The organism is Peptoniphilus ovalis, assembly GCF_018919265.1.
Taxonomy (GTDB): Bacteria; Bacillota; Clostridia; order Tissierellales; family Peptoniphilaceae; genus Peptoniphilus_A; species Peptoniphilus_A ovalis.
Genome location: NZ_JAHLQO010000003.1, coordinates 57,672 through 115,342, shown reverse-complemented (window position 1 = coordinate 115,342; position 57,671 = coordinate 57,672). Strand labels below are relative to the sequence as shown.

The 57,671-nt window shown below is 28.1% G+C and carries 56 protein-coding genes (2 of these 56 cut by a window edge); 4 read left to right on the top strand and 52 right to left on the bottom strand.

Going from position 1 to position 57,671, the window contains the following annotated elements:
* The 7 genes in view from KQI68_RS04210 to der are tightly spaced (at most 51 nt apart) and all read right to left on the bottom strand, a layout consistent with a single transcriptional unit that may run on beyond the window.
* A protein-coding gene (locus KQI68_RS04210; RefSeq protein ID WP_216548890.1) for a YlmH family RNA-binding protein crosses the window boundary here: on the bottom strand, positions 1 to 309 show its start. It extends 480 nt beyond the left edge of the window; the window shows 309 of its 789 coding nt (coding positions 1-309); it begins with the start codon at positions 307 to 309; its stop codon lies beyond the left edge, outside the window.
* A complete protein-coding gene (locus KQI68_RS04205; protein WP_216548889.1) occupies positions 303 to 755 on the bottom strand; it encodes a cell division protein SepF in 453 nt (150 codons plus the stop codon). The genes KQI68_RS04210 and KQI68_RS04205 overlap by 7 nt, the downstream gene beginning before the upstream one ends.
* 13 nt (positions 756 to 768) lie before the next feature.
* Positions 769 to 1,458: a YggS family pyridoxal phosphate-dependent enzyme gene (locus KQI68_RS04200; protein WP_216548888.1), complete on the bottom strand. Its 690-nt coding sequence runs from the start codon at positions 1,456 to 1,458 to the stop codon at positions 769 to 771.
* 9 nt (positions 1,459 to 1,467) lie between these two features.
* Positions 1,468 to 2,715 carry a biotin/lipoyl attachment domain-containing protein gene (locus KQI68_RS04195; protein WP_216548887.1) on the bottom strand — a complete coding sequence of 416 codons (1,248 nt, stop codon included), beginning with the start codon at positions 2,713 to 2,715 and terminating at the stop codon, positions 1,468 to 1,470.
* 51 nt (positions 2,716 to 2,766) lie between these two features.
* Complete coding sequence (locus tag KQI68_RS04190; RefSeq protein WP_216548886.1) at positions 2,767 to 3,774, bottom strand: NAD(P)H-dependent glycerol-3-phosphate dehydrogenase; 1,008 nt, start codon at positions 3,772 to 3,774, stop codon at positions 2,767 to 2,769.
* Entirely contained in the window at positions 3,771 to 4,361 is a 591-nt protein-coding gene (gene plsY / locus KQI68_RS04185; protein ID WP_216548885.1) for a glycerol-3-phosphate 1-O-acyltransferase PlsY, read from the bottom strand. Before plsY ends, KQI68_RS04190 begins: the two co-directional genes overlap by 4 nt.
* Entirely contained in the window at positions 4,358 to 5,680 is a 1,323-nt protein-coding gene (gene der / locus KQI68_RS04180; protein ID WP_216548884.1) for a ribosome biogenesis GTPase Der, read from the bottom strand. The genes plsY and der overlap by 4 nt, the downstream gene beginning before the upstream one ends.
* Before the next feature lie 108 nt (positions 5,681 to 5,788).
* On the opposite strand from der, the gene KQI68_RS04175 reads away from it, so the two are divergent.
* Positions 5,789 to 6,568, top strand: a complete 780-nt coding sequence (locus tag KQI68_RS04175; RefSeq protein WP_216548883.1) for a threonine/serine exporter family protein — start codon at positions 5,789 to 5,791, stop codon at positions 6,566 to 6,568.
* Positions 6,565 to 7,005, top strand: a complete 441-nt coding sequence (locus KQI68_RS04170) for a threonine/serine exporter family protein (RefSeq protein WP_216548882.1) — start codon at positions 6,565 to 6,567, stop codon at positions 7,003 to 7,005. Before KQI68_RS04175 ends, KQI68_RS04170 begins: the two co-directional genes overlap by 4 nt.
* 25 nt (positions 7,006 to 7,030) lie before the next feature.
* Here KQI68_RS04170 and KQI68_RS04165 read toward each other — a convergent pair whose 3' ends face one another.
* The 45 genes from KQI68_RS04165 to crcB form a co-directional block, all read right to left on the bottom strand.
* Positions 7,031 to 8,182: a TraB/GumN family protein gene (locus tag KQI68_RS04165; RefSeq protein WP_216548881.1), complete on the bottom strand. Its 1,152-nt coding sequence runs from the start codon at positions 8,180 to 8,182 to the stop codon at positions 7,031 to 7,033.
* Positions 8,183 to 8,209: 27 nt separating this feature from the next.
* On the bottom strand, positions 8,210 to 9,181 hold the full coding sequence (locus KQI68_RS04160; protein ID WP_216548880.1) for a hypothetical protein: 972 nt from the start codon (positions 9,179 to 9,181) through the stop codon (positions 8,210 to 8,212).
* A gap of 1 nt (position 9,182) precedes the next feature.
* Complete coding sequence (locus tag KQI68_RS04155; RefSeq protein WP_216548879.1) at positions 9,183 to 9,992, bottom strand: hypothetical protein; 810 nt, start codon at positions 9,990 to 9,992, stop codon at positions 9,183 to 9,185.
* Between the two features lie 7 nt (positions 9,993 to 9,999).
* On the bottom strand, positions 10,000 to 10,422 hold the full coding sequence (locus KQI68_RS04150; protein WP_216548878.1) for a SoxR reducing system RseC family protein: 423 nt from the start codon (positions 10,420 to 10,422) through the stop codon (positions 10,000 to 10,002).
* A 9-nt stretch (positions 10,423 to 10,431) separates the two neighbouring features.
* The gene (gene aspS / locus KQI68_RS04145) at positions 10,432 to 12,204 is read right to left on the bottom strand and encodes an aspartate--tRNA ligase (RefSeq protein ID WP_216548877.1); all 1,773 of its coding nucleotides are present in this window, start codon (positions 12,202 to 12,204) and stop codon (positions 10,432 to 10,434) included.
* Between the two features lie 149 nt (positions 12,205 to 12,353).
* Entirely contained in the window at positions 12,354 to 13,889 is a 1,536-nt protein-coding gene (locus tag KQI68_RS04140; RefSeq protein WP_216548876.1) for a Mur ligase family protein, read from the bottom strand.
* A 3-nt stretch (positions 13,890 to 13,892) separates the two neighbouring features.
* Positions 13,893 to 15,221, bottom strand: coding sequence for a coproporphyrinogen dehydrogenase HemZ (hemZ, locus tag KQI68_RS04135; protein WP_216548875.1), 1,329 nt, complete (start codon positions 15,219 to 15,221; stop codon positions 13,893 to 13,895).
* Positions 15,218 to 15,844, bottom strand: a complete 627-nt coding sequence (locus KQI68_RS04130) for an MBL fold metallo-hydrolase (protein ID WP_216548874.1) — start codon at positions 15,842 to 15,844, stop codon at positions 15,218 to 15,220. The genes hemZ and KQI68_RS04130 overlap by 4 nt, the downstream gene beginning before the upstream one ends.
* Before the next feature lie 7 nt (positions 15,845 to 15,851).
* Entirely contained in the window at positions 15,852 to 16,301 is a 450-nt protein-coding gene (dtd, locus tag KQI68_RS04125; RefSeq protein WP_216548873.1) for a D-aminoacyl-tRNA deacylase, read from the bottom strand.
* A gap of 4 nt (positions 16,302 to 16,305) precedes the next feature.
* Positions 16,306 to 18,447: a RelA/SpoT family protein gene (locus tag KQI68_RS04120; RefSeq protein ID WP_216548872.1), complete on the bottom strand. Its 2,142-nt coding sequence runs from the start codon at positions 18,445 to 18,447 to the stop codon at positions 16,306 to 16,308.
* The gene (gene recJ / locus KQI68_RS04115) at positions 18,437 to 20,221 is read right to left on the bottom strand and encodes a single-stranded-DNA-specific exonuclease RecJ (RefSeq protein WP_216548871.1); all 1,785 of its coding nucleotides are present in this window, start codon (positions 20,219 to 20,221) and stop codon (positions 18,437 to 18,439) included. The genes KQI68_RS04120 and recJ overlap by 11 nt, the downstream gene beginning before the upstream one ends.
* A gap of 159 nt (positions 20,222 to 20,380) precedes the next feature.
* A complete protein-coding gene (gene scfB / locus KQI68_RS04110; RefSeq protein WP_216548870.1) occupies positions 20,381 to 21,730 on the bottom strand; it encodes a thioether cross-link-forming SCIFF peptide maturase in 1,350 nt (449 codons plus the stop codon).
* Between the two features lie 52 nt (positions 21,731 to 21,782).
* Positions 21,783 to 21,929, bottom strand: a complete 147-nt coding sequence (scfA, locus tag KQI68_RS04105; protein WP_216548869.1) for a six-cysteine ranthipeptide SCIFF — start codon at positions 21,927 to 21,929, stop codon at positions 21,783 to 21,785.
* Positions 21,930 to 21,938: 9 nt separating this feature from the next.
* Positions 21,939 to 22,238, bottom strand: coding sequence for a preprotein translocase subunit YajC (gene yajC, locus KQI68_RS04100; protein WP_216548868.1), 300 nt, complete (start codon positions 22,236 to 22,238; stop codon positions 21,939 to 21,941).
* A 61-nt stretch (positions 22,239 to 22,299) separates the two neighbouring features.
* Positions 22,300 to 23,412 (bottom strand): tRNA guanosine(34) transglycosylase Tgt, encoded by a 1,113-nt coding sequence (gene tgt / locus KQI68_RS04095; protein ID WP_216548867.1) that lies wholly within the window; start codon positions 23,410 to 23,412, stop codon positions 22,300 to 22,302.
* Positions 23,413 to 23,418: 6 nt separating this feature from the next.
* Positions 23,419 to 24,438, bottom strand: coding sequence for a tRNA preQ1(34) S-adenosylmethionine ribosyltransferase-isomerase QueA (gene queA / locus KQI68_RS04090; RefSeq protein WP_216548866.1), 1,020 nt, complete (start codon positions 24,436 to 24,438; stop codon positions 23,419 to 23,421).
* 15 nt (positions 24,439 to 24,453) lie between these two features.
* Positions 24,454 to 25,578 (bottom strand): SpoIID/LytB domain-containing protein, encoded by a 1,125-nt coding sequence (locus KQI68_RS04085; RefSeq protein ID WP_216548865.1) that lies wholly within the window; start codon positions 25,576 to 25,578, stop codon positions 24,454 to 24,456.
* 1 nt (position 25,579) lies between these two features.
* Positions 25,580 to 26,581, bottom strand: coding sequence for a Holliday junction branch migration DNA helicase RuvB (ruvB, locus tag KQI68_RS04080; protein WP_216548864.1), 1,002 nt, complete (start codon positions 26,579 to 26,581; stop codon positions 25,580 to 25,582).
* A gap of 4 nt (positions 26,582 to 26,585) precedes the next feature.
* Positions 26,586 to 27,170, bottom strand: coding sequence for a Holliday junction branch migration protein RuvA (gene ruvA / locus KQI68_RS04075; protein WP_216548863.1), 585 nt, complete (start codon positions 27,168 to 27,170; stop codon positions 26,586 to 26,588).
* Positions 27,170 to 27,664 (bottom strand): crossover junction endodeoxyribonuclease RuvC, encoded by a 495-nt coding sequence (gene ruvC / locus KQI68_RS04070; protein ID WP_216548862.1) that lies wholly within the window; start codon positions 27,662 to 27,664, stop codon positions 27,170 to 27,172. Before ruvC ends, ruvA begins: the two co-directional genes overlap by 1 nt.
* A gap of 39 nt (positions 27,665 to 27,703) precedes the next feature.
* Entirely contained in the window at positions 27,704 to 28,465 is a 762-nt protein-coding gene (locus KQI68_RS04065; RefSeq protein ID WP_216548861.1) for a hypothetical protein, read from the bottom strand.
* A gap of 93 nt (positions 28,466 to 28,558) precedes the next feature.
* The gene (asnA, locus tag KQI68_RS04060) at positions 28,559 to 29,554 is read right to left on the bottom strand and encodes an aspartate--ammonia ligase (protein ID WP_216548860.1); all 996 of its coding nucleotides are present in this window, start codon (positions 29,552 to 29,554) and stop codon (positions 28,559 to 28,561) included.
* 54 nt (positions 29,555 to 29,608) lie between these two features.
* Positions 29,609 to 30,259, bottom strand: coding sequence for a zinc dependent phospholipase C family protein (locus tag KQI68_RS04055; RefSeq protein ID WP_216548859.1), 651 nt, complete (start codon positions 30,257 to 30,259; stop codon positions 29,609 to 29,611).
* A 60-nt stretch (positions 30,260 to 30,319) separates the two neighbouring features.
* Positions 30,320 to 31,951, bottom strand: coding sequence for a glycosyl hydrolase family 18 protein (locus KQI68_RS04050; RefSeq protein ID WP_216548858.1), 1,632 nt, complete (start codon positions 31,949 to 31,951; stop codon positions 30,320 to 30,322).
* Between the two features lie 70 nt (positions 31,952 to 32,021).
* On the bottom strand, positions 32,022 to 32,369 hold the full coding sequence (gene rplS / locus KQI68_RS04045; protein ID WP_216548857.1) for a 50S ribosomal protein L19: 348 nt from the start codon (positions 32,367 to 32,369) through the stop codon (positions 32,022 to 32,024).
* The gene (trmD, locus tag KQI68_RS04040) at positions 32,356 to 33,099 is read right to left on the bottom strand and encodes a tRNA (guanosine(37)-N1)-methyltransferase TrmD (RefSeq protein ID WP_216548856.1); all 744 of its coding nucleotides are present in this window, start codon (positions 33,097 to 33,099) and stop codon (positions 32,356 to 32,358) included. The genes rplS and trmD overlap by 14 nt, the downstream gene beginning before the upstream one ends.
* Positions 33,096 to 33,599, bottom strand: coding sequence for a ribosome maturation factor RimM (gene rimM / locus KQI68_RS04035; RefSeq protein ID WP_216548855.1), 504 nt, complete (start codon positions 33,597 to 33,599; stop codon positions 33,096 to 33,098). Before rimM ends, trmD begins: the two co-directional genes overlap by 4 nt.
* On the bottom strand, positions 33,583 to 33,819 hold the full coding sequence (locus tag KQI68_RS04030; RefSeq protein WP_216548854.1) for a KH domain-containing protein: 237 nt from the start codon (positions 33,817 to 33,819) through the stop codon (positions 33,583 to 33,585). The genes rimM and KQI68_RS04030 overlap by 17 nt, the downstream gene beginning before the upstream one ends.
* A 25-nt stretch (positions 33,820 to 33,844) precedes the next feature.
* Positions 33,845 to 34,135: a 30S ribosomal protein S16 gene (gene rpsP, locus KQI68_RS04025; protein WP_216548853.1), complete on the bottom strand. Its 291-nt coding sequence runs from the start codon at positions 34,133 to 34,135 to the stop codon at positions 33,845 to 33,847.
* 49 nt (positions 34,136 to 34,184) lie between these two features.
* On the bottom strand, positions 34,185 to 35,522 hold the full coding sequence (gene ffh, locus KQI68_RS04020; protein WP_216548852.1) for a signal recognition particle protein: 1,338 nt from the start codon (positions 35,520 to 35,522) through the stop codon (positions 34,185 to 34,187).
* Positions 35,523 to 35,534: 12 nt separating this feature from the next.
* Positions 35,535 to 35,891, bottom strand: a complete 357-nt coding sequence (ylxM, locus tag KQI68_RS04015) for a YlxM family DNA-binding protein (protein WP_216548851.1) — start codon at positions 35,889 to 35,891, stop codon at positions 35,535 to 35,537.
* Positions 35,892 to 36,022: 131 nt separating this feature from the next.
* Positions 36,023 to 37,462 (bottom strand): signal recognition particle-docking protein FtsY, encoded by a 1,440-nt coding sequence (gene ftsY / locus KQI68_RS04010; protein WP_216548850.1) that lies wholly within the window; start codon positions 37,460 to 37,462, stop codon positions 36,023 to 36,025.
* Positions 37,463 to 37,471: 9 nt separating this feature from the next.
* Positions 37,472 to 40,993 carry a chromosome segregation protein SMC gene (smc, locus tag KQI68_RS04005; protein ID WP_216548849.1) on the bottom strand — a complete coding sequence of 1,174 codons (3,522 nt, stop codon included), beginning with the start codon at positions 40,991 to 40,993 and terminating at the stop codon, positions 37,472 to 37,474.
* A 3-nt stretch (positions 40,994 to 40,996) separates the two neighbouring features.
* On the bottom strand, positions 40,997 to 42,043 hold the full coding sequence (locus KQI68_RS04000) for an elongator complex protein 3 (RefSeq protein ID WP_216548848.1): 1,047 nt from the start codon (positions 42,041 to 42,043) through the stop codon (positions 40,997 to 40,999).
* Positions 42,036 to 42,734: a ribonuclease III gene (rnc, locus tag KQI68_RS03995; protein ID WP_216548847.1), complete on the bottom strand. Its 699-nt coding sequence runs from the start codon at positions 42,732 to 42,734 to the stop codon at positions 42,036 to 42,038. Before rnc ends, KQI68_RS04000 begins: the two co-directional genes overlap by 8 nt.
* Before the next feature lie 4 nt (positions 42,735 to 42,738).
* Positions 42,739 to 42,963, bottom strand: coding sequence for an acyl carrier protein (gene acpP, locus KQI68_RS03990; protein WP_216548846.1), 225 nt, complete (start codon positions 42,961 to 42,963; stop codon positions 42,739 to 42,741).
* 2 nt (positions 42,964 to 42,965) lie between these two features.
* Positions 42,966 to 43,949, bottom strand: coding sequence for a phosphate acyltransferase PlsX (gene plsX / locus KQI68_RS03985; RefSeq protein WP_216548845.1), 984 nt, complete (start codon positions 43,947 to 43,949; stop codon positions 42,966 to 42,968).
* A 104-nt stretch (positions 43,950 to 44,053) separates the two neighbouring features.
* Positions 44,054 to 47,587: a pyruvate:ferredoxin (flavodoxin) oxidoreductase gene (gene nifJ / locus KQI68_RS03980; protein ID WP_216548844.1), complete on the bottom strand. Its 3,534-nt coding sequence runs from the start codon at positions 47,585 to 47,587 to the stop codon at positions 44,054 to 44,056.
* Positions 47,588 to 47,814: 227 nt separating this feature from the next.
* Positions 47,815 to 48,729 carry an HPr(Ser) kinase/phosphatase gene (hprK, locus tag KQI68_RS03975; RefSeq protein WP_216548843.1) on the bottom strand — a complete coding sequence of 305 codons (915 nt, stop codon included), beginning with the start codon at positions 48,727 to 48,729 and terminating at the stop codon, positions 47,815 to 47,817.
* Positions 48,730 to 48,741: 12 nt separating this feature from the next.
* The gene (gene uvrC, locus KQI68_RS03970; RefSeq protein WP_216548842.1) at positions 48,742 to 50,592 is read right to left on the bottom strand and encodes an excinuclease ABC subunit UvrC; all 1,851 of its coding nucleotides are present in this window, start codon (positions 50,590 to 50,592) and stop codon (positions 48,742 to 48,744) included.
* Positions 50,593 to 52,353: an aminopeptidase P family protein gene (locus tag KQI68_RS03965; RefSeq protein ID WP_216548841.1), complete on the bottom strand. Its 1,761-nt coding sequence runs from the start codon at positions 52,351 to 52,353 to the stop codon at positions 50,593 to 50,595. It abuts the gene before it with no gap.
* Between the two features lie 119 nt (positions 52,354 to 52,472).
* On the bottom strand, positions 52,473 to 52,910 hold the full coding sequence (locus KQI68_RS03960) for a MaoC/PaaZ C-terminal domain-containing protein (RefSeq protein ID WP_216548840.1): 438 nt from the start codon (positions 52,908 to 52,910) through the stop codon (positions 52,473 to 52,475).
* 48 nt (positions 52,911 to 52,958) lie between these two features.
* Positions 52,959 to 55,007: a histidine kinase dimerization/phospho-acceptor domain-containing protein gene (locus tag KQI68_RS03955; protein ID WP_216548839.1), complete on the bottom strand. Its 2,049-nt coding sequence runs from the start codon at positions 55,005 to 55,007 to the stop codon at positions 52,959 to 52,961.
* Entirely contained in the window at positions 55,004 to 55,705 is a 702-nt protein-coding gene (locus KQI68_RS03950; protein ID WP_216548838.1) for a response regulator transcription factor, read from the bottom strand. Before KQI68_RS03950 ends, KQI68_RS03955 begins: the two co-directional genes overlap by 4 nt.
* Positions 55,706 to 55,826: 121 nt before the next feature.
* Positions 55,827 to 56,177, bottom strand: coding sequence for a fluoride efflux transporter CrcB (crcB, locus tag KQI68_RS03945; RefSeq protein ID WP_216548837.1), 351 nt, complete (start codon positions 56,175 to 56,177; stop codon positions 55,827 to 55,829).
* Between the two features lie 77 nt (positions 56,178 to 56,254).
* Here crcB and KQI68_RS03940 point away from each other — a divergent pair, with 77 nt between their 5' ends.
* Both KQI68_RS03940 and alr read left to right on the top strand, forming a co-directional pair.
* Positions 56,255 to 57,574, top strand: coding sequence for a uracil-xanthine permease family protein (locus KQI68_RS03940; protein ID WP_216548836.1), 1,320 nt, complete (start codon positions 56,255 to 56,257; stop codon positions 57,572 to 57,574).
* 87 nt (positions 57,575 to 57,661) lie between these two features.
* A protein-coding gene (gene alr, locus KQI68_RS03935; protein WP_216548835.1) for an alanine racemase crosses the window boundary here: on the top strand, positions 57,662 to 57,671 show its 5' portion. The gene runs 1,145 nt beyond the window's last position; 10 of the gene's 1,155 nt are visible here — the first part of the coding sequence; the start codon lies at positions 57,662 to 57,664; its stop codon lies beyond the right edge, outside the window.

Here is a 57,671-nt window from a genome sequence, read left to right as displayed (position 1 = left end):
TTCATCTGATTCAAATCTAAAGATAACTATATCATTAAAATCAATATCTTGTTGATAGCTTTGGTAAATGTAAATAATACTTGATTCAGCATAATCGTGACCGCCGCTTATAGTGTAAGATATTTCATCTTTGAATCTATTTAAAACAGAAATCGCCAAATTAATTTCGTGAGGATTTAGAAAATCAGTAGATTCAACTGAATGGTCTCTTAAAACTATTTCAAGTTTATCTATAATTTTTCTAATTTCATTTCTATCTTCTGCTCTATTAATATGACTAATTAAATCTATTTTATTAAAACTTACCAAGGAAACATCCCATTATTTTTTAATTGTTCTTTTAAACCATCAATTTCAACATTATTAGGTGCTAAAATAAAGATGTCTTTGTTAACTTTTTGCATTTTTCCATCTAATGCATAAAGTGCACCACTTACGAAATCAAAGATTTGTCTTTTAACATCAATATCAAGTTGCTCGAAGTTTAGTACAACTGCTTTAAAATCTCTTAAATCATCAACGATTAGTGGAGATTCATCATAAGTTAGTGGTTCATGAACTGTAATAATCATGTTACTTGCTGAATTAGTTCTAGTTTTCACAGGTTTATGAGAAGACACACTGCTTACTGAGGTAGTTTCAGGGATTTCATTTTCAGATACATCATCAGTGTATTCATCATCGAAATCCTCGTATTCATAATCCTCTGCAAAACCAAAAATTTTCTTTAGTTTGTCCATAGTTTTTTCTGCCATAATATCCTCCTAATTAATTATAATTTCTATTTCCAAATAGTTTAGAGCCCACTCTAATCATATTAGACCCTTCTTTTATAGCTAGTTTAAAATCATTACTCATACCCATTGAAAGATATTTCATTTCAACTCTGTCAAAATTATTCGAAGAAAGTTTTTCAAACATTTTATTCATTTTTTCAAATAATTTTCTAAGAAGTAATTCATCACCAGTATTTGGAGCTATAGCCATAAGTCCCTTAACATTAATAGATTCATATTCTTGAAGTTCATAAATAAACTTTTCAGTATCTTCATATAATATTCCAGATTTAGATTCTTCTTCTCCAATATTAATTTGAATTAGACAATCAACTGAAATGTCATCGGCTTTAGCTCTTTTATCAATTTCCTTGGCTAACTTTATTCTGTCTAAAGATTGAATTAATTTAACTTTATTATAAATATATTTTACTTTATTAGTCTGTAAATTTCCAATTAAATGAAAATTAATTTCGCCATTTACTTCATCGAATTTTGAAATAAGTTCTTGAACTTTATTTTCACCAAAATCATTTAAACCTAATTTGTGAAATTCATTAATCATTTCAACTGGATGAGTTTTTGAAACGGCTATTAATTTAACATCTCTATTAAAATTTGAGCTTTCTTTAGCTTCACTTATTTCATTATATAATTTTTCTAAATTCTCTTTTAAATCCAAAATATCACCTCAATTTAAAATCCTTGATTCATCAACTGTTTTTGGATTTATTACTAAAGCATCATTAACAGTTACAGTTTTATAACTCTTATCTCCAATCATAATTACAGATTGTTTATTCCCTCTGTTAATAAATACAGTATCTTTATATTCTTTTACAATTTCGACTGGAACAAATTTAACAAGACCCTTAATCTCTTGAACAAATACTCCTGTCATATTATCTCTAGTAATTAATGTAGACTTAGGTATTTCATAACCCTTAGTTCTTTCTACGATAATTTTACCCTTGTGAATCCTGTTAGAATACATTTCCTCAAAGTATCTATCCAGGCTTACGATTATTACGGCATTCTTTTCATTTTTATTAATTTGTGCAATACTGCCGTAGATATCTTTCATATCTTCAATTTGAATTTTTACAAGGTCACCTACTTTATAATCCTTTATGTCCTTGGAATTATCTATAGTACAGGCTAGGTTCCATCTTAAGTTGTTAATTAATTTAAATAAAGGATCTCCTTCTTTTACCTTTGTTTCCATTTCTAAATTTGAAAAAGTAAAATTTATATTAAGGTAGTCATAGGTAAATTTATCTAAATCATCGATTTTAAAATATTCTTCGTTTCCATCAATTTTATAAGTAACTACACCGCTAAATTCAGATAAATAAGAATAATTATATTTTGAAATATTCTCTTCTAGCTCATTTTTCTTAGATTCAAGAGTTTCAAGAGAAAGCTCGGTATATTCTTCAAGTTCCTGTTTATTAAAATTTTGAACCCCAGAAGAATCCATTGAATTTATATCATAATAAATTTTTTCATATTTTTTATCTTTTACAAGATCTTGAATATCATTTGAAAATTTATTTGATTTTTCATCATCATTAGGTTTAATTCCTTTTTTAAGTTTAATAGCTGCATCAATTTTATTTAGTTCATCTTTAAACGAAGAGACATCTCCCATTAAATTTAGATATGCAACCTCATAACCAAGTGGTACCTTTTGACCTTCACTAGCATTAAATACAACAATTCCCTCGCCTTTTGAAAAATAAACTTTATCATCATAAAGATTAAAAATCTTTGTGTTTATATCTTTTTCATAAGTTGTTAGAGTTGGGAAAATAGTTTTATAATCATTATTGCGATTTCCCCTAATTATTCTATAAATAAAGATAAAAATAAAAAGAATTAATAAGAGGGCAAATAGTCTTCTTATAAAATATTTATTTTTTTTTAAAAAATTTTTCAAAAAACCACCTATTTACAAAATAATTATACCATATAATGGCTTAATATGATATTATTCAAAGAATATTTGCTCAATTTCATCTTTGTTTTTTCTAGTCATTAAATCTTTTACTGCAATTAAAGGATCATAATTTTCATATAATACCTTATATAAAATATCTGTTATAGGCATTTCAATATTCTTTAACTTTGCAAGTCTATATGCAGATTTAACTGTTTTTACACCTTCAACAACTTGTCCAACTTCTTTACAAGCTTCCTCCATTGAAAGACCCTTGCCAATTAAAATTCCCGCTCTTCTATTCCTAGAATGCATACTTGTACAAGTTACTATTAAGTCTCCAATCCCAGAAAGACCGTTGAATGTGTGAGGATTTGCACCCATAGCTATTCCAAGTTTACTCATTTCATAAATTCCACGAGTCATTAGTGCTGCTTTAGAATTATCACCAAATTCTAATCCGTCATTCATACCAGCAGCAAGAGCTATAATATTTTTTAAAGCTCCCCCCATTTCAACTCCAATTAAATCAGGGTTTGTGTATATTCTGAATACAGAAGTTGAAAATTCTTTTTGAATTATTCTTGCAGCCTCTAAATCTTTTGAAGATACTACAACAGTTGTAGGTATATCCTTACCTACTTCTTCTGCATGAGACGGACCAGACAATGCAACAAAGGGATTATCTGGAAGAATTTCTTCTGAAATTTCAGAAATTCTATCAAGAGTTTCTAGTTCAATCCCTTTTGATAAATTCACTATAATAGTATCTTTTGATAAATCTTCTTTAATAGATTCTAAAATTTCTCTACAAGCTGATGTTGGAACACCTATTACAAAAACATCAATATCTTTTATGACAGATTTTAAATCATCTGTTAAATTAAAATCTTTTTCAAATTTTGAACCAGGTAAATATTTAGAATTTTCTTTATTATTTTCTAAATCTTTTATAACAGTTTTATTTCTTATACAAAAATTTAAACTATGTCCATTATTAACTAATAATCTAGCGATTGCTGTACCCCAGCTACCGCCGCCAACAAGAGTAATATTCATTTTTTTCCTCCTATTTTATTTTCTGTACCATTAAATAATCTCTTAATATTGTCTTTATGTCTTATAATTCCTATTATTGAAATAATATCTATGATAATAACATTATTAAATGAAATATCAGAAAATATATGATAAACAAAAATAATTGAAAGGAAAAATAATATTGAACCTAAAGAAACTATTTTAGATATTATTGTTCCAAAAACCCAAAATAAATAACATATAAAAGTTAGAGGAAGATTGTAAAGAGCAAGAGCTCCAAGAGTTGTCGCAACTCCCTTTCCTCCTTTAAAATTCATATAAAATGGAAAATCATGTCCAATCACTGCTCCCAATATACCTAGTGGAACATAATTATTACCAAAAAATTTATTTATAATAAAAGTTACAAAAACACCTTTTAAAAAGTCAATTAAAAAGGTTAAAACTCCAGCTTTTTTTCCTAGAACTCTCATAGCATTAGTAGTTCCAGCATTTCCAGATCCATAATTTCTTATATCTTTATTTAAAAATACCTTGCCTATTATATAGCTTCCAGATATTGTCCCTATAAAATAAGAGATTATAAAAACTATGATATATGTCATTTATTCTTTTCTCCACGATTTTTTAAATCTAAAATAATAGGTGTTCCAATAAATGAATAAGTGGATCTAATTTGATTTTCAAGATATCTCATGTATGAAAAGTGAAATAATTGTCTGTCATTTACGGATAATAAAAATCTCGGAGGCCTAACACTTACTTGAGAACCGTAATATAATTTTCCTCTTTTACCTTTATCGGAAGGAGGTTGATTAGAAAGTACAGCTCTATTTAAAATATCATTTAAAACTCCTGTTTGAATTCTATGATTGTAATTATTGTTTACGACTTCAATTAAATCTAAAAAATCACTTACTCTTTGACCAGTTTTAGCTGAAATAAATATAATTGGAGCATAATTAATAAAAGGAAGTTCTTCTCTAATTTCCTTTTCATATTTTTTCATAGTATTTGTTTCTTTTTCCACTGCATCCCATTTATTTACAGCCACAATTATTGCCTTATTATTATCATGAGCATATCCAACAATTTTAGAATCTTGTTCACTCACTCCCTCTACAGCATCAATCATAAGTACACATACATTTGATCTTTCAATAGCTGTAAGAGTTCGTATTACAGAGTATCTTTCTACTCCTTTTTCAACTTTCTTCTTTTTTCTTAGTCCAGCAGTATCTACAAAAACATATTCACTATCATTATGTTTTATTAAAGAATCAATAGAGTCCCTAGTTGTTCCAGGAATATTAGTAACAATAGATCTATTCTCTCCAGTTAAATAATTTAATAAAGAAGATTTACCGACATTAGGCTTACCAATCAATGTAACTCTAATTAAATCATCATCTTCTAAATCTTCAATTGGAGTTAAGTCTTTTACGACTTCGTCTAATAAATCGCCAACACCAATTCCTTGTTCTGCACTGACACCGATTGGTTCTCCAAGTCCTAATTCATAAAAATCGTATATATTTTCACGAGTAATTTTAGAATCAAATTTATTTACTGCTAAAATAACTTTAGTTTTTGTCTTTCTTAAAAATTGAGAAATTTCTCTATCAGTTGGATTTAGTCCTTCTGCACCATCCACTAAAAAGATTACGACATCAGAAGTTTCCAATGCCATATCAATTTGTGCCTTGATACTAGACATAAATATATCTTCATCTTTTAAATCTAAACCACCTGTATCAACTAAAAGAAATTTATAATTAAGCCAACTGGCTGGTTGATAAATTCTATCTCTAGTAACGCCAGGAGTATCTTCTGTTATAGAAACTTTTCTACCGACAATTTTATTAAATAATGTAGACTTGCCTACATTAGGTCTGCCAATTATTGAAACTATGGGCATTTCCATATAATCACCCCTATCTTGATAATTATATCAAAACTGTTAAATAGATTCAATTTACTATTTCTAATTGAGAATGAAAAAATTAGATAGTATAATTAACTTGGTGATAAAATGTCAAAGGTTTTAAACAGTATTAAAGAAGCAAAGGATTTGATGAATCTTTCTCTATATACGGGTGCGCTTTTAATACAAAATGGTGCTGAAAGCTATAGAGCCGAAGACACAGTTGAAAGAATTTGTAAATCTGTATCAAATATTTCAAATGTCTCATCCTATGCACTACCTTCAGCAATTTTTTTATCAATTGAATATGATGGAGAAACTTTAAGCAATTTTAGAAAGATCACTATATCTGATACAAACTTATATAAAATTGATAGAGTCAATAGTTTTTCAAGAGAATTTGTAACAGAAGACTTATCGATTCAAGAAGGATATGACATTCTTTATGATATTGATCACACCAGTGAGCATAAAGGTAAATTATATTTTGGAGCTGGGATTGCTACATCTTTTTTTACATTGTTATTTGGTGGAGATGCAATGGACTTTGTAGGAAGTTTTATAATTGGAGTTTTTGTAGCTTGGATCTTTGATAAATTGAGCGTTTTAAAGTTTTCATTTTTTATAAACAATATAATCGCTGCTTTTATAACTTCTGTTCTTGCAATAATTTTTGTAAAATTTGGAATTGGTTCAAATATTGATAATATTATCATAGGAGTTATAATGATTTTAGTTCCTGGAGTTTCAATTACTAACTCAGTAAGAGATATTATGAGTGGTGAATTTATTACAGGAGCTATTACAATGATAAAAGCATTTTTTATTGCGCTTGCGATTGCTTTTGGAGTCGGTGTAGGACTTAAATTAATGGGGCCATTATTATGAATAGTTTAATGCAATTTTTATTGGCAGCACTTGCCACTTATGGATTTACAATTTATTTTAAATTACCTTATAGAGTAAGACTAGTTACCTCAATATTAAGTGGATTTATATGGTTTATATTTGAGATAATTAAGTCTTTTGATACAAGTTATATTGTTTCAAATTTTATATCTGCATTTTTAATTGGTCTATTTTCAGAAATCATGGCAATTATGTATAAAAAACCAGCGACAGTTTTTTTAATTCCTTGCCTTGTACCATTAGTACCTGGAGCGGGAATGTATTATATAATGTATAATTTTATAAATTCTAATTATGACAAGATGCAAGAGCAATTAATTCTTACAATTCTTACATCTGCAGCTCTTGCACTTGGAGTTGTTATATCACAAGGGATTTTTAGAATTTTTAGAGAAATATTTATAAAAAAAAGATAATGAGTTTTTATTCTCATTATCTTTTTTATATTATAGTTTGAATTATTCTACTTCCTGCAATAATAGTTCCAATTGAAGAACCTAAATTTGCTAGTATTACAACAAGAAGTGCTTTTAAAAATTTATTATTTATCCAACTTTTAAAATTAAATATATCATCAGGAATTTTATTTACATCATCAACAGTAGGTTTCTTTAAAGTAGCTTCGCATAATCCTGCAAACCATCCACATGCAAGCATTGGATTCATTGACGTAAATGGTGCAGTAACTATAGCAGTTATTACAGTTAAAGGATGAGGCAAACATATAGCCGTGAAAAGTCCTGCTAATATTGAATTAAATAAAAACCATGATTTTATTTGTTCAATTCCTGTGTCTACATTTTGATTGAATCCTAGAATTACAAGAATTACAATTAAAACAGGTATTATCCATGGAATTATTTTACTCATAAAGGATTTTTCTGGAATTTTATTTAATTTTTCAATATCTTGATCTTTGTAAATTTCTTTTTCAACACCTGGAGTATGTGCTGCGCCAAGAATGGCAATAACTTTATTTCCAGGTGCATTTTTTATATTATAAGCAAGATATTTATCTCTTTCTCTTAGAAGAGTCTCTGCAATTTGAGGATAATCCTTTGCCATATCATCAATTACTAGCTCAAGATTGTCTCTATTAATTAATTTCTGCAAATCCTCTTCAGAAACTTCCTCATCATCATCCATTAAAACAAAGGAAAAAATGAGTTTTATCTTTTCAAAGAAACCCATTTTTCTCCATATTCTTAAAAATGTTGTTTGAATATTTCTATCAGCAAGTACTAAATTAATTCCATACTTTTCTGAAGCTTTCATCCCTTCCATCATCTCTTGACCAGGATTTGTCTTTAATTTTTTTGCTATATTTCTTTGATATGAACTAAGTATTAGATTTGCAATTAAAAGTACAACCTTCTTTTGTTTAATTACATCTATAATATTAGTATTTTTCCATGAATTAGGATTCTTTAAATTTTTATACCTATCTTCATCAAGTTCAATACAAATTGAATCTGGATTCTCTTTCTCAATAGTTTCTCTAACAAGATTAGCACTTTCTACAGAAACATGAGCAGTTGGTATTAATATTATTTCTTTGTCATCATAATTCAGCCTAATTAAATTACTTTCCATTTTTCTCCCAACTTAAATGCACAAGCATTAATTTATTTCATCTATAAAATTATAATCATATCCATAAATATTATTATAATAAGTTGTAATTATTTTATTATCAATTGATTTTTCACTCATCAAGACTTCTTCATTATTTAAAAGTTTTGTCTCTTTCCCATCTTTTGAAATGTTAAAATCATTAAGATAGTTTACAGAAGTGTTAAGAATTTCAATAGCAATAGCGTTTAATGTATTAAATTCATTATTATTTTTTATTTCATTTTCATTAATGTCATTAAAATTTAAATTCTTACTATCTATAAATTTGTTAGAAGAAATTGATTGCTTATAAATATTTTTATAAACAGAATAATAATCTCTAACTGAAAGAGAGATTTTATTTTTATCTTCAACTAAATTTGAAATTTCAGAGCTATCATTTAAAATAATGGATTTAATTAAATAATTATCTCCATTTTCTAAATATTTTAAAATTCCTAAATTTTCATAAACTTTTGCATTATGTCTTCCTATTTTTTGATTTAATACATAATTTATTGGTGAATTTATAATATAAGGTAGCATAGCTAAATTTGATTTAATTGAAATATCATCTAAATCTGAGTTTATAAAAATCCCATTTAACGACTTTTCATCCTTTATTTTATTATGACTTTCAAAATAATTGTCAAAAAAATTATTTTGAAAAAATAATATAGAATCTTGAAGTTTTAAATTAAGATCTTCAATTTCAGAGCTTTTACTAGAAATAATATCAAATTTTTCAAGCTCATTATTTAAATTTTCAACTCTTGTTTTTTTATTATTTAATGTTTGATTTAAATAGTCATAATTTTTCTTTGAATTTTCAAGCTCTGCCAATATACTAGTATTTTCTCTAGAAATTTTAAAATAAGAAGTTTTCATACTTCTCATATTTTTAAGTCCAAAAAATGTAAAAACAAATCCTAAAAATAAAATACCTATGGATATCAAAATTTTAAAATTATTTTTCATTTTATGCACCCTTTTCTAAGGATTTAATTATTCCTTGATTTTCATAATATTTTTTAGCCTTTTCAGATATAAAAATAATTAAATTTTCTAATTTATTTGGCTTTAAATCTCCAACATTATAATTTTTTCTTTCCATCTCTGAATAAATGAATCTTAAATTATTTAAGTTAGTTATTACATCAGAAATATTGACAGAATTATTTTCTTGAAAATTATAAATCTCATAAGAATAAATTGAAGCGTAAAAAAGTAAGATTTTTAAATCAAGAGGTTCATTATTTTCATCAAGAATATATTTAATAAAGCCATCAGAATTCTTTATTAAATTATCAATATCAAGTTCACTATAAATATTATTAACCTTTTCAAAGTTTGAATTTTGTTCAAAATTCAAGAAAAAATCAACTGATTTATCGAAATTTTCATTTTCATAAATATTTGACAAATAAAAATTTTCATAATTTTTAATTTCTGTTTTTATATTCTGAGATAAATTTTTATTCTCTTCCTTTAAATTATCGACTATATTTTTTATTTCATCACTTTTATTAGATTCAAACTGATATCCATACTTTTCATAAAATTCTTGTGATTTTAAATTTAAATCAACATCTATTTCATTATTTTCTTCATTTATTTTTTTTGATTTATCTTTAATTTCTTGAATTTCTTCTTTAATTCTATTATTTTCCATTTCAAGTTTTGAAGAGTATTTTTTATTGGCAATAGAATATATGAAAAAAACTATTGAAACTACTAAAACAGTTATAGAAAAAATAAAGAAAATTTTCTGCCAGTTTTTGCTATTCATTATCCACCTACAATTTTTCTAATAAAATAGCAGCATCAGTGCTTTTTTTATATTTATTATCTATAGATTTAATAATTATAAAGGCAATAACTAAAGATATAATTCCAACAATTAGAGAAATTAAATCAGTGTTATTTATTGAATATTTATTTAAAATAAAATATGCAGCAGAAGTAGAAGTCATAAATAATATTAATGGAAGTCCGTATACTAGAAATTTATAAGATAAAATATTTTTAGTATTATTTTTAATTTTAACTAAATCTCCCTGTTTAGCAGAAATATTATTATTAAATTCTAAAAATTCCACTTCAGATTCTGCACATTTAGCGCTGCATGTAGCGCAACTCTCACCACATGCACTTTGTCTTACAAATTCAACAATAATTTTATTATTGCCTACTTTTCTGACAATACCAACACCTTCCAAAATATCACCTTATTCTACAACTTTAATATGAACTTCTTCTAATTGTTTGTCAGATAATTCAGTTGGAGCTCCAGTTAATAGACATGTTGCAGCTTGTGTTTTAGGAAATGCTATTACATCTCTTATACTTGATGCGTTAGTAAATAACATAACCAGTCTATCTAAACCATAGGCAAGACCTCCATGTGGTGGAGCACCGTATTTAAATGCATCTAAAAGGAAACCAAATTTTTCATTAGCTTCTTCTTGAGATAAACCTAAAGCTTCAAACATTTTTTCTTGGATATCAGGGTCGTTAATTCTTATACTTCCCCCACCCATTTCGTCTCCATTAATTACAAGATCATAAGCTTTTGCTCTTGCGTTTTCCTTATCATTTACTAATTTATCTATATCACTATCAAGTGGACTAGTAAATGGATGGTGCATTGCTACATATCTTTCTTCTTCTTCATCGTATTCAAATAATGGGAATTTTGTTATCCAAACAAGTTTATAATCATTGTTATTAATTAGATTTAAATCTCTAGCAACTTTATTTCTTAAGTTACCAAGACCACTGTATACAACTGAATTTTTATCAGCAAGAATTAATATTAAATCGCCCTTCTTAGCATCAAAAGCCTCTAAAATATTATCCAGAGTTTCTTCTGATAGGAATTTTGAAATTGGTGAGTCAATTTCTTCTCCAATTCTAATCCATGAAAGACCAGCTGCTTTATAATCTTTTACAAAGGATTCAAGCTTTTTAACTTGTTTTTTAGAATATGCCTCGTCTCCACCTTCTACTTTAATTCCTCTGACACTTCTTCCCTTTTCTACATTGTTTTCAAAAACTTTAAATCCACAGTCCTTGACAATTTCTGAAATATCAACAAGTTCCATGCCAAATCTTAAATCTGGCTTATCCACACCAAATCTATCCATTGCCTCTTGATATTCCATTCTTTTGATTGGAAGTTCTATATCTATATCTAATATTTCTTTAAATAGTTTTTTAAGAAAAGCTTCATTTATAGACATAACTTCTTCTTCAGTTACAAAAGACATTTCTAAATCTATTTGAGTAAATTCTGGTTGTCTATTAGCTCTTAAATCTTCATCTCTAAAACACTTTGTTATTTGGATATATCTATCAAGACCAGCAACCATTAGAAGTTGTTTCATAAGTTGTGGAGATTGAGGTAGTGCATAAAATTTACCGGCATTAACTCTACTTGGTACCAAGTAATCTCTTGCTCCCTCAGGAGTTGGTTTTGTTAACATTGGAGTTTCTATTTCAATAAAGCCGTGCTCATAGAAAAAGTCTCTAGTAATTTTATAAATTTCAGATCTTATCATTAAGTTTTTTTGCATACTTGGTTTTCTAAGATCCAAAGTTCTGTATTTCAATCTCATATTTTCAGACACATTATCATTGTCTTTTACATAAATTGGTGGAACTTCAGATTCACTAAGAATTCTCAATTCTTCTGCCAAAACTTCTACTGAGCCTGTATCTAATTCTTCGTTGATTGAAGATCTTTCTCTTATCTTACCCCTAACGGCGATTACAAATTCTCCTCTAATGTGAGAAGCTTTTTCTAGAAGTTCATCGCCACAAGTATCATCGAAAACAATTTGTGCTATACCACTTCTATCTCTTAAATCAACAAATATAATAGAACCAAGGGACCTTTGCTTAGCTACCCATCCCATTAAGGTTACTTCTTTTGATACTAAATCTTCTGAAATCTCATTACAATAATGTGTTCTTCTGAGATTGCCCATATTTTCAGCCATATTTCCTCCTTATAAATTAAGCTCCAATCCACAAATGGTTTGGAGCTTACTCGTTAACACCATGGGTGATTTATATAACGCATAGCGATTTATTTAATAAATTAATTCATATTAATCTTACTTAATTATAAAACAAGGGAATTAAAAATTCAACAAATTCTATTGTTTACAATATTCCTAAGGCTTTGAACTTCATTAGTTTTACCATCTTCTGTTAATTTGTTAAGAACTATTCCTGCGCCTTTATCCATTCCTTGACAACCTGCAAGTAAAAGGACATCACCATTTTCAAGTATGTCTATATTCTCATCAATAGAGTCGCAAAGATTATCGTAAATTTTGTAATCTATATTTTCATTATCAAGAATTTCTTTAAAAATAGCTAATTCTTCATCAGTAACCCTATCTTTTTCAGTAACAGTTTCTCTTGAAAGAGTTGCACAAATTGAATTAGGTTTTAAGATTTTAATCCATTTAACAAGTCTTTCTGCAATTTCTTTATTGACTTCATATCCTCTCTTACCTCTTATAGCATATAAAATATGAAGATTATTGTACTTCATTTCTTTTAAAGTACTCATAGTTGAGTCAATATTTTTTTCGTTTGCAAAGTGGTCATCTAGGATTTTAAATTCATTATCATAAATTAATTCAAATCTTCTTTCGACACCTGTGAAGTTTTTTAAAGCTCTTTGAATCATTTCAAGATCGATTCCTATTACTAGTGAAATTATAATAGCAACTACTGAGTTCATAACAGAAGAATATCCCACAGAACCTAAATTAATTTTAAATTCAGTTTTAGGAATTTTTAAATCTTTAATTTCTATATCTCTATTGATTTTGAAAGTAAAATTTCCCATACCAGTACTTAAATCTAAATCTGAAATCCCAAAATCAGAAGTATTATTTTCTAATGAAAATGTGAGTACATTTGCTTTTGTTTTTTCTCTTAAAGAGTAGATTAATTCATCATCTGCATTTAATATAGCTATAGAATCTTTTTTTGCATGTCTAATGAGTCTTGATTTGTATTGAAAATATTTTTCAAAGCTGCCATGTTGATCAATATGTTCTCTTCCAAGATTATTAAAAGTCACTATATCAAAGTCAATATTTCTATTTCTATAAAGTTCTTGTGCTGAAGAAGAAACTTCCATAGTTAGATATTCAACTTTATGATTTTTCATGTCTCTAATATATTTTTGCAAAGTTAGAGATTCAGGAGTTGTTAGAAGAGAAGGAATTTTAGTATCGTCATATTTTGTAAGTACTGTTCCAATCATTCCAGAATTTTTTTTAGCTTCAGTTAATATTTTATCCACCATAAAAGCAGTTGTAGTCTTACCATTTGTTGCAGTAATTCCAATGACATTCATTTCTTTGGATGGATGATTATAAAAATTGGCTGATATATCTGCAAGAGTTTTTCTAGTATTTTCTACTTTTAATTGTTTAATTTCAGCATCAGAAAATTCTTCCACAATTGCAATTTTTGCTCCAAGATCTTTTACTTTAGGTATAAATTTGTGTCCATCAGTAATATACCCCTTAATTGCAACAAAAATAGAGCCTTCACTTACATCATCTGTATGAAAGGCTATGTTATTTATTTCTAAATTTTCTTTGATTTCAAAATTACTGTCTATTATTTTAACATTTTTTAAAATATAATTTAATTTCAAGATTTACTCCTTAATAAAATCTTCTAAATTTTTAGAATTTATATTTCTTTCAAATCTTCCTTTTGAGTTTAAAATCTTTGTACTTGCGCCTAAACCAAATCCTATAATATTTTCAATTTCTTCCATCATGACGATATTGTATATCGAGGACTTTTCTCCTTTTGCATATCCAATATTTTCTGAACTTATAACTGATTTTTTCTGTCTGTATAAATAATAAGGATTATATCCATTAGATATTAATAGGTTTTTGGACTCTTTTAATAAATTTTTGTAGTCGTCTTTATTTAAGTAGTGATTTTCAAAAAGTTTTGATCCGTTTTTAAGAGCCAAAGTGTGAATTGTTATATTATCGGGATTAAATTCTATAGTCTTTCTAATAGAATTAAGTATCATTTCTATATCTTCTTCAGGTAAGCCCATTATTAAATCCATATTTATAATTTCAAAGCCAATTTTTTTAGCTAGATCAAACCAATATTTAAAGTCCTTATTACCCACTCTATTTAATCTATTTAACACTTCATCATTAAAAGTTTGTGGATTTAAACTTATCCTATTTACTCCATTATTTTTTAACATCTCTAAAATCTCAACACTTAGAGAATCAATTCTTCCACATTCAACTGTAAACTCTTGAGTTTCTCTAAATTTATTTTTTATGGATTTTACAATTTTTTCTAAATTTTCAAGCCCTATTGCAGTTGGTGTTCCGCCACCAATATAAATTGAATGAGGATTTTTGTTAAACTTTAATTCATAATTGTTAATATCTTTACAAATATTTTCTGTATATTTGTCCATTTTAATTTTGTTTTTTATAGTTGTATCAAAGGAACAATAAAAACATCTACTCGGACAAAAAGGAATGTGAACATAGACATTATAATTATCATGTTCACTTTCCATTCTTATATTTATTTGGTTTAAATATATCTTGTATAAAAATCTAGAATCAAATTCATCTATTCTATAATTTTCATATAAAATATTTATTGAATCTTCTATATTATTATCTTTAAAAACTTTTGAAACAAGTTTTAAAGGCCTAACACCAGTAAGAATTCCGTAACTTTTATCAAAATCATCTCTATCTTTATATAAATCAAATAAAAATTTATTAATTATAAAATGAAATTTACTATTTTCATTGATTTCAAAAGTTTTCTCAATGATTTTTTCTCTATCTAAAATTTTTAAAAATAGATATTTTTTATTTATATCAATATATATCTCATCGTCTAAATTTTTATATTTTTCTTTAAATTTCATTCTATAAAATTCAAAGACTGACTTTTTTAAAGATTCTTTATCACATTCTATTTTTATCATACTTGTCTCAAGAAAGGATTGGAATCTTTCTCATAACCCATTTGAGATTCTGGACCATGCCCTGATAATACATAAATTTCATTATCAAGATTTTTTAAAATTTTAAGAGACTCTACCATTAAGCTATGATCTGATTCAGGAAAATCAGTTCTTCCAATAGATCCAGCAAATAAAGTATCCCCAGCAAATAAGAAATTTTTAAATAGATAACAAACTGAGCCTAAAGTATGTCCTGGTGTTGCAATAACTTTGATTTCATCATCAGAAAATTTAATACGATCTCCATCTTTTACAATATTATCTACTTTAGTCTTTTCAACTTTTAGTCCAAAAGAAGAAGATCTCATATTTTCAGGATTTTCTAAGAAATCTTTATCTTCTTCTGAAAGATAAACTGGGGCATTGTATTTTTCTTTTAATTCAGCTACAGCTCCCACATGGTCAGCATGCCCATGTGTTAAAAGTATAAAATTAATATTAAATTTATTTTCATCAATTGCCTTTATAATTTCTTCAGTAGAACCGCCAGGGTCTACTACAAAAGCTTCTTTATTTTCATCAAAAACTATAAAGCAATTTTCTTGCAAAGCTCCTACTACTAATTTTAAAATTTTGTATTCCATAACTCACCTAAAATTCCTTATTTGAATCTAATAATATTGTTACAGGGCCATCATTTATCAAATATACATCCATATCAGCGCCATACTTACCATGACCAAATTTAATATTTAATTCTTTAAGTTTTTCTAAAAACTTCTCATATAAAACTATGCCTTCATCAAATTTTGCAGATCTTACATAGCTTGGTCTATTGCCTTTTCTTACATCTCCGTAAAGTGTAAACTGGCTAACAACTAATAATTCTAAATCGCAATCAATTAGTGATTTATTCATCACACCATCTTCATCATCAAAAACTCTTAGTTTTGTGACTTTTTTTAGAATATAATCTAAATCCTCTTCTGTATCATCATTTTCTATTCCAAGTAAAACCATTAAACCCTTGTTAATTTTAGAGATGATTTCACCATCAACTGAAACATTGGATTCTTTTACTCTTTGAACAACTGCTCTCATTTAATCACGCCTTTATTCTATAAACTTCAAGCACATTATTAATTCTTTTTAGTTTTTCCATCAATTTATTTAACTCTTCAGAGTCTGAGATATCAACTGTAATATCAATTACTGCATCGCCATTTTTTGTAGTCTTTGCATTTAAATAAGTTATATTTAATTTTTGGTCATTGACTCTAGTAGCAATATCTCCAATTACATTTGGTTTATCAAAAGCTCTTATTTCAATAGATGCATTGTAACTTGCAAGCTCATTATTTTGCCACTTAACTTCAACAAGTCGAGAAGGGTCAACATTATTGCCCATATTTGTACAGTCTTTTCTGTGTACTGAAATTCCTCTTCCTATGGTAATATAACCGACAATATCATCTCCAGGTACTGGAGTACAACATTTAGCAATTCTTACATTTACTCCATCTACACCTTTAACTTCAATACCATTAGTATTGTATTTTCTCTTTGTAGGAGTAACTTCCTCAGGGGAAGTAATTTCTTTTTTATTGTGCTTATTATAAATATCAACTAGTTTAGCCAAAACTTGATTTATAGTAATAGTTCCAAATCCAATTGCTGCATACATATCATCAAGAGTTAGCATATTTAATTTTTCTTTGACTTCTTCAAGCCATTCATCTTTTAATATCAAATGAGTTTGATAACCTTGCTTTTTAACTTCACGTTCAAGAGCATCTCTACCTCTTTCAATATTTTTTTCTTTATCTTTAACTTTAAAATATTGTGAAATTTTCTTTCGGGCTTGAGGACTTTTTACAATTTTTAACCAATCAAGAGATGGACTAGTGTTAGGATTTGTAATAATATCAACTATATTACCACTTTGAAGTTTGTAGTTAAGTGGTACAATTCTTCCGTTAACTTTTGCCCCAACACAAGTATTACCTACTTGTGAGTGAATTCTATAAGCAAAGTCAATTGGCGTAGATCCTTCAGGTAGATTTATTACATCTCCTTTAGGAGAGAAAACAAAAACTTCATCGGCAAAGAAATCTATTTTTAGAGTGTCCATAAAATCAGTTGGATCAGCTAAGTCTTTTTGCCATTCTAATAATTGACGAAGCCATGTTAAATTTTCATCAAAAGAAGTTGTTTTAGTAACTCCAGCCTTGTATTTCCAGTGTGCAGCAATACCATATTCAGCAGTTTGATGCATTTCATAAGTTCTAATTTGAACTTCAAAGGTTTCACCATTATTATCAATTACTGTTGTGTGAAGTGATTGATATTTATTTGGTTTTGGCATTGCAATATAATCTTTAAATCTACCAGGAATTGGTTTAAAAAGAGTATGAACTACTCCAAGTGCACCATAACAATCATTGACTGAATGAGTTAAGATTCTTACTGCAGATAAATCGTAGATTTCATCAAAGACTTTACCCTTTAATTTCATCTTTTTATAAATTGAATAGAAGTTTTTAGGTCTTCCTTTAATTTCGCATTCAATTCCCACTTTATTTAGACTTTCATAAAGAACTTCAATAATATGATTAATAAGGCTTTCTCTTTCATTTCTTCTTTTGTTAACCATTTCAACAAGTTTATAATAGCCTTCTTCATCAAGATATCTTAAGGATAAGTCTTCGAGTTCCCATTTAATTCTACTCATACCAAGTCTATCAGCAAGAGGAGCATAAATTTCAACAGTTTCTGTTGCCTTTTCCTTTTTCTTTTCATCAGTCATGTACTCAAGAGTTCTCATATTGTGAAGTCTATCAGCAAGTTTAACAATGATAACTCTAATGTCTTTAGCCATTGCTAAAACCATTTTTCTAATATTTTCAGCTTGTTTTTCTTCTTTATTTTTATAATTTAATTTCTTAAGTTTTGTAACTCCATCAACTAAATCAGCTATCTCTTCACCAAATTCTTCTTTAATTTCATCTAGTGTAACATCAGTATCTTCCACTACATCATGAAGTAGTCCAGCGATAATTGTAGCTGTATCCATATTCATATCAGCAAGTATTAAGCTTACATTTAGTGGATGAATAATATAATCTTCTCCAGACCTTCTCTTTTGACCAGCGTGTTTTTCTTTTGCCAGGTCATAGGCTTTTCTAATAAGGTCAAAATCAGCATTTTCATTATAAGTTTTTATTTTATCTATAAGTTTATCTAGCATATTTCTCACCCGTAATTCTATAGTTCTTAATTTTTAGCTGTATACTTGAATTTCCTAAATACTCATTTATTTCCAAATTAAAAACTATATCAATTAAAATATTTGAAGGTCTTCCATTTAAAAGTTCTAATACAGCATTTTTTCCATAATATTTAGCCAATTTATTTAAGAAAGAATTTCCATCTTCAAATAAAGTTGCAGTAAAATTCACATTATTTTCTTGTAAAGTCATTTTTATAAAATTTTTATTTTTCCCCAAGACTTTAAGGGATATTATATTTAAATTTTTAGCACCAAATTTCGGAGCAGAATTTCCATTTCCAAAGGGAGCTAAACTTTCTATATTTTTTGCTAATTGCATACTAATATATTTTAAGGATAATTGCCCATCAATATATATTTTCTTAATTAAATCTTCCTTTGTAAGATTTTCTTTAGAGTCGATATCTTCAATGAATTTTTCTAAATTTTCTCTTTCTAAAGAAAGTCCACAAGCCATTTTATGACCGCCAAAACTTTTTAAAAGATGCTTTGATTTAGAAAACTCAATAAACATATCATATTCTTCAATACTTCTTCCAGATCCTTTTAAAATTCCATTAGAATCACTTAGAACAGCTACTGGTCTATAATATTTTTCCTTTATTTTTCCAGCGACAATTCCTAGTATTGATTCATTTAATCCTTCTTTATATAAAACTAAAACATTGTGTTTATTTAAAATATCTTCATCTATAATTTTTTCGTCGATTTGTTCAAAAGCTTCATTTGTTAAATTCTGTCTTTCAGAGTTTAAAGTCCTTAATTCTTTTGCCATTTTAATAGCTTCTGAATAGTCTTCTTCCAATAATAGAGCAATAGCTTTTTTTGCGGATTCAAGTCTTCCACTTGAGTTTATTGTTGGACCAATTATAAATCCTAAATGATACACATCTAATTTATCCGGATTTATATCACAGGCTTCAAAAAGAGCAATTAAACCAACATCTTTTGACTTTTTAAGGTATTCAATCCCCGCAGAGACAATGATTCTATTTTCATCAATTATAGGCATTACATCGCATATTGTTGCAATTGCAGCATATGGAAGAAAAGTTTCATAGAATTCATCTTTTTCAACTCCCCTTATTAAATATAAATATTCAATAAGTTTAAGTGCAACAACTGCTCCGCAAATTTCTTGAAATGGATAGTTGCATTCCTTTTGCTTAGGATCAATAACAGCTTTTGCATTAGGAATTAAATCTTCTACGACTCCAGAATTTTCAATTTTTGGAACTTCGTGATGATCAGTAACTATTACATCAATATTTAGAGAATTAGCATACTCAATAGCATCTCTTGCAGCTATTCCATTGTCACATGTAATTATAAGATCAATATCATCTGCGGCTGCTTTATCTATTAAGTGATTATTTATGCCATATCCATCTTGAACTCTGTGGGGAATATCATAACTTACATGACCGTTAATTCTCTTAAGTCCCTTATATAAAATGTAAGTAGATGTTACTCCATCTACGTCGTAATCTCCGATTATTCGAATTTTTTTCTCTTTGCTAATGCAATTTAAAATATAATTTGAAGCTTTTACCATGTCTTTTAAAAGTATGGGAGAATTTAAATTTGATAAATCAGGCTCTAAAAAACTCTTAATTTTTTCTTCTGTATCAATATTTCTATTTATTAAAATTTTATAAACGACATTATTTATTCCAAGTTTTTTATAATCAATTCCTGGATCATTTGAATTTTTTATAAACCATTTTTCCATAAACTCACCTACTTTTATATATTTTAAATAATAATGTACTTTAAATTATATCAAAAATTATACAATTGGTAAAACTTTTAACATTAGCCTTTAATTATATCAAAAGAATATATATTTTACGAACAAAAAAAGCAAACTATAAAAGCTTGCTTTTAAAAATTATTCTTCATTTGCTAGAACTGAAATGGCACATTCAATTCTTTTTCTTTCCATCTCGCAACCAACTTTATAAGGTTTATTTAAATCATTATTTGCATAATATGCATTTGCATGACAGCCACCTGAACAATAATATCTTGCCCAACACTCTGGACAATCTTCATTAGTGTAAACATTTGAATTTTTAAACTTGTCTCTTAAATCTGTATTCTCTATTCCGTTAAATACATCTCCAAGTTTAAAATCTTCTTCACCTACAAATTGATGGCATGGATATATTTCTCCTTGAGGAGTTACAGCGATATATTCAGAACCTGCTCCACAACCTACAGTTCTTTTAACGATACATGGTCCTTGTGATAGATCGATTATAAAATGGAAAAAAGAAAAATCTTTGTCTTTTTTTCTAATTTCAATATAATCTTTACTCATCTTTTCATATTCTTTTAAAATTTTATCAAGATGTTCTTCCCTTATTGCATAGCTTTCTCTTTCGTCAGTTACAACGGGTTCTATTGAAGTTTTTTTAAAGCCATGAGAATAAAAATCTTTTAAATCTTCTGAGAAGTCAAGATTTTCATTAGTAAAAGTACCTCTAATAAAATAATCTTTATCTCCTCTTTTATCAATAAGTTCTTTAAATTTAGGGACTATTACATCATAAGATCCTTTGCCATTTATAGTAGGTCTCATTTCATCATTGATTTCTCTACGACCATCAATTGATAGAACAACATTGTCCATATTTTCATTTATAAAGTCTTCTATTTCTTTGTTTAGAAGCATTCCATTAGTAGTTATTGTGAATCTAAAATGTTTATTGTATTTTTTTTCTTCTTCCCTCCCATAAGCAACAAGCTTTTTTACTAAATCAAAATTCATTAATGGCTCTCCACCAAAGAAATCAACTTCTAGATTTCTTCTGTTTCCAGAATTTTGGAGTAAAAAATCTAAAGCTTTTTTTCCTACGTCAAAAGTCATTAGACTTCTATCGCCTTTAAAGTCGCCTTGTGAAGCAAAACAGTATTTACATCTTAAGTTACAGTCGTGTGCAACATGAAGACATAATGCCTTTACAATATTTTGCGGATTAAATCTTGGCAATTTGAAATGCTCATCTTCACTAAATAAAAGTTCTTCATTAGTCAAATAATGAATTTCTTCATATGCTTCTATTACATCTTTTTCCTTGTATTCTTTAGAATATTTATTAATAATTTCTTCTTTAGACATATCTAAGTAGTCATCAATCATGTCATATACAATTTTTTCAACAACATGAACTGATCCACTTGCAATATCCAAAACAATATATTTATTATTTAGATAAAATTTATGAATTCTTCCCATAATACCTCTTTTTCTTGTGTTTTACAAAAATAAAAGCAAGGTTTCCCTTGCCTTAGTTTTCAGTATTTTCACACTTTTGATTTCCAACTGTACAGCTAGTTTTACAAGCTGATTGACAAGATGTTTGACATTCTCCACATCCGCCTTTTTCATAAGTTTTCTTTAAGTTTTTAGTAGTTAAAGTTTTGATATGTTTCATATTTTTCTCCTATTCTTCTTCAGTGTCTCTTAAATCAGTATTTTTGTTATAAGTACCATTAATTCCCCACTTCATAATTTCAATTTTAGTATTGTCAGATGAAGTTTCAAGAACTAAATAATCTTCCTTTACAAGGATAATTTTACCAATAATTCCACCTATTGTAATTACTTTATCTCCAACTTTAAGATTTTCACGCATTTCGTTAATTTCATTAGCTTTTTTCTTTTGTGGTTTAATAAGAAAAAAGTAAAAAATTACAAACATTAAAATTAAAGGAATAAAGTTAAATAATACATTTTGATTCATTAATAACTCCTTTCTTCTTAATATAATATTATACAGGTTAATTCAAAAGTTAACAACAATATTATTTATATCCGTATTTTTTATAAAAATCATTTTTATATTCTAAGAAATAATCTCCGCGAATTGACTCTCTAATTTTTTCCATCATTTGAATTAAGAAATATAAATTGTGTATTGTAGCAAGTCTCATGCCTAAGATTTCATCAACATTGAATAAATGTCTGATATATGCCTTAGAGTAATTCTTGCATGTGTAACAATCACATTCTTCATCAAGAGGAGTAAAATCATTTTTATATTTTGCATTTTTAATTGCCATTCTTCCATTATGAGTAAGAACCGTGCCATTTCTTGCAATTCTTGTAGGAAGTACACAATCTGCCATGTCTACTCCACGCTCTACTGCTTCAAATAAATAATCCGGAGTTCCAACACCCATTAAGTATCTTGGTTTATTTTCAGGCATAAAATCTGTCGTATGATCTAGAATTTCATTCATTAAATCAAGGGGCTCTCCTACTGATAAGCCTCCAATTGAATAACCTTTAAAATCCATATTAACCATTTCTTTAGCGGATATTTCTCTTAAATCTTTATACATTCCACCTTGAATAATTCCAAATAAAGTCTGATTTTCAATATTTTTATGGTGTTCTTTACATCTCTTAGCCCATCTAAGCGTTCTTCGCATAGAATTGTCAATGTATTCATAAGTTGAAGGATAAGGTGCACATTCATCAAATGCCATAATTATATCTGATCCTAAAACATTTTGAATATCAATAGAAATCTCAGGAGATATAAACTTTTTACTTCCATCAATATGGCTTCTAAATTCCACACCTTCTTCAGTTATTTTTCTATTATCAGATAGAGAAAATACTTGAAATCCTCCTGAATCCGTTAAAATTGGTTTATCCCAATTCATAAATTTATGAAGACCGCCGGCATTTTCAATTATTTCAGTTCCAGGTCTTAAGAATAAATGATAAGTATTTGATAAAATTATTTGAGCACCGATTTTTTTGAGTTCATCTGGTGTCATAGTCTTTACTGTTGCACGAGTTCCAACAGGCATAAAAATTGGAGTTTCAATTTCTCCGTGATTTGTAGTAATTTTTCCAAGTCTTGCCTTAGAATCTTTTGCTGTTTTTAATAATTCAAATTTAAACATAAACACCTACTTAATAAACATTGCATCGCCAAAACTAAAAAATCTGTATTTTTCTTTAACAGCTTCTTTATATGCGTTTAAAATAATTTCCCTGGAAGAAAGTGAAGATACTAACATAAGAAGTGTGGATTCAGGAAGATGAAAATTAGTTATAAGTGAATCAACACATTTAAACTTATAAGGTGGATAAATAAATATTTTTGTAAATCCACTTTTTTCATTAACCCTTCCATTTTCATCAGCTATGGACTCAATAGTTCTAACACTTGTTGTTCCTACTGCTACCACTTTATTACCATGCTCTTTAGCATAATTTATCTTATCAGCAACATCTTTATGCATAATAAAATATTCAGAATGCATCTCATGTTCTTCAATATTATCAGCTTTAACTGGTCGAAAAGTACCTAGACCAACATGAAGAGTAATGTAACAAATAATAATTCCTTTCTCTTCAAGTTTAGCTAATAAATCTTTAGTAAAATGAAGTCCGGCAGTTGGAGCTGCAGCAGAACCTTCTTCCTTAGCATAAACAGTTTGGTATCTATTTTTATCTGCTAACTTTTCTGTAATATATGGAGGAAGTGGCATCTCGCCTAATTCGTCTAAAATTTCTTCAAAAATTCCATCATATTTAAATTTTAAAAATCTAGATCCATCTTCAGAAATATCTATAACTTCAGCACAAAGTTTGTCACTAAAAATAATTTCAGTTCCAATTTTTGCTTTTTTACCTGGTTTTGAAAGACATTCCCAAATGTCATTTTTTCTATTTAAAAGTAAAAATTCAATTTTTTCTTCTTTATCTTTACGATGACCATAAATTCTAGCTGGCATTACCTTAGTATCATTTAGTACTAAAACATCTCCTGGATTTAAATACTCTATTACATCGTAAAAATGTTTATGCTCAATTTCTCCAGTTTTTTTGTTTAATATCATTAGTCTTGAATGATCTCTCTCCTTAACGGGATGTTGTGCAATTAATTCCTTAGGAAGATCATAATAAAAGTCACTTGTCTTCATTTTTACCTTTCTATTTTAACTTAATTTTCCAATTTCTGTTCCTGGGAAGTAGAATTCAATTATTTCCTTATAATTAAAACCTTTTTTAGCCATTTCTACAGCTCCATATTGGCTCATTCCTACGCCGTGTCCATAGCCCTTTCCTTTAATGTTTATTTTTCCATTATTTAAATCTACTTCAAATAGCGTAGATTTAACCTTCGTGTTACCTAACTTAGATCTAAACTCATTTCCCCTAAAAGCGACCTCTCCTTTAGGAGTTGAGAATGTAATGTTTGAAGTCCTTTTAGAATCGTTTGAACATTCAATTTTACAGTCATAGGCATTTTTTATATTTAATTTATTTAAATCAGAATCTTTTAATTCATATTCCCATGTATAAGTTGAATATGGATCTTCTTTAGAAATAAGATATGGATGATTATTACCACCCCAAACTTCATTTGCTGAGGCTATAAAACCTCCAGAAGAAGCTCCAAATATTGTAGAAGCTACTTTACCATTATAATTTACTATTTCTTCCTTTGTTAATTCAACGGCTTTATTAGTTGATTCTTTTTCTACATCAGAGCCATAATAAACTTGTGAATTAGTTGTATCATCTAGATTGTAGCCTTTTTTAATATATTTGTTATAATTATTAATTGCGAAAGATCTTGAGCAAAGAGCTTGTGCTTTTAATGCTTCTAATGGAAAACTTGGACTCATTTCTTTAGGAAGAACTCCCTTAAGATAATTTTCCATATCAATATTATTTATAACATCTAATTTTTTATCGTTAATTCTAAAACTTATTGAGCCCTTATAATTTCTTTTAGTTTTACTAATATTAATTGGAGAATTAGAATTTATTAATAATAAACCATTATCTGGGAAATTATTGAGAGTAAACTTATCAGATTGTAAATTAATTTTATCTCCATTAAATATAACCTTTAATTCTTTAGATTTAGTTTTAGAATTTAAACTACCATCAGCAGTAATAATTTCAAATTCATTGTCTGATTTTAAAATTAATTCTTCTTTAGATTTAATAGATGGTCCCACTTTAATATCAATTCTACTGTAATCTTCTTTAGCAAATACAAAAGAAGGCAATAAAAATGTTATAAATATCGCCATTATAAAAAGCTTTTTCATGTTAATTCTCCTTATACTCAATTCCAAAATGGTCATAAGCCATTTTTGTAGCAACTCTTCCTCGTGGTGTTCTTAAAATAAAACCTATTTGCATCAAATAAGGTTCGTATACATCTTCTACTGTCCCTCTATCTTCTCCTATTGAAGCAGATATAGCATCAATTCCAACAGGCCTTCCTGAAAATTTTTCAATCATAGTTAGGATAATTTTTCTATCTATATTATCCAAGCCATATTTATCTATTTCAAGCATATTTAAGCCCTTTATTGCAACTTTAGTAGTAATTACGCCTTCTTCTTTAACTTCAGCATAGTCTCTGACTCTTTTAAGAAGTCTATTAGCTATTCGCGGAGTACCTCTAGATCTTTTTGCAATTTCTAATGCGCCCTCTTTATCAATTGGAATATCTAAAATTCTAGCTGAACGAATAATTATTTCCACTAGAGATTTAACATCGTAGAGTTCTAAATTAAGTAAAACTCCAAATCTATCTCTAAGTGGAGAAGTAAGCATTCCAGCTCTTGTAGTTGCACCTATCAAGGTAAAAGGTGCAAGGTCAAGTCTTATTGATCTAGCAGAAGGTCCCTTACCTATAATGATATCTAAGGCATGATCTTCCATTGCTGGATATAATATTTCTTCTACAGACTTATTAATTCTATGAATTTCATCAATAAAAAGAACATCATCAGCACTTAAATTAGTTAAAATACTTGCTAAATCACCTTGTTTTTCTATTGCGGGGCCAGATGTAACTTTTAAATTAACGCCCATTTCATTAGCAATAATACCAGCAAGAGTTGTCTTACCAAGCCCTGGTGGTCCACTCAAAAGAGTGTGGTCAAGTGGTTCAGATCTATTTTTTGCTGCTTCTATAAAAATTTTTAGTTTATTTACAACTTTATCTTGTCCTATATATTCTTCAAGCCATTTAGGCCTTAAAGAAACTTCTTTATAGTCTTCTTCTGTAAGTTGTGGTTCAACTAATCTCTCATTTTCCATTATATCAACCCATTAATTTCAAAGCTTCTCTGATTCTATCAGAGATGTCTAAATTACTATCAATTTTGTCTAAAACTTTTTTTGTATCAAATTCATTATAACCTAAAGAAATTAATGCCTCAACAGCTGGATCATCATCTGAATAATTAGAAAGAATAATTTCTTCATCAGGTTCAATCTCTATACCTAGTTTTTCAACCTTATCTTTAAGTTCAATTATAATTCTTTGAGCAGTTTTTTTCCCAACTCCAGGTAGTTTAGTGAGAGACTTTTCATCTTTTATTAAAATATATTTTAGAATATTTGAAACTTCATCTCCATCTAAAATTCCCATAGCAAGTTTTGGACCAATTCCAGTAACTGTATTAAGTAAATCAAAAGCATCTCGTGTTTTAATACTTTTAAAACCATAAAAAGTTGCAGAATCTTCTCTAAGGATTAACCTAGTATTTATTAAAGCTTCATCATTTTTATAAAAAGAATGAAGTTCTCTAGAGATCATATAAATAATATAACCTACTCCATTATTTTCTAGAACCAAATATCCTTTGTCATTTGAGACAACTTTTCCACTTAAAAATTCAATCATTATATCATCCTAAAGCTTTCTTTAAATTTAATAGAGCTTCCATGAGTTATCGCAACTGCAAGTGCATCAGCTACATCATCAGGCTTTGGAATTTCTTTTAAATTTAAAATAATTTTTACCATTTCTTGAACTTGATTTTTAGTAGCTCTTCCATATCCTACTAAGGCTTGTTTTATTTGAAGTGGTGTGTATTCATATAAACCAGCTCCACTTTTCTTTGCACTTAAAACTTCTACTCCACGAGCTTGCGCAACAGTTATTGCTGTTTTGACATTTTTGTTAAAAAATAATTCTTCAAAAGCAATATCTTCTGGATTGTATTTTTTTATTAATTCTGTCATTTCCTCGTGAATTATATCAAGTCTATCTGGAAGAGGAGTTTTAGCTTTTGTATTAATTTCTCCATAATCAATAACTTTATAATTATTTCCAATTAATTCTAAAAATCCATATCCAACTATTGCAATTCCAGGATCTACTCCCATTATAATCAATTTATCACCACTTTAAAAAGGATAGTTAAAAAACTATCCTCATTTATATCTTCTTAAAACTTTATCGTTTATTCCATCCCAAAAACCATTTCTAAAAATTCTAAATCCATCAATATAAAGGAATTTAAAAATCTTTTTATCAAGAATCTGAATTTCACTTTCATTTAGATATGAATCCACTTCTTCTATTTGTATATCATCATCATCTGTTTTAAAAACAAGTTGCATATCTAAATGTTCATTAATGCCTTTGATTTTTTCCTTTAACAATCTTTCGTTAAGATCTAAGATAGTTTTTCTTATAAATCCTCTAATTTGCCTATCTCTGCGAATATCTTTAAAAATGATTTTTTTAAAATGAATAACTTCTTCATTTTTAAATTCATATTGAAACAACTTTTTCCGATTATACAATTCATCAATTGATAAATATTTAAGAGTTATTATTTCAAGAAAATTAACATACTTCTTTGAATTAAATCCGAATCTATAACCCTCTAAGTACAAATAAAGCTCAAGTCTGTTGACATCATCGTGAATTAAGTTCGATAAAGATCTTGCAATTAACTCAATGCCTTCTTTTTGTTTATATATTTTTTTTATATCTTTACGCAAATTTTCAAGCGTAACATATCTAGGATAAATATTTTCAATCGACTCATAAATATTATATATGTTAAGTAAAATATTTATGCTATCAAGGTCTCCATTGTATAAAAAATTGGCAATTAGGTATTTTTTTATATCTTTAAAGGCTACATTTTTAACTGATTTTTGATTTATTTTTTGTGCCAAATCCATAAAAAAATCCTCCAAAATTCGTATAAGATTATTATACTATATTTAAGGAGGATTTGTAATTAATTTGTAAGATTTAATATAATTTTAACAAAACTATAATAAAATTATATTATTCGCTTTGCAAAAATCTAAATTTTTAACATCCCATACACCAACTTGAACTTCTCCAATATGTTTCTTTTCTAAGAAAAACATACAGATTCTTGATTGACCAATTCCGCCACCAATAGTGTATGGAAGTCTTTTATTTATAATATCTTGATGATATGGTAGTTCAAACCTATCAGTAGTATTTGCTTCTTCGCATTGAGTTATAATAGAATTTTCATCAACTCTTATTCCCATACTTGAAACTTCAAAAGCATCATCAAGTAATTCGTTCCAGAATAAAATATCTCCATTTAATTCCCAATCATCATAATCAGGACTTCTATCGTCATGAGGTTTACCAGACTTTAATTTTGCACCTATTCCTTGAATAAACACTGCCCCTTTTTCTTTGCAGATTAATCTTTCTCTTTCTTTAGGAGTTTTATCTGGGTATTTATCCTCTAATTCTTGAGAAGTAATAAAGAAAATTTCATCTGGTAATTTCTTCTTTAAAATGTAAGGATAAGTTTGATTTATATATTCTTCAGTTCTCTTGAATACAGAATAAATTTCTTTTACAGTTAAGTATAAATAATTAACATTTCTATCAGATTTGTTTATTATTTTTTCCCAGTCCCATTGATCTACATAAGATGAGTGAATTTCGTCAAGAACTTCTTCAGCTCTAATAGCATTCATATCTGCATAAATTCCTTCATACATATTAAAATTATATTCTTTTAAGGCATTTCTTTTCCATTTTGCAAGAGATTGAACTATTTCAACATTAATGTCATATTTTCTTAAATTAAAATCAACTGCTTTTTCTCCAGTTAAGTTATCGTTTAAACCAGTTTCAGGTCTTACAAAAAGTGGTGCTGAAACTCTTGCTAAATTTAAAGTATTTGCTAAATCTCTTTGGAAATAATCTTTAACAGATTTTATAGCTATTTGCGTTTCTCTTAAATCTAGTTTAGTAGCACTAGAGTTGTTTCTCATCTTTGTTCCTCCTACTTAAAAAATTCTTTCACCATATAGATGAAAGAATTTCTATTAAATAAATTGTATTTCAAAATCTCCATTGTATTCAAGAATTGATTCTATAACCATCATTGAAATATTTGTACATAAATTAACAGCAAAATTTAAATCATTATCAAAACTGTGCTTTGAGTTCTTGTATTCCTCAACAACTTCGACTAAATAATTTTTAACTTTCTTTTCAAGTTTTAAATCAATTTCTTGAAAAACATCAAACATATTAACAGTTATAACATCGATGTACTGGTTGTCTAAAAATTTATTTTCCCTAGCAAAAACAGCTAAATCTTGTTCATATTTAATGTGATTTTTTAAATTATCAATAAAAGTCATTCTATAAGCATGAGGATAACAAACAAAATCAGTTAGATAATGAAGTATTATTCCTAATTTTTTACTAATATACTTTATAAATAAATTACTTTCATTGCCTTCTGAATATGAGTATCTAGAAAAATAGATTAATTTTGCAATTTCTTTAGATATAAAGTCTCCAGATTCATCGAAGTAATGTCTTTTTAATTTATAGTAAGGCAATACATCAGGCGCTATTGAACCCCAAAGCATTTTTTCTAAATTTAAATTAATATTGTACTTTTCTTTTATTCTATCGTGAACTATTTTAGCTACGATTTTATGTGTATCTGGTAAAATTATAAACACATCCTATATAAAAATTTTAATACACTAATATTTTATACCTAATGACTAGTGTTGTCAATTTTATTGTGTTTTTTCAAGCTCATCAGATATTACTTTCCAAATATCATCACTCTCAAATCCAAGTCTCCAAGAAGCAACTCCTGCTAAATCATATTTATTAACAAGAGATACCTTTTTCTCTAAAGAACTTGCATCTTCAATCCAAATTTTATAAGTTGCACCATTTTCTGTATATTCTACATAATTTTGGCTTGATTCTTCATCCCACACAGGTTTTAAAGATTTATCTATAATTATTTTATTTATTTCATTCATTGAAATTGTCTTTGAAGAAACACTTCCATTACTTTCTTTCCAAATTCTAGAATATAATGGAACACCAAGAATCATTTTTTCATTTGGAACATTTTTAAATAAAACGTTAATGCTGCCTTCTACCCATTTGTATTGTGCAACAGATCCTGCTTTATCAGATGATCCCCAATGCTGATCGTAAGCCATAACTACTACATAATCACAAATTTCTGCAAGAGCTTTTCTATCATAAGGTTCTTTTGTAACATCTGATGATATTTGAGGTGTTACATCAATTGAAATAATAAAATCTTTAGGAGATTTTTCTCTAAGTTCTTTTACAAATTCAGTAATATAATCTCTATCATCAATTTTTGTGTGCTCAAAGTCAATATTTAATCCCTTCATGGAATATTTTTTACAAAGCTCTAGAGTTTTATCTATTATTTTTGTACGAGTTTCCTTGTTTGATAGTGCTCCATGAGTAATATCTGGATCAAAGGAATTATCAAGATAACCCCAAACTTGGATTCCCAAATCATTATATCTTTTAATATAATCTTGATTACCTCTATCGATTAAATCTCCATTAGTATTTCTAATAGAAAACCAAGTTGGTATTATAATATCTAGGCCACTAATGTTTTTAATTTGATTAATTTTTTCTTGTTTATGTTCAGCATAAGTGTAATCCCAAGTTATATTTAGTGGATTCTGATTTTGAGTTTTTGCTGATTCAAATATTACAGTCTCTGTACTATTTTCTACATCGTTTTTATTAATATAGCCAGCATAACCATTGACCATTCTTACTTTGTAGAAAGGTCCTTTTTCTCCATAAATATAAATTTCTTCGCCAGCCGGAAGTTTTTTTATAATAGGACTATTTTTTGAATTGTCCTCTCTTAAAAGCGCTCCATCTTTTGTTTTAGAAAGAGTATATTCTTTATTTTCATAGTCTAATAAAAGTAATTGAATGTCAGCATTATATCTTAGTTTTACATCATAATCATAGATAAAAGCTTCAATAGGAAGCATTATTTTTTTATCTTTTTCAATTACAGGAGCTCTTAAATCAATGGTACCGCTGTTAAATTTTGCAGTATCTTCATTTAATTTTAAGATTTTTGTATTGTTATTATTTGAAATTTTTACTTCTTCAGTTGATTTATCATAAGTAATACTATCGTCAATATTATCTTTAATATAGTCAAGCGAAAGGTAAATCATACCGTCTATAATATCAAAATCTTTTTTATCTATATCTTTGTCTTCGGAAATGAAACTAAAGCCGTCATATTTTTTTGAGATTTTAGTAGTTCCTCTATTTTCAACAAATAAAAAGGCTCCAGCTGCTAAAATTATTATCAAAAATATTCCTATAAAAAGTTTTTTCAAAATATCACACCCTTATATAATTATTTGCTCAAAATAAAAGATACTAAAAATAGGACTTAAAGTCCCATTCTCAGTAATTAATCTTTTCTTTAACTTTTGCTGCCTTACCTTGTCTATCTCTAAGGTAATAAAGTTTAGCACGTCTAACTTTACCTTTTCTATTAACAACAAGATCAGCGATTCTTGGAGAGTTAAGTGGGAAAGTTCTTTCTACACCAATTCCGTAAGAAATTCTTCTAACTGTGAAAGTCTTTCTAGAACTTTTTCCTTGAATTTTGATTACAGTTCCATCAAAAACTTGAACTCTTTGTCTGTTTCCTTCGATTATTCTATAGTGAACACTTACTGAGTCCCCAACATTAAATTTAGGAAGATCTTTGTTTACTTGTTCATCTTCAATAGCTCTAATATAATCCATTATCTTTACCTCCTTCCAGTAAATCCTTTAATATCTTTTTTTCTTCTTCATTTAGTTTTTTATTTTTTAATAAATCAGGTCTTTTATTTAAAGTGTTTCTTAAAGATTCCTTGAGTCTATATTTTCTAATTTTTTCATGGTCTCCACTTAGAAGAATATCTGGTACGGCAAGACCTCTATACTCTCTTGGTCTAGTGTACTGAGGATGCTCCAAGAGTCCGTTATAATGTGATTCATCAGTAAACGAATCTTCACTTGCAAGAACTCCATCAAGAAGTCTTGAAACTCCATCAATTATAACCATCGATGCAAGTTCGCCGCCTGTGAGCACATAATCTCCAATTGAAATTTCTTCATCTACATAATTTTCAATAACTCTATTGTCTATGCCTTCGTAATGACCATTTAGAAGAATAATATGTTCTTCATTTTTTAATTCATTAAGTTTTTTTTGATTGAGAACTTTTCCCTGCGGTGACATATAATAGACTTTTGAATTTTCAGTTTTTACAGATTCAATTGCCTCTACAATTGGTTTAATCTGCATTAACATTCCAGGTCCTCCACCATAGGGATAATCATCGACTTGAAGATATTTATTAATAGCAAAATCTCTAATGTCAATACATTCTAGAGCAAGTCTATTTTCTGAAATAGCTCTGCCAACTATGGAAAAATCTTTTATATTTTCTATAAAATCTGGAAATAAAGTCAAAACACTTATTTTCAAAGTATCATTCCTTCAATTATTTTAATTTTAATTACAGAGTCTACGGATTTTATAAATTCTTTAACAGCTGGAATTTGATAAATTTCTTTATCTTCACTTTCAATTAAGAAAATGTCATTTGCTGGATATTCTAAGACATCCTTTAGTATTCCAATATAATTATCAGATGTATCATAAACTTCTTTTCCGATTAAATCAGATACATAGTATTGATCTTTAGAAAGTTCAAGTCTTTCTTCATCGTCTATATAAATAAAGCTTCCCTTTAAGTGTTCTACATTATTTATATTTTCATTATCCTTAAATACTAAATAAACAAAATTATTTGTGCGAACTTTTTTAATATAAAACTTTTCTAAATCATCCCCAACATAAACCCGATCAAGTTTAGAGAATCTATTAGTATCAAAAGTATAAGGATCAATCTTAAGTTCGCCCTTAATTCCATGTGTATTAATAATTTTTCCAATGCAAGTTTTGTTATTATTTATTTTCTTCAATTTCTAAATTAACCTTTAAGTCTTCTTTTAATGAAATTGCCTTAATAATTGCTCTTAGCGCTTTGGCAATTTTGCCTTGCTTACCAATTACTTTTCCCATATCGGTAGATGCAACTTTTAAAACTATATCAACAGTGTCACTATTTTTAGTACTTGTTACATCAACTGATGATGGATCATCAACTAAAGATTTAGCAATATATTCAATTAATTCAACCATATCGGTCCTCCAAACATACTATGCCTTATTCAGTAGTTTCTGATTCCTTAACTTCTTCAGTGTTAGCTACAGCATTATATACTGAATTTTCTCTAAAAAGTCTATCAACTGTATCAGTAGGTTTTGCACCATTTTTAATCCAAGTATTAGCTTTTTCAGCATCTACTACAACTGTTTTAGGAGCTGTAAGTGGATTGTAGTAACCAATTTCTTCGATGAATTTACCATCTCTAGGGCTACGTGAGTCTGCTACAACAATTCTATAAAAAGGTTTCTTTTTTGCACCCATTCTTCTTAATCTAATCTTAACTGCCAAATCATTCACCTCCACAAAAAATTTATATATATGAAAATATATAAGCTACTTAAAATGAGAATGGCAACTTAAATTTCTTTTTGCCCATTCCCTTTGACATATTGCCAAATTGTTTCATCATTTTTCTCATGTCTTTAAACTGTTTAATTAATTTATTGACTTCTGCTGGACTAGTTCCAGAACCCTTTGCAATTCTCTTTCTTCTAGATGAATCTATTAATTCAGGCTTTAGCCTTTCTTTTTTAGTCATAGAAAGTATTATTGCCTCAACTTTTTTAAATTCATCTTCAGGAAGATTGATTCCCTTTAATGCCTTGCTGTTAACTCCAGGTATCATACCAATGATATCTTCTAGAGGTCCCATATTTTTCATTTGTTGCATTTGATCAAGGAAATCTTCAAAAGTAAAAGTTTGTTTTCTAAGTTTTTCTTCTAATTCCTTTGCTTTTTGTTCATCAACTGCACTTTGTGCCTTTTCAATTAATGAAAGGACATCTCCCATGCCAAGTATACGTGAAGCCATTCTATCTGGATGGAAAACTTCAATATTATCCATTTTTTCTCCACTTGCTATAAATTTAATTGGCACATCTGTTACAGATCTAATAGATAGAGCCGCACCACCTCTAGCATCACCATCGAGTTTAGTTAAAATAACTCCAGTTAGTTTTAACATATCGTCAAAAGTATCAGCTACATTTACAGCATCTTGACCAGTCATTGCATCAAGAACTAAAAGTATTTCTGAAGGATTAACTTCATCGTGAATATCTTGAAGTTCCTTCATAAGATTTTCATCAATATGAAGTCTACCAGCGGTATCGATTATAACAACGTCATTACCATTCTTTTTGGCATGCTCTAATGCTGCTTTAGATATATCTACCGGAGAAACTTTATCTCCCATAGTAAATACTGGAGTATCAATTGATTCTCCAACAACTTGAAGTTGTTTTATAGCAGCTGGTCTGTAAATGTCACAGGCTACTAAAAGTGGTCTCTTACCATCTTTTTTAAACTTATTTGCAAGTTTGCCAGATGTTGTTGTTTTACCAGCACCTTGAAGTCCACACATCATTATTACAGTGGGTTTTTTAGAAAAATCAATTTTGACTTCACTTGTTCCCATTAAGTTAGTAAGTTCATCGTTTACAATCTTAATTACCTGTTGTCCAGGAGTAAGTGAATCTAGAACTTCTTTACCTAAGGCTCTTTCCTTAACATTTTTGACAAAATCTTTTACTACTTTAAAGTTTACATCTGCTTCAAGCAAAGCTAGTTTTACTTCACGCATTGCGCCGTCAATATCTTTTTCTGTAAGTTTTCCTTTTTTTCTCAAACCTGCAAGGGTATTTTGTAATTTATCGGACAAGCTTTCAAATACCAAAAAATCCACCTCCTAATCTAAAAGTATTTTCTTGAGTTCATTTATTTTTTCTGCTAAATCAGCTTCTAGAAATTTCTCATCAATACTTTTAAAAATAGCTTCCAAGTTTTTGTTCTTAATTTCTTTCTGCTCCAAATCTTTTTGAGTATTTTTTAAAAGAGACAATTTAGATTCGTAATCTTCTAAATTATTTTCTGCTCTTTTCAAATTATCAAAAACAGCTTGTTTTGAAATATTTAACTCTCCAGAGATTTCATTAATAGTGCAGTCATATACATAGTACATGTAAGCTGCTTTGTTTTGTTTCTCAGACAAGAGTGAGCCGTAAAAATCTAGTAAGCTATTCATTCTAAAAAATTTTTCATTCATTTAATCACCATACTAATTTAGCGAGGTCAACCTTTTTACTTGACCTATATAATTTTAACTAAAGAGTTCATTATTGTCAACAGAAATTTTAAAAAAATTAAAAAAACTGCTGAATTTTCAGCAGTTAATCATTAATTAAAAATAGCTTCTATAAAGTTATCTATATCAAAATCTTGTAAGTCATTTATTCCTTCGCCTACTCCAACGAGTTTAATTGGAATTTCAAGTTCTGATTGAAGAGCAATAACAACTCCTCCCTTTGCTGTACCATCAAGTTTAGTAAGAGCAATTCCTGTAAGGTCAGTTGCTTCTTTAAATGTTTTAGCTTGATTCATAGCATTTTGTCCAGTAGTTGCATCTAGCACTAATAAATTTTCTCTATTTGCTTCTGGATAATTTTTATCTATTATTTTATTAATTTTTTCAAGTTCCTTCATTAAATTAGCTTTATTGTGAAGTCTTCCGGCAGTATCGACTATTAAAACATCAGTGCTTCTTGCTTTAGCAGCAGCAATCGCATCAAAAACAACTGAAGCTGGATCAGATCCTTCTTCGTGACTAATTATATCAACATTTGCTCTGTTACCCCATTCTTTTAGTTGATCAATGGCAGCAGCTCTAAAAGTATCAGCGGCACAAACAAGAACTGATTTATTTTCGTTTTTAAATCTAGCGGATAATTTTCCAATTGTAGTAGTTTTACCAACACCATTTACTCCAACCACTAAAATAATAGTAGGTGGTTCAGATTTAATCTTAGTGTTTAACTCAGGATTCATTAATTTTTTTGCTTCTTCCATAAGTAGTGGCTTAACTTCTTTTGGATCATTTATTTTATTTCTAATAATAGTTTCACGAAGATTATCAATAAGTTGCATAGTTGTTTGCATTCCTATATCAGCAGAAATCAAAATGTCTTCTAAATCTTCCAGCATCTCGTCATCAATTTTTACATAAGAACCAAGAACTGTATTGATTTTAATTCCAACTTCTTTTCTAGTTTTATCAAGTCCTTCTTTAAGTCTTTGGAATAGTGAAGGTTTTTTCTTTTCTTGAACTTCTTCTTGAATTTCTTCAGTTTCTTGAACCTCTTGAATTTCTTCTTGAATTTCTTCAGTTTCTTGAACCTCTTGAATTTCTTCTATGTTATTAATATTCTCATCAGATTTAGCGAATTCTTTTGTTTCTACTTTAATATTTTCATTTTCTTTAGGTTCTTCCTTTTCTTTAATTTCCGGCTCCTGAAAAGTTTTATCTTCTAAGATTTCTTTATTAGTAATGATTTCAGTTTCTACCTTTGATTCATTAGCTAAATCTTCAGAATTTATTATTATTTCATCATTTATTTTGATGTCGTTATTATTTTCTTTAATTATAGAATCATCTTCTGAAGGAATTCCAATTTCTATATTATCTTCTTTTATTTCATTATCATGAATAATATCAAAATCTTCTTCTATAATATTTTCTTTTTTATTTTCTTCAATTTCTTTATTCTCTTCTTTAGGAAGATTTTCCTTATTAACTTCTTCATCTTTTTTTCCAAATTTATTTTTCAGCCATTCAAACATTACTTCCTCCTAATCCTCTAACTTAACAGAGTATAATTTACTAACGCCCTTTTCTTCCATTGTAACACCATACATTGATTTTGCAATCTCCATAGTTAGCTTTCTATGAGTTATTATTATAAATTGAATATCATTTAAAGTTAATAAATAATCTGCGTATCTTTTAATATTTGCATCGTCAAGTGCAGCATCAATTTCATCTAGTATACAAAATGAAGCTGGTCTATATTTTAGAAATGAAAATAATAAAGCTACAGCAGTAAGTGATCTTTCTCCACCTGATAATAGCGAAAGAGATTGAAGCCTCTTACCTGGAGGTGATGCTTTAATTTCAATTCCTGAGCTTAAAATATCTCCATCCATTGAAATTTCAGCTCGTCCACCATTAAAAAGTATTTTAAAAATTTCTTCGAAGTTTTCAGAAATCTCTTCGATAGCTTCTTTAAATACTTTTTTCATTTCAGTGTCTAGCTTGTTAATTATTGATTTTATTTCTTCTTTAGAGTTTGTTAAATCATCTCTTTGCTTTTTATAAAATATTAATCTTTCACTAACTACTTTATGTTCTTCAATAGATGAAATATTTACTTCTCCGTAGTTTTTTATAATTTTTCTGTATTTCTTTAGACTACTTTCTTTTAAATCAACTAATTCTTCATCTAAATAATCTTCAATATTAATTATATTATAATCTTCTTTAATTCTCTCGCTTAAACTGGAAATACTATTTTCTTTCATCTCTATTTTTAAAAGTATTTTTTCTTTTTCATTATTTGAGATTAGTATATTTTCTTTTAAATTTATATATTTTTCATTGTATTCTTTTAGATCTTCATTGGAAATATTATAATTTTCTTGGAGCTCACTTTCTCGTACTTTAAATATTTCCATATTTTCTCTATATCTATTTATAGAGTCTTTAGAATTTTCTTTAAAATCAATTTTTTCTTTGAGATTTTTTTCTAAAGATTCTAGATTATTAAAATTATTTTCTAATTTTTGATTTGAATTAAAAACTGAACTATCTAATCTTTCAATTTCTCTATTTAAATAATTTTGTTTTTCTTTATTTTCTCTTTCTTGTAATTGAATATCTAATTTTTCTGATTTTAGCTTTTCAAGAATATTGGAAGTTTTTTCTAATTTTTCACTTGAATCTGATTGAGAAATGATTTCTTCAAGTTCATTATTTTTATCATCTAAAACTTTTAAATTGTTTTTGTAATTTTCATAATCTAGCCCAATACTTTTTTCAAGCTCTTCTTTTTCAGTAATATATTTGTTTAAATATTCCTTATTAAGTTCTTGATTTTGAATGTTTTTTAAAATATTGCTTTCAACATTATTATATTTTTCCTTTAAATTTTCTCTTTCTAAATTAATGTTTGAAATTTCATCGCTCAATGAGTTAATTTTATCATTAATTAAATTAATTTCTGCTTCAAGATTATTAATCTTAATTGTTAATTCTTTTTTATTGTCATTTAGTAATTTAATATCATTTTTCCTTTGAATAAAACTGCTATTATAATTATTTATACTTCCTCCAGTAATGGCACCAGAAGGATTAAAAACTTCCCCCTTAAGTGTGACAACTTTGAGATTGTATTTTTTTGAAATTCTTGAAGCATTATTAAAATTATCAACTATTAAAACTCTTCCTAATAAATTGTGGAAGATATTTTCAAAGATTTTATCAAATTTTATTAAATCGCATGCAACTCCAACAATTCCATTTTCAGAAAAAGAAATATTAACTTTATTTCCCTTGATTCTATCAATTGGAAGAAAGGTGGCTCTGCCCATTTTATAATTTTCTAGTAGATTAAGCATTTCTTTTGTATCTGAAGTTGTTGAAACAATAATATTTTGAGACATTGATCCTAATGCAACAGAAATTGCTCTTTCATATTTTTTATTTACTATAAATTTTTCGCCTACAGGACCAAAAAGCGAATCTTTGAAATAATTATTTTTTGAAGTAAAATTCATAAAGGATTTTACAGTTCTATTATATCCTTCGAAATTTGATTCCATGTTTTTTAAGATTTTAAGTCTTGAATCAATTTCGCTAAAATCTTGGTTTAATTTAGAATTATTTTGAATTAGTTTCTCGTGTTCATCTTTATAATTTTCTATGTTTTTAATTTTTTCTGAGATTTCTTCTTCAAAGGATTTTAAATTGTTTTTTATAGATTCTAAATTTGATTTTGCTTTTTCGATTAAGTCGGAAAATTCTAATTCATTTTTTGTAAAATTATCAATATTCTTTTCTAATATTTCCTTTCTACTTTTTTTATCAGAAATTATATCTTTTAATGTTTCATTTTTAAATTTTATATTTTCAATTTCATTTTTAATACTATTTGATTTTTCAAATCTTGTATTTCCAATTTCTCTTAAATAATTTATTTCATTTTCTAATTCATTTATTTCGCTATTTTTAGAATACAATATCTCAGAAAATTTCTTAGATTTTTCATCTAAATCTTCAGCAGATGATTTTATATTTAATAATTCATCATTGTCTTTTTCTATTTCTAATTTTAATTCTTCATTTGTGTATTTCATTGAAGATATTTCATTTTTAATAGAATTAATTTTTTCTTCATTTATTGTAATTCTTAAATTTAAATCCTCATAATTAGATTTATTTAATTCATAATCTTCTTTGGATTTATTTATCTCTTTTTGTAATTTAGAAATCTCATCTTGATAATTATTAATCTTGTTTAATAATGAATCTCTTTCTTCTTCAAAATTAGTTGAATCAGTATCTAAATTTGAAAGTTTTTCTTTAAGAGCATTTATCTCTTCTTCTTGTTTTTTTATATCTTTATATGAATAATTTATGTCATATTTCTTTAATATTTCAAAATCTTTTAAGTAATTTTCAGCCTTTTCAGCTTGAACCCTTAAGTTTTCTTCTTGAACTTCAATTTCTGATAAAATATCTTCAATTCTTATTAAATTTTCTTCGGTTTTTAATAACTTGTTATTTGATTCTAATTTTTTGTATTTAAATTTCGAAATTCCAGCAGCTTCTTCAAAAATTGATCTTCTATCTTCAGGCTTTGAACTTAAAATGGTTTCTATTTTACCTTGACCAATTATAGAATATCCATCCTTGCCTATTCCTGTATCCATAAAAAGCTCTTTAATATCTTTTAAACGACACTTTTTATTATTAATAAGAAATTCACTTTCAAGAGATCTATACATTCTACGAGTTACAGAAACTTCATTATATGGGAGATTTAAAGACTTATCGCTATTATCAAAGACAATTGTAACCTCAGCCATGCCAAGTGGTTTTTTTGAATCAGTTCCAGAAAAAATTACATCTTCCATTTTACTTCCTCTTAGATTTTTGACGGAAGTTTCACCTAGAACCCATGTAATGGCATCAGTAATATTACTTTTTCCACTACCATTTGGCCCAACTATTGCCGTTATAGATTCATCTAATTCAATTTTTGTTCTATTGGCAAAGGATTTAAAACCTTGCATTGTAACTGACTTTAATAACATTTCTCACCTATAATAATTTCTTATGTCTATAATTTCATCTGTTTTTGACTCTATTTTAATATGGAAATCATCTAAATTATCTTGCCTTAAATTTAAATTTTTAATATTTAAAGTTTTTAAAATCTCTCTCTTATTAATTGACTTTTGTCCACTAATATTTGAAATATTTTTACCACTGGCTTTAATTGTAATACTTTCACTTAAATTTTTAGAATCTTTAAAATAATTTAAAATAGAATTTTTTATATAGAAAGATTCTACTAATTGTCTATAAGCTGGATGAAAAGCTCCTGCAATTACTCCGTCATAATTTATATTTTCTGTTGGTTGTAGTCCCACTCTTATTACATTGATATCATTGAGATAATATATATGCATTATATCAGAAACATATTTTATAGATTTATCTAGCTCTAAAGATTTATATTTTCCAAATTTATAATCACTATATAATTTTGTATCTTCAATAACTAGTGTTGGATAAACTCTAACACAAAAGGGGTTAAGTTTAACAAATTCTTTAGCAGTAAATTTAGATTTTTCTAAAGAATCTCCAGGCAGACCTATCATTTGCTGTAGGCCCAGTTTAAATCCATATTCTTTTATTAGTTCTGAAGCTTTATAAACTGACTTAACGCTGTGACCTCTATTAGATAACTTTAAAACTTCTTCGTCCAAGCTTTGAACACCAAGTTCTATTATATCTACTTCGTAATTTTTTAAATTAGTTAGGATTTTATCATCAATGGCATCAGGTCTAGTTGATAATCTAATTGAATCAATTTTATTATCTTTTTTAAATTTATAAGCGACCTTTAAGAATTCTTTTTGTTCTTTTAATGGAATAGCAGTAAAACTTCCTCCATAAAATGCTACTTCAATATTATCTTTCCTCTTAAAATAAGAAAGATATTCCAAAATAGTTCTTTCCACATCACTATCTGAAATATCTGTAGACATACCTGTAATTTTTCTTTGATTGCAAAAGACACAATCATTGGGACATCCATAATGAGGAATAAAAATTGGTATAATATTTCTCTTAGCCAAAATCTTTCCCCTTTCGAGAAAAGGCATCTCGCGCAGCATCTTGTTGCGAACTTTTTTTAGTTCTACCTTTTCCAAAACCCACAACTTCGCCTTCTAATAATAATTCTGTATAAAAAACTTTGTCGTTATCAGGTCCTTCCTCTTTTACTAATTTATATTCTGATTTAAGGCCCTTCTTTTGAGCTTGTTCTTGAAATTTGGTTTTAAAATCTATGTTAAAGCTCTTAAAATTATCTTCTTTTAAAAATTTATCAAATAATTTCAAAATAATATTCTTTATTGTATCAAAGTTTGAGTCAAGATAGATAGCACCTATTAGAGATTCCAATGCATCTGCTAATGTAGATTCCCTATTTCTACCGCCGTTTTTTATCTCACCTTTACCAAATCTCAATAATTCTCCAAGCTTTAATTTTTTTGAAAGCACATATAAAACTTTTTCGTTAACTGATTCAGCCCTCATCTTACTTAAAGATCCTTCTAAATCTTTTGGATATTTCTTATAGAAATATTCACCAATAACTAGGTTTAGAACAGCATCTCCAAGAAATTCAAGTCTTTCATTACTTTCATAAGCTTTCATTTTATTTTCGTTAACAAAGGAGCTATGAGTTAAAGCTTCAATTAAAATTTCTTTATTTTTAAATATATATCCTAATTTTTCTTCAATACTGTTTATATTAATCTCCATGAGATTATTCCAACTCTTCTAAATAATCGACAACGTCTCCAATAGTTTGAAGTTTTTCTAAATCTTCTTCTGGAACTTCTGTATCAAATTCTTCTTCAATAGTCATAATTAATTCTACTATTTCAATTGAGTCAGCATTTAAATCATCTTGAAAAGACATATTTTCATCAAGTTCATCAACATCTAAATTAAATTGTTCAGCTATAATATTTAAAATTTTATCTTTCATTCTTAAGCCTCCATATTTTCTTTAATTTTATTAATTACCTTAGATTCATGTATATTTATTGCATACTTTGCAGCATTTTTTATAGCATTTCTATTTGAATTTCCATGAGCTTTGATAATATTGCCATCTATTCCTAATAAAATAGTTCCTCCAACTTCTGTGGAGTCTAGATTTTTGAATTTCATCATTAAATACTTAGAAATATTTTCTTTTGTTCCATTATCCAAAGGTGATTCTTTAATAGTTCCAAATAATTTTTTAGAAATAAATTCAACTACACCTTCAATTGATTTTAGCAGAATGTTTCCATCGAAACCATCACATACTACTAAGTCAAAATCATTGTTTGTTACATCTCTAGCTTCAATGTTACCACCAAAATTTTCAAAAGATTCTTTTAAAAGTGCATAAGTACTTTTTGTAAGCTCATTTCCTTTGCCTTCTTCAACACCTACATTTAAAAGACCAATTTTTGGGTTTTTAATTTTATAATATTCTTTTAAAAATGTTTCTCCAAGAAGTGCAAACTCTTTAAGAAGTTCAGGGTCAGTGTCCATATTTGCGCCAGAATCAATTATCATCGTACTAGTTTGAAGTCCAGGTATAACTGTTGGTAGAACAGCTCTTTTTACGCCCTTAATTCTACCTACTATAAAAATTCCGCCTGCTAATAATGCTCCAGTACTTCCTGCAGAAATGAAAGCTGCATCCTTTTCTTCTTTTAAAAGCTTTAATCCTTTTACAATGGAAGAATCCTTTTTCCTTCTAAGTGCAAAAGCTGGTTCCTCAGTATTTTCTATGTTTTCTTCAGCGTTTAAAATTGAAATTTTTTCTTTATCATATTCAATATCTTTAAGTATCTCGTTAATAAGGTTTTCTCTTCCAACGAGAACTACCTCAACATTATATTCTTTAGAAGCATCAATAGCTCCAAAAATTATTTCAGATTTGTTGTCTCCGCCATTTATATCAAAAATTAATTTCATTAGCTCCTCCTACAGTATTTTTAATATATATCATTGTAGAAAAAAAATCAATATTTTATGTATTAAAAAAGTGTAGGACTGATGCCCTACACTTTTATTTATAATTATTCAGCAAGATTTAAATAGTTTTGATATCTAGCTTTTGCGTTTTCTTCTGCTGCTTCGTATAATCTTTCAGCTCTTTCAGGGAATAATTTCTTAAGGGAAGTATATCTAACTTCTCCATCAAGGAATTCTCTGTAAGGCTTAGTTGGTTCTTTAGAATCAAGTACGAATGGATTCTTTCCTTCAGCTTCAAGTTCAGGGTTAAATCTGTATAGGTGCCAGTAACCAGTTTCAACTGCTTTCTTTTCTTCTTCAATAGAGAAGCCCATACCTACTCTGATTCCGTGGTTGATACATGGTGCGTAAGCAATAATTAATGATGGTCCATTATAAGCTTCAGCTTCTTTAATTGCTTTGTACGCTTGATTCTTGTCAGCTCCAAGAGCGATTTGAGCAACATATACATATCCATAAGTTGTTGCCATTAGACCAAGGTCTTTTTTCTTAGTTACTTTTCCAGATGCAGCAAATTGTGCAATTGCAGCAGTTGGAGTAGCCTTAGAAGCTTGTCCACCAGTATTTGAATAAACTTCTGTGTCAAGTACAAGAACGTTAATGTCTTCACCAGATGCTAGAACATGGTCAAGTCCACCGTATCCAATGTCGTATGCCCAACCATCTCCACCGATAATCCATTGACTCTTCTTAATTAAGAAGAGTTCTAATCCTTGAAGTTCGCCTATAATTTCATCAGCTTTTTCATCATTATATTTTTTATCTAATAATTTAAGAACTGCAGCACTAGATTTTTTAGATGCTTTAGCATCATCTTTGCCTTCAATCCACTCTTTGAAAGTAGCATTTGCTTCTTCATCAACATTAAGTTCAATGAATTCTTCCATTAGAGTTTGAATTCTATCTCTTGATTGAATTTGAGAAATTGCCATACCGAATCCATATTCAGCATTGTCTTCGAATAGTGAGTTAGCCCAAGATGGTCCGTTACCACATTCATCTTTACAATATGGCATAGATGGAGCGGATCCTCCCCAAATTGAAGTACATCCAGTAGCATTTGCAATACTCATTCTATCTCCAAATAATTGTGTAACAAGTTTTACATATGGAGTTTCACCACAACCTGCACAAGCTCCTGAGAATTCAAGATATGGAGTTTGGAATTGAGTATTTTTGAAGTTATTTGGTTCAATTTCTTCTTCTTTAGATTTAACATATTCAGAAGCATATTCCCAGTTTGCAGCTTGTTTATCAAGTTCTTCTTCGTAAGGAGTCATTACAAGAGCTTTTTCCTTTGCTGGACAAACTTGAGCACAGTTTCCACAACCAGTACAATCTAGTGGTGAAATTTGCATTCTGTATTCGTATTTATCGATTCCCTTACCTCTTGCTTTAATAGTTTCAAATGATTCAGGAGCATTTGATTTTTCTTCTTCATCAAGTAAGAAAGGTCTAATAACAGCGTGAGGACAAACTAATGAACATTGGTTACATTGGATACAATTTTCGTGTTTCCAGTGAGGCACATTAACTGCAATACCTCTCTTTTCGTAACGGCTTGTTCCTGATGGGAATGTACCGTCAGTCATGTTCATCTTAACAATAGTTGATACAGGAATATCATTACCTTCTTGTCTATTTACAGGAATTAGAATATTGTTAATAAATTCTGGAGCTCCTTCAATACCGAAGTTTTTGTCTTCGCTACAGTTTTTCCAAGAATCTTTAACTTCAACTTTAACAAGAGCGCCAATTCCTTGATCAACAGCTTTGTAGTTCATTTGAACTATGTCATCACCCTTAGCGCCGTAATCTTTAACAATAGCTTCTTTTAGAAGTTTAACAGCTTGATCAATAGGAAGAACTTGAGATAGGTTAAAGAATGCAGCTTGCATTACCATATTTGTTCTTCCACCAAGTCCAACTTCTGCTGCTATTTTAGTTGCGTTAATTGTGTAAAATTCAATTTCATTTTCAGCTATATATTTTTTCATATAATCAGGTAGATGAGTATCTAATTCTTCTTCAGACCAAGTAGTATTTAGTAAGAATTTTCCACCTTTCTTAAGTCCTCTTAATAGGTCATAAGAGTAAACATAAGATTGTTTAGAACATGAAATAAAATCAGTTTCAGTTAATAGATAAGTTGAAGTGATTTTATTGTGTCCAAATCTAAGGTGAGACATAGTAACTCCACCAGATTTTTTAGAGTCATAGTCAAAATATCCTTGAGCATACATATCAGTGTTATCACCAATAATTTTGATAGCAGATTTGTTAGCACCAACAGTACCATCTGATCCGAATCCCCAGAATTTACATCTAATAGTTCCTTCTGGTTCAGTTGTAATATGTTTTTTAATTGGAAGTGATTTGTTAGTTACATCATCTACAATACCAATTGTAAAGTCGTTCTTTGGATTTTCTTCTTTAAGGTTATCAAATACTGAAAGAATATCAGTTGGGTTAGTGTCTTTAGAACCAAGTCCATAAATACCACCAACGATTAGAGGTCTATTATCAGATTCATAGAAAGCATCTCTAACATCAAGATATAATGGTTGTCCAACTGCGCCTTTTTCTTTTGTTCTGTCAAGAACAGCAATTCTTTCTACAGTTTCAGGAACAGCTTCCATTAAGTGTTTAATTGAAAAAGGTCTGTATAGGTGAACTTTAATTAAACCAACTTTTTCGCCATTATCATTTAAATAATCTACAACTTCTTCAATAGTTTCAGTTACTGATCCCATTGCAACGATGATATCAGTTGCATTTTCATCACCGTAGTAATTAAATAGACTATATTTTCTTCCTGTTAATTCAGAAATTTGGTTCATATAATCTTCAGTAACATCAACAATATTAGTGTAATATTTATTTGAAGCTTCTACTCCTTGGAAGTAGATGTCAGGGTTTTGAGCAGTACCTCTAATTTCAGGAGAATTTGGATTTAGAGCTCTTTGTCTAAATTCTTTTAAAGCTTCCTTATCTACCATTTTTGCTAGATCATCATAATTAAGTACTTCGATTTTTTGAACTTCGTGAGATGTTCTAAAACCGTCAAAGAAATGAACGAAAGGAACTCTTCCTTTAATTGCAGCTAAGTGTGCAACACCAGCTAAGTCCATAGCTTCTTGGACTGATCCTGATGCTAAAAGTGCAAATCCAGTTGCTCTAGCAGCCATAACATCTTGGTGATCTCCAAAGATTGATAGAGCGTGAGATGCAAGTGCTCTTGCAGCTACGTGGAAAACTCCTGGTAATAACTCACCAGCAATCTTATACATGTTAGGTAACATAAGAAGTAGACCTTGAGACGCTGTATAAGTTGAAGTAAGTGAACCTGCTTGAAGTGCTCCGTGAACTGCTCCTGCAGCACCTGCTTCAGATTGTAATTCCTTAACCATTACTTCTTGTCCGAAAATATTTTTTCTTCCATGAGAAGCCCAAGCATCAATATGCTCAGCCATTGGTGAGGAAGGTGTTATTGGATAAATACAAGAAACGTCGGAAAAAGCATAAGCGACATGAGCTGCAGCTTCATTTCCGTCCATTGTCTTAAATGTTTTTGTCATTTTTGCCTCCTAATTATTAATATTATAAATATAAAATAACCATACTATGAATATTATAGAACTTAATATAAAAAATATCAATAATTTTATTAAATTTAGAACCCGTGAGAATTGAAATCACCTAACTTTGGAAGATGTTTCACAATGTGAAATGTAAAGTTTGTAAATTAATTATTTTAATAATTATTACTAAAATTAAATAAGAGTGATTAAAAATCACCCTTATATTATCTCTTTCTGTATTTAATTATTCTTTCATTTAATTCAACTGCTGGGTTATAACCCAGTTCTTTTTGTTTGTAATTTTTTGTCGCTACTTCAATAATAAGCGCTGTATGTCTCCCCGGTTTTACAGGAATATTATATTTTACAATGTCCATCCCAAGAATATTTTCATAATTATAATCAAGACCTAATCTATCGTATTCTTTAGATTCGTCCCAGTCTTCTAAGTTCATAACAAGTTCAATAGATTTTTCCTCCATAACAAAGGCTACACCATACATCTTTTGAATATCAATTATTCCAACTCCCCTTATTTCCATAAAATATTTAGTGATTTCAGGGGATTTTCCAATTAATTTTTTATCTATATTTTTAATTATAACTGAATCATCTGAGACAAGTCTTGCTCCATTACTTATTAAATCAAGTGCTGTTTCACTTTTACCTATTCCACTTCTGCCTGTAATTAAAACACCGACTCCGTAAATATCTAAAAGTACACCATGCATTCTCATAGTAGGAGCAAGTGCTTCGTCTATTGTAGAAATAATCTTACTTGAAATTTTTGATGTCGTATCATGACTTCTCAATATTGTAACATCATGTTTTATTGCCAATTCTTTTGCTTCATCAAAAATTGCTTTAGATCTTGAAAAAACAACGCAGGGAATGTCACATTGGAAGAGTTTTTCAAGAGAATGAAATCTTTCTTCTCCATATAGAGAATCTATATAATGCCATTCTTGTGTGCCAATTAATTGAATTCTTTTATTTACAAATTTAGAATAATATCCACACAATTGGAGTCCTGGTCTATTAATATCAGAACTTGAAATCAATATTTCATCGAAATCTGAAGATTTGTGAATTATTTCAAGCTCGTGTTTTTCTACAATTTCTTTTAATTTTATTGACATATACTACCTCTTTTATGATTTAACTCTGAAATGATTATATAGTGACTCAGCACTTCTTTTATCCATGGAATCAACTTCTAGAAGTTCTTCTACTGATGCATTTTTTATTTTCTCGATTGATTTGAAGTGTTTTAATAATTTATTTTTTCTTGTTGGACCGATTCCTTTAATATCATCTAATTCAGATTTAAACATTGTTTTAGATCTTAAACTTCTGTGATAATTAATAGCAAATCTATGAGCTTCTTCTTGAATTCTATAAATCATTTTATAAGCTCTTGAATTTAATTCAATATTAAACTCTTCATTGTTATAAATTATTCCTCTAGTTGTATGAAAATCGTCTTTTACAAGTCCACTTATAGGAATATTAATATTTAATTCGGCTAAAACTTCTCTTGCAGCATTGACTTGTCCCTTTCCCCCATCCATCATAATTAAATCAGGGAAATTTGAAAAAGATGTCTTCTTACTTTTTTTCTTTTCATCGACACCTCTTTTAAATCTACGCCTTAAAACTTCTTTTAAACTTGAATAATCATCAGGGCCCACAACGGTTTTTATTCTAAATTTTCTGTAGTCACTTTTTTTAGAATCTCCATTTTCAAATACTACCATTGACCCAACTGACTCTACTCCAGAAATATTAGAAATATCATAAGCTTCTATTCTAATTGGAGTTTCATCAAGTCCTATTAAATCTCTAATATCCTCAAGTGCCCTTTTATTAGATTCAGCTCTTTTCTTATATTTATCTCCATATTTTTCAATCATATCAAGAGCATTTCTTTTAACCATCCTGATTAGTTCTTTTTTGTTACCCTTTATTGGAGTTGTAATAGTAACTTTACCTTCTCTTTTAGAACTCAACCAGTCTTCTAATAAGGAAACATCAACTGGTTCCTCTTCTATAATAATTTCTTTAGGTATATAGCTTGCACCAATATAAAATTGTTTTATAAAAGAGGCAAAAATTTCTGAATAAGATTCATTAAAATAATCTCTAATCATATAGTGTTCTCTACCGACAATTTTTCCGTTTCTAAAGAAAAATATTTGAATAAGAACTTCATCTATTCCCTTTGCAAGTGCAATAATGTCTTTATCATCTCGTGCTTGAGGATCAGAGATTAGTTGTCTTTCTTTTAAATACTCGAGATTTTTAATTCTATCACGAAAATCTGCTGCATTCTCAAAATCAAGTCGTTCTGAATATTCATACATTTTCTTTTCTAATTTATCTAATAGTTTTGTATTAGAACTTCTTAGAAAATCAAGTACATCATCAACCATTTCATTGTATTTTTCTTCATCAACATTTCCAATACAAGGACCTATACATTTTCCAATATGGTAGTTAAGACAGGGTCTGTAATTTTTTTCTTCGACCTTTTCTAAATTTAAATTACAAGTTCTCAAAGGATAAAGTCTATTAAAAGTTTCTATAGAATCATTTACTGCAAAAACATCTGGATAAGGTCCAAAATATTTTGCTCCATCCTTTAAAATTCTTCTAGTTTTCATAACTCTTGGAAATCTTTCATTTGTAATTTTGATGTAGGGATATTGTTTGTCGTCTCTGAGAAGAATATTATATTTAGGGAGATTATCTTTAATTAAATTTGATTCTAAAACAAGGGATTCAACTTCGTTTTCAACTATAATATATTCAAAGTCATGAATTTTTGAAACCATGCTGGCTACTTTTTTTGAACTTTTGCCATAAGAACCAAAATACTGTCTTACTCTTTTTCTAAGAGATTTGGCTTTGCCAACATAAATTATTTCATCTAATTCATTTTTCATAATATAAACTCCCGGTTTATCCGGAAGTTTATCAAGCCTTTCTCTTAAATCTATCAATTATTTTTCAACCTTTCTAGTTGTTTCCTTTAAATATTCTAAAATATCCGCTTCAAGATAAGGACTAAGTTTTTCGTAAACCTCTTTGTGATAAGTATTTAATACCTCAACCTGTCTATCTGAAAGTAAATTTATATCGATTGCCTTTAGTTCAAGTGGACAAAAGCTAATAGTTTTAAATTTATTGAAAACTGAATCTACAGTTTCACAATCAGGAACAACTCTTAATATATTTTCAATCCTAATTCCATGTTTATTTTCTTTATAAACTCCAGGTTCATTGGAAACAATCATATTTAATTTCATTCTAACTGCAGGAACTGATGGAGAAATTCTGTGTGGGCCTTCATGAACTGAGAGCACAAACCCAATTCCATGGCCGGTACCACATTTATAATCTTGTCTATCTTGCCACATTGAGTATCTTGCAATTCCATCTAGAGCTATATCATAAGTTCCTTCTAAGAAAACACAATCCATTAAGTTTAAATGAGATTTTAAAGTCATTGTGTAATCGTGAATTTCTTCTTTGGTTAATTCTCCCATTGCAATTGTTCTTGTAATATCTGTTGTTCCAGAATAATATTGTCCACCAGAATCAACAAGATAAAAACCCTTTGGCTTAATCATTGATTGATTATCTTTACTTGCAGAATAATGCATCATAGCTGCATTAGCACCATAAGCAGAAATTGTATTAAAAGAATTTGATATATAAAGTGAATCTTCTGCTCTAAAACTATCAAGTTTCATGGCAGCGTCATATTCTCCAATTGCTACTTTTTTAATTTCTTCTTTAAGCCAGTAGATATATTTAAATAAAGCGACTCCATCTCTTATATATGTGTCTTCAAGATTTTTTATTTCTACATCATTTTTGATAGCTTTTAAATCTTCTGAAATATTGTTACCAAAAATAATTTCATTATTTTCAGATATACTTTGATAAATTCTCTCGTTAATTGATTTATCATCTACATATATTTTTTGATTTTTATAACTTTTTAAATAATCATAAAATTCAGAGTAATCTTTTATTTCTGCTACTTTATTAATTACATTAGAAATATTTGAAACTTTCTCTTTATCTACAAATAGAATTACTTTATCATCTTCTATGATTAAAAATGAAATAACAACAGGTGTGTTTTCAATGTCATTACCTCTAATATTAAGTATCCATGAATTGTCAACAAGTGAAGAAATTATAGTCATGTTTGCATTTTTTTCTTTGTAGCCTTTCCTAACTTCTTCAATTTTTTCTAAAGCACTTTTCCCAGCATATTTTATATCTAATATAAAGGCATCATCTTTTGGAAGAGGATATCTATTATTCCATAAATCACAAGTTAAGTCTATATCAATAATATTTATGTTTTTAGGAATCAATTTATTTTTAAGACTTAAATAATTTGAATGAGAAAAATATTCTGCATTAAGACCAATTGTCATTTTCTCTTTTATATTTTCTTTAATCCACTCATCATAATTTAAAACTCCAGATAAGCCTTGCTTTTGAAGTTCAAATCCATAGTCTTTAATTTGATTTGCAGCTTGAATAAAGTATCTTCCATCTGTCCAAAGATATGCTTTATCTTTTGTTATGACAGCAGTGCCTTGTGAACCTGTAAATCCAGTTACAAATTCTCTTTCTTTATAATAATCAGGAAGATATTCTGAACCATGTGGATCATTAGTTGGAATTATATAAAAATCTATATTATTTTCTAACATTTTATTTCGAATATCATTTAAAATCACATTATCACATCCTATAAGATATATTATCACAAGTTAAAAAATGAGCAAATAAAAAAAGTTCGGCATATAACCGAACTCAGACTGTTTACAACCTCAGTTTAGAAATTAACCGAACCCTTTCATTTAATTTTCTTACTCACAAGATAAATTGCTTCAAGACTTATTACCTTTTCATCATTTTGATTTGTACTTTCAAAGTAAAGTCTAACAGAACCCACAGGCTTATCTTGAGATGGGCTGACTTCTAAAATTTTGACCTTAGATTTTAAAACATCTCCTGCAAAAACTGGTTTATGCCATCTTAAATTATCAAGACCAATACCAGCAATTACTCCTTCACTATCAATTTTTGTGTTTACCCACTTGCTCCACGTAAACACTAATGTGAAAAAACCTGATGCAAAAATTTTATTAAATCTCGATTCCTTTCCACCTTCTTCATCGATGTGAAATGGTCTGTTGTCATAAACTTTTGCAAAATTTATCATTTCTTCTTCGTTAACTTCGTGAGGCTCTATAAAATATTCTTTTCCAACTTCATAATCTTCTAAATACATGATATCACCCCTGTAGAGTTATATATCCTAATAATTATATATTAAACATTAGAAGATAATTGTAATTTTAAATAAGTCCCCGTCAATGTCAATATTAAAGCTTGCTCCATGAGCTTTTACAAAAGAAGATGCAATTGAAAGTCCAAGACCTGATCCTGATGTTGTTCTAGATTTTTCTCCACGAGTAAATCTTTCTATTAATTCATCTGGTGTAATATCAAGTGGATATTTAGAAATATTTTTTATAGTAAGTTTAACTTCATTATTGTTTTCAAGTTCTAAGTAAACTCTTGAGTTTTCTAAAGCATATTTTGATATATTTGAAAATAAATTATCTAAAACTCTAGACATTTTTTGCCCATCAATATTTAAGATTACTTTTTCTTCTGGTAGCTTAGAAATTATTTCTATATTCTTTTCAGATATTTTATCTTCCCATTCACCTATTGATTGAGCAATTAATGATTTAAAATCTAAATTTTCTCTCTGTAGTTCAATATTATTTGAACTTGCCTTAGACACTTCAAATAAGTCTTCGATTAAAACTTTAAGTTTATTAGACTTTTCATTGATAATTTTAGAATATTCCTTTATTTCTTCTTGGCTATTTCCCTCTTTATTTAATAAATCTGAATAATTAATAATTGATGTAAGTGGAGTTTTTAAATCATGGCTTACATTAGTTATAAGTTCTGTTTTTAGCCTTTCTGATTTAAGAGCATCTTCAACTGCTATATCTAAGTTAGAACTTATATTGTTAAAGTTTTCAATTATTCCGCTGTAGATTCCATTATTATTTTCTATTTTGTTTTTATAATCTCCAGCAACAATTTTATTGGATTCTTTGTTAATTCTTGCAACTTCATTTATATTTGAAATTAAAACGAAGTATAAAGAAGCTCCAATGATTAAAATTATCGCCAAAGCAAGAGGATTAGTTTGCATAATTAGAAGTAAAAATAATACAACTAAAATGATAACAGAGAAAATTATTGTGAATTTAATTTTATAGTTATTAAATTTCTCAGTGTTTAAATCGGACATTTCTCCAATAATTTTTCTAAAAATTCTACAGATGATTGAATTTTCTAATAATAAATTTCCAGAATTTTTACTAAAGACACTTTTTAAATTAATTGTTAAGTGTAAACCTGTTAAAGTAACTAAGAAACAACCTATAAAGAACAATAGATAATATATTTCTAGACTATTATATATAAAATATAAACTAGTTGTACCTATACCTAAGAAAAATAACATAAAGAATAATATTCCAACTATTTCTATTGGTATAGAAAATATTGCCCTAAGCTTATCAGAATTCTTAATCTTATTAATATTTAGAATAAGACCTACTACAAATGATAAAACTAGTGAAGTAAATACTGAAGTTCCTCCTGAGATATAAATATTATCTATCATTGAATCTATTTCAATATTTTTAAAAACTGGATCATCTAAATTACCATAATATGCAAATTTTAAATTTTTTATATTTTTGTCCATTAGATAATTGTTATAATATTCTAAGATTTCTTTTTTAAATTTATCTATTAGAAATGAATAATTACTGTTGTCAAATCTTTTACTTCTACTTATTTTATCAAATTGTACTTTCTTTCCATCAAATGTACCAGAAATAAAGAAATCTTTTCCTTTAGTATCTAATTGAAGTGGCTCAAATTCGGGTTCAACAATATCATTAGAAATGTAAAATGTACCAAATTCTCCCTTAATATAAGGTATGTTCAAATCCTCTTCATACATATAGTCTTTTGGATTAAGTCCTTTATCCTCCAAACTTTTCTTTTGTTCAAATTTCTTTATAATTTCAGAATCTTCTACGACATCTCCATTTGGATAATAATATTTTAACTTATATGACTTTACAGCATATTTGAAGTGATATTCACTGTCATAGTTTCCTCCATAAAGAGAATTTCTAACTGTACTTGAAATCTTATCATAGCTAAATTGTTTTAAATTTCTTCCTCTATTTAATTCATGCGTATATAAATTACCAATTACTAGAGAAATAGCAGATATAATTAAAATTAAAATAATAAAGCTACTTAATTTATATTTATCCTTATTCATTTTCTACCTCCATCTTCAAACTTGTATCCCAAGCCCCACTGAACTTTCAAATACATTGGTTTTTTTGGATTTACTTCTATTTTTTCTCTAATTCTCCTTATATGAACTGTGACAGTTTTAGCTTCAATGGCGGGCTCATTCCACACATTTTCATATATTTCTTCAATAGAGAAAATACGATTTGGATTATTCATGAGAAGTTCTAAAATTTTAAATTCAATTGATGTTAATGTAACGGGATTATCATCTACGAAAACTATTTTTTGATTTAAATCTAATTTAATTCCGCCAATTTCAATAAAATTAGAATCATCTTTTCTTGAATCATAGGAATAAAATCTTCTTAAATTACTTTTTACTCTTGCTATAAGTTCAAGAGGATTAAAAGGTTTTTGGATATAATCATCGGCGCCAATATTTAGTCCAAAAATTTTATCTGTGTCTTCTGATTTTGCTGATAAAATTAAAATTGGTACTACAGATATTTCTCTTAACTTGATAATAGCCTCTTCCCCAGAAAGTTTCGGCATCATAAGATCCATAATTATTAAATCAATTTTTTCTTTTTCAAAAATTTCTAAAGCTTCAAGTCCATCATAAGCATAAAAAATATTATAATTTTCATTTTTTAAATAAATTCCAATAGATTTAGATATGTCCTTGTCATCTTCTGCAATTAATATATTAAAATTTCTCATGTCTTCCTCCTTGAATTTATAATAACAAACACAAATTACAAAAAATCTTCTTAATTATTAAGAAATTCTTAAATTTACACACAAACTATAGATTATTGCTATTATTTACAGTCTGTGTGTATTAAATTAAGATTCTAGCAATATTAATTGCAATTATTGATAGAAATAAACTTAAAACTGCATAAAATATAGAATAAAAATTTTCTCCAGCATTTGACAGATTATATATCTCAAAAGTAAATGTTGAAAATGTAGTAAAACCACCACAAAATCCAACTTTTAAAAATACTAATAACTTTTCATTTATATTTTTTTCTTCGGCATAAAATGATATAAATGCGATTATAAAAGCTCCCGTTACATTAATTAAAAGCGTTGAAAGTGGAAAATTATTTTTAGTTTGAATAGTTTGACTAATAAAATATCTCAAAATGCTTCCAAGTGCTCCACCTAAAGCAACAAATATATACAATTTAAGTCCCCCTTTAATTGTTAATAAATTTCATATGTGTTAAAATACTTTATTATTTATATTATAAAGGAGTTATTGTGGAAAAGTATAATGGAATTAAATTAGAATATAATATTAATGATAATCCAAATTTTTTAAAATCGTCGCTACTTGGTTTTCAAAATATTTTAACTGCATTTAGTGGTATTATCGCAGTACCATTAAGCATTGCTGCTATTTCAGGCACAAATGTCGAAGAAACAGCACTGATGGTTTCAGCAGCTTTACTTGCTTCAGGTATTTGTTCATTTATTCAAACTAAAGGGATTGGTTTTGGAAAATATAAAATAGGAATAGGGCTTCCAACAATTATGGGAACTGATTTTGGTTTTGTGCCTCCAGCTAATGCAGTGATTAATACTATGGGCGGAGGACTTGCAGGGTATTTTGGTGCGACAATTATGGGGGCTTTTTTAGAATTTATTTTAAGCTTCTTTATAAAACCTCTTTTAAAATTTTTCCCAGACATTGTAACATCAACTGTAATAACATTAATTGGAATTACAATGATGCCTGTTGCCTTTGATTGGGTTGGAGGTGGAGCAACTGCAGAAAATTTTGGTGACCCACTTTATATTGCCATTGCAACCTTTACTTTTCTTTTAATAATTTTTATAAATCATTACGGACGAGGATTTATTACAACTGCCTCAGTTTTTATAGCAATGATTGTTGCATATATTATATGCATTCCACTTAATCTTGTAGATTTTTCTAAAATTATAGAAGCACCTTGGATTGCACTACCACAAATTTTACCCTTTGGTATTACATTTGATATAAAATTTTTAATGCCTTTTATAGCAGGCTATTTAGTGACAATAATTGAAACTGTCGGAGTGATGAAAACTTTAGGATCAGTTTGTGAGGTTGAACTTAGCGATAGCGATATTGCAAATGGAGTTAGAGCAGATGCTGTGGGTTCTATGATTTCTCCTCTTTTTGGATCAGGAGCCGCTCAAAGTTTTAGTCAAAATGTTGGACTAATTCCTTTAACAAAATGTGCATCAAGAAAAGTTGCACTCTTTTCTTCGGCAATTTTAATTCTAATGAGTTTTTGTCCAAAATTTGCAATGCTAGTTTCTATTATGCCCACACCAATTTTAGGAGGTGCAGGAATACTTATGTTTGGAACAATTATCGCTGCAGGTATTCAATCATTAAGTAGAACGAGATTTACCACAAAAAACATTATGATAATAGCATCTAGTATTGGAGTTGGGATTGGAATTACAATTAGACCAGATATTGTTTCAGGACTTCCAACTATTATCTCTTCCCTGTTTTCTTCTGGCATTTCAGGTGGGACAATAGTTGCTGTTCTTTTAAATATTTTATTAATAGACAAAAAATATTAAATTTGGAGCTTAGGCTCCTTTTTTATTTTTCAAAAAATTCTCATGTGATATAATATTAATATTACACAAAAGAATGAAGGTATAAAAATGGATTTTT

Excerpts from the sequence above, each read along its gene's own strand:
- KQI68_RS04205 (WP_216548889.1), bottom strand. The coding sequence starts at position 755 with ATGGCAGAAAAAACTATGGACAAACTAAAGAAAATTTTTGGTTTTGCA.
- KQI68_RS04190 (WP_216548886.1), bottom strand. The coding sequence starts at position 3,774 with ATGAATATTACTCTTGTTGGCGGCGGTAGCTGGGGTACAGCAATCGCT.
- plsY (WP_216548885.1), bottom strand. The coding sequence starts at position 4,361 with ATGACATATATCATAGTTTTTATAATCTCTTATTTTATAGGGACAATA.
- der (WP_216548884.1), bottom strand. The coding sequence starts at position 5,680 with ATGGAAATGCCCATAGTTTCAATAATTGGCAGACCTAATGTAGGCAAG.
- KQI68_RS04175 (WP_216548883.1), top strand. The coding sequence starts at position 5,789 with ATGTCAAAGGTTTTAAACAGTATTAAAGAAGCAAAGGATTTGATGAAT.
- KQI68_RS04170 (WP_216548882.1), top strand. The coding sequence starts at position 6,565 with ATGAATAGTTTAATGCAATTTTTATTGGCAGCACTTGCCACTTATGGA.
- KQI68_RS04165 (WP_216548881.1), bottom strand. The coding sequence starts at position 8,182 with ATGGAAAGTAATTTAATTAGGCTGAATTATGATGACAAAGAAATAATA.
- KQI68_RS04160 (WP_216548880.1), bottom strand. The coding sequence starts at position 9,181 with ATGAAAAATAATTTTAAAATTTTGATATCCATAGGTATTTTATTTTTA.
- KQI68_RS04155 (WP_216548879.1), bottom strand. The coding sequence starts at position 9,992 with ATGAATAGCAAAAACTGGCAGAAAATTTTCTTTATTTTTTCTATAACT.
- aspS (WP_216548877.1), bottom strand. The coding sequence starts at position 12,204 with ATGGCTGAAAATATGGGCAATCTCAGAAGAACACATTATTGTAATGAG.
- hemZ (WP_216548875.1), bottom strand. The coding sequence starts at position 15,221 with ATGATAAAAATAGAATGTGATAAAGAATCTTTAAAAAAGTCAGTCTTT.
- KQI68_RS04130 (WP_216548874.1), bottom strand. The coding sequence starts at position 15,844 with ATGGAATACAAAATTTTAAAATTAGTAGTAGGAGCTTTGCAAGAAAAT.
- dtd (WP_216548873.1), bottom strand. The coding sequence starts at position 16,301 with ATGAGAGCAGTTGTTCAAAGAGTAAAAGAATCCAATGTTTCAGTTGAT.
- KQI68_RS04120 (WP_216548872.1), bottom strand. The coding sequence starts at position 18,447 with ATGCTAGATAAACTTATAGATAAAATAAAAACTTATAATGAAAATGCT.
- recJ (WP_216548871.1), bottom strand. The coding sequence starts at position 20,221 with ATGGAAAAATGGTTTATAAAAAATTCAAATGATCCAGGAATTGATTAT.
- scfB (WP_216548870.1), bottom strand. The coding sequence starts at position 21,730 with ATGGGAAGAATTCATAAATTTTATCTAAATAATAAATATATTGTTTTG.
- scfA (WP_216548869.1), bottom strand. The coding sequence starts at position 21,929 with ATGAAACATATCAAAACTTTAACTACTAAAAACTTAAAGAAAACTTAT.
- yajC (WP_216548868.1), bottom strand. The coding sequence starts at position 22,238 with ATGAATCAAAATGTATTATTTAACTTTATTCCTTTAATTTTAATGTTT.
- tgt (WP_216548867.1), bottom strand. The coding sequence starts at position 23,412 with ATGTTTAAATTTGAATTATTAAAAACAGCAAAAGATTCTAAGGCAAGA.
- queA (WP_216548866.1), bottom strand. The coding sequence starts at position 24,438 with ATGAAGACAAGTGACTTTTATTATGATCTTCCTAAGGAATTAATTGCA.
- KQI68_RS04085 (WP_216548865.1), bottom strand. The coding sequence starts at position 25,578 with ATGAAAAAGCTTTTTATAATGGCGATATTTATAACATTTTTATTGCCT.
- ruvB (WP_216548864.1), bottom strand. The coding sequence starts at position 26,581 with ATGGAAAATGAGAGATTAGTTGAACCACAACTTACAGAAGAAGACTAT.
- ruvA (WP_216548863.1), bottom strand. The coding sequence starts at position 27,170 with ATGATTGAATTTTTAAGTGGAAAAGTTGTCTCAAATGACAAAGGATAT.
- KQI68_RS04065 (WP_216548861.1), bottom strand. The coding sequence starts at position 28,465 with ATGGATTTGGCACAAAAAATAAATCAAAAATCAGTTAAAAATGTAGCC.
- asnA (WP_216548860.1), bottom strand. The coding sequence starts at position 29,554 with ATGAGAAACAACTCTAGTGCTACTAAACTAGATTTAAGAGAAACGCAA.
- rplS (WP_216548857.1), bottom strand. The coding sequence starts at position 32,369 with ATGGATTATATTAGAGCTATTGAAGATGAACAAGTAAACAAAGATCTT.
- KQI68_RS04030 (WP_216548854.1), bottom strand. The coding sequence starts at position 33,819 with ATGGTTGAATTAATTGAATATATTGCTAAATCTTTAGTTGATGATCCA.
- ylxM (WP_216548851.1), bottom strand. The coding sequence starts at position 35,891 with ATGAATGAAAAATTTTTTAGAATGAATAGCTTACTAGATTTTTACGGC.
- ftsY (WP_216548850.1), bottom strand. The coding sequence starts at position 37,462 with ATGTTTGAATGGCTGAAAAATAAATTTGGAAAAAAAGATGAAGAAGTT.
- smc (WP_216548849.1), bottom strand. The coding sequence starts at position 40,993 with ATGTTATTAAAGTCAGTTACAATGCAAGGTTTTAAATCCTTTGCCAAT.
- rnc (WP_216548847.1), bottom strand. The coding sequence starts at position 42,734 with ATGGAGATTAATATAAACAGTATTGAAGAAAAATTAGGATATATATTT.
- acpP (WP_216548846.1), bottom strand. The coding sequence starts at position 42,963 with ATGAAAGATAAAATTTTAAATATTATAGCTGAACAATTTAATTTAGAT.
- plsX (WP_216548845.1), bottom strand. The coding sequence starts at position 43,949 with ATGAAATTAATTTTTGATATAAATGGCGGAGACAACAAATCTGAAATA.
- nifJ (WP_216548844.1), bottom strand. The coding sequence starts at position 47,587 with ATGACAAAAACATTTAAGACAATGGACGGAAATGAAGCTGCAGCTCAT.
- hprK (WP_216548843.1), bottom strand. The coding sequence starts at position 48,729 with ATGTCAATAAAATTAAAAGAAATTGTAGAAAAACACGAGCTTGAAATA.
- KQI68_RS03960 (WP_216548840.1), bottom strand. The coding sequence starts at position 52,910 with ATGTATTTAGAAGATTATGAAGTTGGAAAAGAATATTTTATAGAGCCT.
- KQI68_RS03955 (WP_216548839.1), bottom strand. The coding sequence starts at position 55,007 with ATGAATAAGGATAAATATAAATTAAGTAGCTTTATTATTTTAATTTTA.
- KQI68_RS03950 (WP_216548838.1), bottom strand. The coding sequence starts at position 55,705 with ATGAGAAATTTTAATATATTAATTGCAGAAGATGACAAGGACATATCT.